This is a genomic window from Nocardioides sp. P5_E3 (assembly GCF_054049275.1).
Map to the genome: position 1 here is coordinate 57,287 of NZ_JBFUMR010000009.1, position 56,189 is coordinate 113,475.

Sequence of the window (56,189 nt, forward strand, 5' to 3'; positions counted from 1 at the left end):
CCGCCCGCTCGACGAGCGGGTCGTGGTGGAGACGGCGATGGCGATGGTCGACGTGATCCGCGCCGACGAGATGTCGCGCCTCGACACGTGCGCGGCCGACGACTGCGACGACGTCGTGCTCGACCTGTCGCGCAACCGCTCCCGGCGCTACTGCTCCACCACGTGCGGCAACCGGGAGGCCGTTGCGGCCTACCGGGCGCGCCAGCGGACCTGAGGACCGCCCCCCTCAGGGCAGGAAGCGCCTCAGCACCTCGAGGAACACGTCCGGCTGCTCGGAGTGGACCCAGTGGCCCGCCCCCTTCACGAGCACTCGCCGGTTGCGCGGGAACCGGCGGTCCATCTCACCGGCGTGGTCGTCGGAGATGTAGTCGGAGCGGGCACCTCCGACCCACAGCACCGGGCCGTCGTACGAGGCGTCACCGAGCCGCTCACCGGGCCAGCCGACCAGCTCAGCCATGTGCGCGCCGAGCAGGTCGAGGTTCATCTGCCAGTGCCAGCCGTCGTCGGTGCGCCTGAGGTTCTGCAGCAGGAAGCTGCGCACCACGCGGTTGGGCACCGCCTCCTCCAGGGCCGACTCCGCCTGGCCGCGGCTCTCCAGGGCCTCGAGGTCCAGGGCCCGCATCGTCTCGATGTAGCCCACGAACTCCCGCCCGCTGTCGTACGCCACGGGGGCGATGTCGACCACGGCCAGCCGCTCGACCAGCTCCGGGTGCCGCAGGGCGAGGCACATCGCGATCTTGCCGCCCATGGAGTGCCCGACGAGGGCGACCGGCTCGTCGCCGATCTCGGCGGCGACCAGGTCGGCCAGCTCAAGGAAGTCGAAGGTCTCGGTCCAGGGCGAGCGGCCGTGGTTGGGCATGTCGAGCAGCAGCACCCGGTGGTCCGTGCTGAGGGCCTTGGCGGCCTGCGTCCAGTTCTTGCCCTGGCCGAAGAGTCCGTGGCAGAAGACGACGCGGGGACCGGAGTCGCCGAGCTCGGTGCGGTGCAGGCTCACCCGGCCATCCTCCCGCAGCCGGGTCAGGTCGCGGCCACCGACCCGTCGTGGGCCGGCTGGTCCTCCGCGGTGAGCGGCTGGGCGATGTCCTCGAGCGACTGGCCCTCCGCCTTGACGCCCAGGAAGATCTCGATGACGCCGCCGGCGATCATCAGCGCCGCCCCGATGAAGTAGCCGAGGGCGATCCCGGTGATGTCGCCGTCCTTGCTGGCCGAGTCGATGAGGCGCCCGAACAGCAGCGGTCCTGTGATGCCGCCGGCCGCGGTCCCGATGGCGTAGAAGAACGCGATGCACAGCGCGCGCGTCTCCATCGGGAAGATCTCCGAGGCGGTGAGGTACGCCGCGCTGGCCCCGGCGGAGGCGAAGAAGAAGACGACGGCGCCGAAGATCGTCAGCGTGACGGCCGTCAGCCCGCCGAGCATGGTCCCCGCGACCGCGAGGAGGACGCCGGACACGATGTAGGTGCCGGCGATCATGCGGACCCGGCCGATGGAGTCGAAGAGCGGACTCAGCAGCAGGGCGCCCAGGAAGTTGCTGGCCGCGAAGATCGCGAGGTACCACCCGGTCTGCTTGACGCCGAGGAACGTGCTGAGGGTGTCGCCGTAGGTGAAGAAGAAGGCGTTGTAGAGGAACGCCTGGCCGACGAACAGCGAGAAGCACAGGACCGTGCGCCGCGGGTACATCGTGATGACCGTCTTGGCGATGAGCGCCAGGCTGATCGTCCTGCGCTGGCGGATCGTGATCGTCTGGTCGACGCCGTGGAGCTCCTTGCCCGACTCGCGCGAGACCTCCCGCTCGATGTCGTCCACGATGCGCTCGGCCTCCTCCTCACGCTCGTGGATGAACAGCCAGCGCGGGCTCTCCGGCACGTGGCGGCGCACGACCAGGATGCCGACGGCCAGGATCGCGCCGAGCGCGAACGCGGCACGCCACCCCCAGCTCGGGTCGACGACGTTGGGGTCGAGCAGCGGGATGGTCAGCAGCGACCCCAGTGCGGCGCCGACCCAGAACGAGCCGTTGATGGCCACGTCGACCCGGCCGCGGTACTTCGCCGGGATCAGCTCGTCGATCGCGGAGTTGATGGCGGCGTACTCCCCGCCGATGCCGGCGCCGGTGAGGAACCGGCAGGCGAAGTACCACGCCGGGTTCATCGAGAACGCGGTCAGCACGGTGGCGACGGTGTAGACGCCGAGCGTGATGAGGAACAGCTTCTTGCGGCCGAACCGGTCGGTGAGCTGGCCGAAGAACAGGGCGCCGATGCACGCGCCGGCGACGTACATCGCACCGGCCATGCCGATGTCGGCGCTCGACAGCCCGAGCCCGGTGTCCTCCGGCTTGAGGGCCTCCGACATCGAGCCGACGATGGTCACCTCGAGGCCGTCGAGGATCCAGACGGCGCCGAGGCCGATGACGACCATCCAGTGCCAGCGCGCCCACGGGAGGCGGTCCATGCGAGCGGGGATGTCCGTGGTGATGGTGCCTGTCTCGACTCCGGCCATGTCTCGGCACGCTAGGACCGAGGTGCTCGGCTCAGCACACCCCTGGGAAGGGCCTTTTCGCGCGGCCCTCCCTGCGGGTGGACGGCTCAGAAGTCGAAGCCGTCGAACCCGTCGAACATGCCGCCGATGCCGTCGCCGATACCGCCGAACATGTCGCCGATGCCCTCACCGATCGCCCCGATGCCCTCACCGAGGCCGTCGAAGCCGCCACCGAAGAGCATCCCCATGAACATCCAGTCCATCGGCGAGAAAGCGCCGAAGTAGCCCTGCGCGTAGGGCTGGTAGGCCCGGCCGCCCTGCCAGTAGGGCACGCGGCGCGAGCCGACCATGACCTTGCGGATGTCGGGCTCGGCGCCGGCACGCACGCGCTCGACGTCGAGCGCGCACGCCGGGACCTCGCGCTGCGCGCCGCCCGGCGGGGTCCACGGGACGTCGGCGACGGACATGCCGTGGCGCGGGTCGAAGAAGCACGGGGGGCGGCGCTGCGGCAGCGGCTCCCCCGCCACCCGGGCGCGCACGCACGCCATCGCGTAGCGGCCGTCCTCGAGGATCTCGGTGACGTGCTTGACCTCCTCGGGCTTGGTGAGCGCCGCAGCGGCCACCTTGGCCGACTCGTAGGAGTCGAGGGCGCGCTGGTAGTCGGCGTTAGCGCCTGCGTCGAGCGGGTGGCCGGCCAGCTCGATGTCGAGATCCTGCAGCTCCACACCGAGGGCGGTCACGTCCTCCTCGGCGAGCTTCTTGACCGGGGCGACCTCGGACTCGGCGCGCACCAGCTCACGCCTCTTGCCCGTCTTGCCGGCCGTGATGGCGACCGCCACGAGCCCGCCGATGACGACCAGCAGGAGCACGAGTTCCATGGGCCCAGAGTACGCATCGGCGGAAAGGTCCGGCCGGCTCGGGACCTGCAAGAGCAGGCCGCCCATCGACCCCCGACGATGTGCGACCTGCTCCGACAAGCGGCCGGTGGGCAGCGGGGCCATCCCCTCGCGCGGCCTCGATGCCCTCGGCGTACGAGAAGACTCCCGCGAACCCAGCTGTCCCGGCATCCGTAGTCCTACGTAACTCAGGTGCGTAGGAGCGATAGGTTCGTGTCGTGCTGTCCCCCTGTCTCGGTCGTGAGGACGTGCAGCGAGCGCTGCACGAGGCGCTGGAGGAGTCGAGGTGGGTCACCGTCGTGGGCCCGCCCGGCAGCGGCAAGACGCTGCTCGTGCGCCACGTCGCCGCCGCCGCGACCACGGCCGCCTCGTGGGTCGACGCCCGCAGCCTGCGCACGATCGACGACGTGCTCGTCGCGGCCCTGGAGAGCCTCGAGTCGGAGACGGCGCCGGGCGACTCGCTGACGGGTGCCCTCGGCCGCGCGGTCGACGGGCGTGAGTGCCTGCTCGTCCTCGACGGCCTCGACCTCGACACGACGGAGGCCGGTCCGGTCCTCCAGTCGGTGCTCGAGGCGACCACCGACGCCCGCGTGGTGGTGACGGCGCTGACGACCGCCGGCCAGCCGGCCGAGTCCGTCGTCCGCGTCGGACCGCTGCCGGTGCCGGCCCAGCGCGCCCCTCTGGAGGGTCCCGCCGTCGAGCTGTTCCTCCGCCGCATCCGCGCGGCCGGTGGACAGCAGGTCGACCTGGCCGAGCAGGCGCACGAGGTACGCCGCCTGCTGCGCGCCACCGGTGGTCTGCCGCTGCTGATCGAGCAGGTCGCCGTGCAGTCGGCGCTCGTCGGGCTCAGCAACGCGATGTCCGCGGTCAGCCTCGACCAGGCGGTGGACTCGGCCCACGACCTCCTCGACGAGGCCAGCGCCGCCGCCCTGCGCCGCATCGGGCTGCTCGACTTCCACGTCGGCCTCGGGGTGCTGGCGCACGTGCTGGACGCGTCCGTCCCGGAGACCGCCGAGCTCGCCGGCAACCTGGTGCGCCGCAGCCTGCTCGAGGTCGACGCCCAGGGCCACTTCGACATGCTGTCGCCGATCCGCGGCCGAGCGCGCGCCCTGGCCCGCCCCGACGACGTGGCCGCGGTCCGTGCCGGGCTGCTCGCCTGGGCCGAGACGCACGCGCCGGCCCACGACAACTACGGCGCGGCCGACGCCGAGTGGCTCGGCGACCTGCCCGCCATGCGCCACGCGGTCCTGACGGCCTGCGCGGAGCCCGAGACGCGCGCGGACGGCTACTCGGTGGCCAACCGCATCTTCTCCTCCCTCTACACCTCCATGCGCGCGCGCGAGGCCGTCGAGATCCTCGAGGGCGCCCTCGCCAGCGGGGACGGACCGCCCGCCATGGGCGCCCAGATCGCACGACGGGCCGGCATCGCTGCCTCCGAGATGCGCGGGACCTACGAGGGGCTCTGGCTCCTCGCGCGCTCCGACGAGCACGCCTCCTCCGCGCCCATCCCCGAGGAGCAGCTCTCCAAGACCGCGTCCATCCGGGCCGAGATGCACCTCGACGCCGGCGACCTGACCAGCGCCGAGTCCGAGGCCCGGCGTGCGATCGAGCTCGACCCGGACGGCTCGATCACCCGCCAGGCCACCCGCACGCTGGCCGACCTCTACGCCTCGCAGGGTCGTTTCGCCGAGGCCACGGAGGCCGCCGCCGCCGCGATGCCCGCGCGCATCACCGGGGACGAGCGTTGGATCGACCTGTCGCTGCGCACCGTGCTGGCGCGGATCGCCCTCGAGCAGGGCCGCATCGCCGAGGCCGTCGCCGGCACCCGGGCCGTCGTCGTCGAGGCCCGTGAGCTCGCGGAGGACCGGGTCGGGCTGCTCGCCGAGACGCTCCTGCGCAACCTCGACCCGACCTGGGTGCCCACCGACGTCGTACGGGAGACGCTGCCGTGGGCCGTCCGCCTCCCCGTGCTCGCGCAGGACGGGCGCGACCTGCTGGCCAGGGGCGACGCGAAGCGCGCAGCAGGACTGGCCGCCGACGTGGTGGCCCTGGCCGACTCCGCGCGCCTGGGCCGCGACGGGGTCGATGCCCGCCTGCTCCTCGGCCGCGCGCTGGTGGACCTCGGCGACCTCGACCAGGCCACGACGACCTACCTCACCGCACTCGACCACTGCCGCACCATGCGCCTGCCGCTGCGCGCCGCCGACGTGCTCGACGGGCTCGCCGGGGTCGCGCGCGTCCGCGACCTCTCCGAGGCGCGGTCGCTGGCCGCGGCTGCCTTCGCACTCCGCACGCCGCGCAAGGCGGCGCGCTGGGGCTACTCCGCCGACTACGACGTCGTGCCGGCCGCGCGGGCACCCGAGGAGTGGCTCGACGGTGACGACCTGTCCGCCGAGTCGGTCGCGCTCGTCACGGCCGTCTTCAACCGGACCGCATCCGCACGACCGTCGGTGCTCGACGCGCTCACGGCCGCCGAGCGCCAGGTCGCCGAGCGGGTGGCGCACGGGCTGACCAGCCGCCAGATCGCCGAGGAGCTCTACGTCTCCCCGCGCACCGTCGACGCGCACCTCACCCACATCTACCGCAAGCTCGACATCAACACGCGCGCCCGCCTCGCGGCGCTCGTCGTCGACAACCGCTGACCGCTCACCGTCCGGAGCCGCTGCCGGACGGGGCGTGTCCGGCTCGCAGCGATGGCCGATGTCGGTGGCGCGCGGCAGGATGGCCGGCATGAGCCGGACCATCCAGGTGACCTTCGACGCCCACGACCCCGAGTCGCTCTCCCGCTTCTGGGCCGACGCGATGGGCTACGTCAACCCGCCGCCACCGGGGCGTGAGCTCGCGCCGGGCCAGGACCCCTTCGACGCGTGGCACGACTTCCTCCGCGAGGTCGGCGTGCCGGAGTCGCAGTGGAACTCTGCGTCCGCGGCTCAGGACCCCGACGGCGACGGGCCCCGGCTGTTCTTCCAGCAGGTGCCCGAGGGCAAGACGGCGAAGAACCGCGTCCACCTCGACCTCAGGGCCGCGCCCGGGCTCGACGGCGACGAGCGGATGGCGGCGCTGGAGGCCGAGAGCGACCGCCTCGTCGCCCTCGGTGCGACCCGGGTCGAGCGGCACGAGCCCGCCCCGCCGATGACCGCGGGCCACATCGTCATGACCGACCCGGAGGGCAACGAGTTCTGCTTGGACTAGCGCGCGCTGTAGTCGCGGAAGCCGCGACCGGTCTTGCGGCCGAGGTAGCCGGCCGTGACGAGGTGCTCGAGCAGCGGGGCCGGCGCGAAGCCCGGCTCGCGGAACTCGAGGTAGAGCTCGCGCTGGATCGCCAGCGAGACGTCGTTGCCCACCACGTCGAGCAGCTCGAAGGGCCCCATCGGGAGCGCACAACCCTGCTTCATCGCCGTGTCGATGTCGTCGGCGGTCGCGTAGTGCGCCTCGAGCATCCTCACCGCGTCGTTGAGGTAGGGGAAGAGCAGCGCGTTGACGATGAAGCCCGAACGGTCGCCGCACCGCACCGCCACCTTGCCGACCTCCTCGCACAGCGCGAGGACGGTCTCGGTGACCGCCTCGTCGGTGGCGACGGTGGACACGACCTCGACGAGCTTCATGACCGCGGCGGGGTTGAAGAAGTGCATGCCGATGACGTCCTGCGGACGCTTGGTCACCCTCGCCATCGAGATGATCGGCAGCGAGGACGTGGTCGTCGCCAGGATGGCGCCGGGCTTGCAGATCTCGTCGAGGTTCTCGAAGAGCGTCGTCTTGACGGCGAGGTCCTCGGCGATCGCCTCGACGACGAGGTCGACGTCCTTGAGGTCGTCGAGCGACGTGGTGCCGCGCACCCGGCCGAGCACCTCGGTCTTCTGCTCCTCGGTGGCGCGGCCGCGCTGGATCTGCTTGTCGAAGTTCTTCGTGATGGCGGCGACGACGCCGGCGACCTTGTCCTGGCCGCGACCGGTGAAGAGCACGTCGTAACCGGCCTTGGCGAAGACCTCGACGATGCCGCAGGCCATCGTGCCGGTGCCGACGACGCCGACGAGCCGGACGTCGTGGCGCAGCTGCGGCTTGTCGTCGGCGCTCGGGGTGTGCGCGTCGTCGACCACCACCGGGCTGTCCGGCGCCTCGTAGGTGTAGAAGCCACGTCCCGACTTGCGGCCGAGCAGGCCCGCGGTGACGTACTGCTTGAGGATCGGCGCCGGCGCGTGCAGCCGGTCGCGGCCCTGCTTGTACATCGTGTCGAGGATCTCGTAGGCCGTGTCGAGGCCGATCAGGTCGAGCAGCGCCAGCGGTCCCATCGGGTAGCCGCAGCCGAAGCGCATGGCGGCGTCGATGTCCTCGCGCGAGGCGTACTTGCCCTCGTACATCGCGACCGCGTGGTTGAGGTAGCCGAAGAGGAGGGTGTTGGCGATGAAGCCGGCCTTGTCGCCGCAGACGACCGGGTTCTTGCCCAGGTCGCGCAGCAGCGTCACCACGTCGGTGAGGACGTCGGGCTCGGTGACGACCGTGCGGATGACCTCGACGAGGTTCTGCACGGGCGCCGGGTTGAAGAAGTGGACGCCCACCACCCGGCCGGGGCTCGAGTTGGCGGTGGAGATCTCGGTGACGCTGAGCGAGGACGTGTTGGTCGCCAGGACGGCGTCCGGGCGGACGATGCCGTCCAGCATCCGGAAGATCGACTTCTTGACCTCGAGCGACTCGACGACGGCCTCGACCACGAGGTCGGCGTCGGCGAGGTCCTGCATCTCGGTCGTCAGCGTGATGCGGCCGAGCAGCTCGTCGGCCGCCTCCTGCGTCATCTTCTCGCGCTTGACCGCCCGTCCCGTGGAGTGCTCGAGGTGCTCGCGCCCGCGCTGGACGGCCGCGTCGCTGACCTCGACCCCGATGACCGAGTAGCCGTTGCGCGCGAACACCTCGGCGATGCCGGCGCCCATGGTGCCGAGGCCGATGACGCCGACGGTGGTGAACGTAGCTGTAGCCGTGTCAGTCATGGACGCATGCTCCCACGCCGTTCAGCCGAGCCGAGTGTGGCAACCGTCACTCCTCCGGTCGGTCCGGGCGTACGACGCGCACCTCGTCGCCCGGTCGGACCGGGCCCGGACGCACCACCTTGGCGCACAGCCCGCGCAGCCGGCGCGGCTTGCCCTCGGGCCCGTTGACGAAGGCCAGCGCGTCCTTGCCGAAGCGGGCGATGAACTTGCCGCACCCGGTGTGCGGCTGGTCGGTGACCACGATGACCGCGCCGTCGGGCCCGCCGATGTGGAGCTCGCTCCAGGCGGGCAGGTTGTCGTGGGACAGGTCGAGGTCGACGAACATCTGGTCGCCGGCGAGCGGCTCGCGCTCGGGGTCCTGGGCGAGGAGCTCGACGAGGCGGTGGTTCATCAGGTTGAGCTGCATGTCGGGGTGGGGCGAGCCGTCCGGCATGCGACGACTCCCCCGCTCGATCCACGTGTCGCCGACGAGGCCCTCGGTGACGTCGAGGTGGCCGACGTCCAGCACCTCGCGCTGTCCTGGACCCGGCCGGCGTACGACGGAGCGGAGCGTCCCGACGTCGCGCGGGCTCGCGTCGATCATCGGCAGGAAGTCGGCGATCTCCTCGGTGGTCCGGTGGGCACGGAGGACCCGCCGCATCCAGATCCTCCGGCCATGGCGCTCCAGCCCGAGCCGCTCCTCGTTGCTCGAGATCGCGAGCTGGGTCGCCGTCCGCGGCTCGTCGTCGCCGACCTCGACGAAGCCGTGACGGGCGTAGAACGGTGCGTTCCACGCGATGTCGGCGTACGTCGTCAACGTCAGCGACCCGTGCCCCTTGACTGTCGCGCGCTCGGCCGCCGCCTCCAGCAGCGCGGCGCCCACCCCGCGGCGGGCGTGCTCGGGGTGCACCGAGATCTGGTCGAGGTGCGCGTGCGACTCCAGGTCGCGCACGTGGGTGAAGCCGATGGCCGGGTCCCCCGCCACCAGGATGAAGCCCGGCTCGGCCGCCCGGTCGTGCCCGCTGACGGCCGGAGAGGCCAGCGCGTCGCCGGTGAGGTCCCCGAGCACCTCCTCGAACATCGCGAGCCCGGAGTCCTCCAGAGCCGCGAGCTGCGCGAGGTCGCGTTGCCGCGCGGGGCGCACTGCGTGGTCGGTCACGGGGTCACTGTAGATTCGCCCGTCGTGAGGATCGTCGTCGCACGCTGCCAGGTGGACTACGCCGGACGTCTCTCGGCCCACCTCCCGCTCGCCACCCGCGTCCTGATGCTCAAGTCGGACGGGTCGGTGCTGATCCACTCCGACGGCGGCTCCTACAAGCCGCTCAACTGGATGTCGCCCCCGTGCACCGTCCGCGAGGGCGTCTCCGAGGACGGCCAGGCCGAGTGGCTGGTGACCGCGACCAAGTCCGACGACACCCTGCGGATCCTGATCGACGAGGTGCTGCACGACTCCTCGCACGAACTCGGCGTCGACCCGGGCCTGCAGAAGGACGGCGTCGAGAAGCACCTCCAGGAGCTGCTCGCCGAGCACCCCGCCACCCTCGCCGACGGCCTCACCCTGGTCCGCCGTGAGTTCATGACGGCCATCGGCCCGGTCGACCTCATGTGCCGCGACGCCGACGGCCTGTCCGTCGCGGTCGAGATCAAGCGGCGTGGCGAGATCGACGGCGTCGAGCAGCTCACCCGCTACCTCGAGCTCCTCAACCGCGACCCGATGCTCACCAGCAAGGGACCCGTGCGCGGCATCTACGCCGCCCAGGAGATCAAGCCCCAGGCCCGCGTGCTCGCCACCGACCGCGGCATCGCCTGCGCCCTCGTCGACTACGACGCGCTCCGCGGCATGGACGACGCCGAGCACCGGCTCTTCTAGCCCGCGCGCCGGGCCGGTCACGTCGCTACCCTCGCATGGTGACACCGAGTCCGCCTGAGCGCATCTTCCACATCGCCACCGCCGCGGACTGGCGGCGGACGCTGGAGAGCGGGACCTACACCACCTCGACCATCGGGCGCAGCCTCGAGGAGGAGGGGTTCATCCACGCCAGTCGGCGTGACCAGGTGCAGGGCGTGTTCGACCGCTACTACCGCGGCGCCGGCGAGCACCTCGTGCTGCTCACCATCGACCCGTCGCGGCTGACGCACGCGGAGGTGCGGGTGGAGCCCGTCGGCGACGACACCTATCCCCACGTGTACGGGCCGATCGACCGCGGAGCGGTCGTCGAGGTGACGCCGCTCGACCGTCGTGGCCGCAGCGAGACGCTCATGTCGCTGTGGACGAAGGGGATGGCCGTACGCATGGGGCTGGCGCTGGTGGCGATGGTCGCCCTGGCCGTCCTGCTGTGGGCCGTCGGCGTGACGCGCTGAGCGCCACCACGATCATCGCCTCAGTCGAGCGGCCGGCCAGCCCAGGAGCGGGCCACCCAGCCGTCGGCGTCGGCCTCGAGCGCGACCACGCCGCAGTTGGGCAGCGGGATGTCGCGCGTGTGGTCGGGCGCGAGGTTGCCGGCCAGCAGCGGAAGCACCATGGACATCACGCCGCCGTGGCTGACCACCAGCACCGACTCGCCCCGGTGCGCGTCGGCGACCTCCTCGAGGACGGCCTCGTAGCGGGCCACCACCTCGAGCCCGCTCTCGCCCCCGGGGATGCGGGCGGACAGGTCGCCGCCGAGCCAGGCGGCGAACGTCGATGCGAAGGGGTCGGGATCACCCGTCGTCCCGGCGGCGTCGCCGACGCCGAACTCGCGCAGGCCGGTGCGGACGGTGACGTCGACGCCGGTCCTGGCGGCGACGATCTCCCCGGTCTGCACGGCACGCGAGAGGTCGCTGGTCCACACCCGCGAGATCCGCTCACCCTCGACCTGGCCGGCCAGCTCGCGCGACTGCTGACGGCCGAGCGGGCTCAACCAGCCGCCCGCGTCGCTGAGGAGCTCGCTCTCGTAGTCGGCCGCACCGTGACGCGCCACGAAGATCCGCGCGGCGCACTGGAGGTCACCCATCGATCAGGCCCACCACGTCGTCGGCACAGCCCCAGCTCACGGTCACACCGCAGCCGCCGTGGCCGTAGCAGTGGACGACGTCGCCGACCCGCTCGAGGCGCACCGAGGGACGGCTGGGCCGCAGCCCGACCTTGTGACGCAGCACGCGGGCGCCGGCCAGGCGCGGCTCGATCCGCGCTGCCCGCTCGAGGATCGAGGCGGCCACCGCCGGCTCCGGGGTCCGACTCCACTCCCCCTCGATCGCCGTCCCGCCCAGCACGACGTCGTGGGCACGTGGCACCACGTACGACGGGGTCTCGGCGTCGATCCACCAGTGGTCGATCCCCACCTGCTCCACGAGCACGACCTGGCCACGCACGGGCGACACCGTGCGATCGCCGCCCAGCAGGCGCGCTCCGATGCCGCTGGCGTTGACGACCAGGGCGTCGCCGGTGGGCAGCGCGGACAGGTTCATCCGGGTGACGGTGCCGCCGAGCTCATCGACCCGGGCGGCGAGCCAGCGGAGGTAGACCGGCATCTCGACCACCGGTGTACGCATCGTCAAGCCGGACGCATACCCCTCGGGCAGGCTGGTCTCGCGGTCGGGCCCGGCGCCGGGCGGCAGGGCGTCGCGCCACCACACGTCGCCGGACGGCTCGCGGAAGAGCTCGGTGCCGGTGCGCATGACCACGCCGGCCGACTCGTCGTCGCACAGCTCCGCAAAGGCGTCGTACGCCGCCCGCGCCCACCTGGCGACGTGCTCCTGCGGTCTGGAGTAGGGCGACCAGACAGCCGCCGCGACCGACGACGTCGTCTCCAGCGGCAGGTCGCGCCCGACCACGTCGACGCGGTGTCCCGCCTCGAGCAGCCGCACGGCGCAGGACAGCCCGATCACGCCGGCCCCCACCACGATCACGCGTCGCATGGCGGCAGTCTGTCAGCCCCCGGCGCCGGCCTGGCGCGGCGCGGTCGGGTCCTCGCCCTCGCCGCCGTGCTCACGGGCGACGTACTCCTCGATGTCCTCGATGTCGTCGCGGTTGCGGGTCGCGACCGCCAGCAGGTCGCTCATGGTCGCGACCTCCTCGACCTGCTCCTTGATGAACCACTGCATGAACTGCTCGGAGGCGAAGTCACTCTCCTCGCGCGCGATGCGCAGCAGGCCGTTGACCTGGTCGGTAACCGCGCGCTCCTGGGCGAGGGCCAGCTCGACCGGGGCGACGAGGTCGGCGAAGGTCGAGGTCGGCGCGTCGACGGCCGGGATGACGACCTCGGAGTCGGTGTCGACGAGGTACTGGACCATCATCATGGCGTGCCCGCGCTCCTCGAGCGCCTGCTCGTAGAAGAACGCCGCCATGCGGGGCATGGTCAGCGCGTCGTAGTAGATGGCGCAGGCGAGGTACTGGTTGTGGGCGGCGAGCTCGTTGCCGATCTGGGCGTTGAGCTGCGCGACGAAGCGGGTGGCGGGCACAGGGGCTCCTCTGTCGGGGGGACGGGTCGGGCTCGGGTCAGGCTGCCTTGGCAAGCTTCTTCTTGGTGACCTTCTTGCCGTCGAGCCGCACCAGCTTGCGCTTGTGGACGGTGTAGCCGACGGGCAGGGTGCCCTCCTTGAGCATGCGCAGGGGGCACCGCTGGCAGCGCTTCTTCGACACGCAGCACTCGGTCTTGGGGAGCTTGCGCATCGTCAGCTGGACCGAGGTGTCGACCTTGGCCCGTGCCTTCTTGTCCTTCTTGTCCTGCTTGCCCACGCGGGGAGGGTAGCAGAGGGTAAGGGCAGCCTTACCTATCGTCGTCCAACCCGTGGGCCGCGCGGATCACGTCCACGAAGCCACCCATGATCCCGGTCAACCCGAAGTCCTTGGGGGTGTAGACCGCGGCCACCCCGCGCTCGATCAGTGCCCGGGCGTCGGAGGCCGGGATGATGCCGCCCACGATCACCGGGAGGTCGCCGAGCCCCGCGGCCGCGAGCCCGTCGAGCACGTCGGGCACCAGCTCCATGTGCGAGCCGGAGAGGATCGAGAGCCCGACGAGGTGCACGTCCTCGGCCACGGCCGCCGCGACGATCTGGTCGGGCGTGAGCCGGATGCCCTGGTAGATCACCTCGAAGCCCGCGTCGCGCGCACGTACGGCGACCTGCTCGGCGCCGTTGGAGTGACCGTCGAGCCCCGGCTTGCCGACCAGCACCCGCAGCCGGCCGCCCAGCTCCTCGGCGGTCGCCCGCACCCGGTCACGTACGGCGGTGAGGTCGGCCCCGGCCTCTGCGACACCCACGGCACCGCTGACGCCGGTGGGAGCCCGGAACTCGCCGAACACCTCGCGCAGCGTGCCGGCCCACTCCCCCGTCGTCGCGCCCGCCCGGGCCGCGACGAGGGTCGGCTTCATCAGGTTGGCGTCGGTCTTGGCGGCCTCGGCCAGCGCCGACAGCGCCGCGGCGACCTCGGCCTCGTCGCGCTGGGCCTTCCAGGCCGCGACGGAGTCGAGGGCTGCCTGCTCGGCGGCCGGATCGGAGGCCATGATGGCGCCGTCGAGGTCGGCGGTCAGCGGCGAGGGCTCGGTGGTCTCGAACCTGTTGACGCCGACGATGACCTCGTCGCCGGACTCGATGCGGGCCCGGCGGGCGGCGTGCGCGGACACGAGGTTCTGCTTCATGTAGCCCGACTCCACCGCGGCGATCGCCCCGCCCATCGCCTGCACGCGGTCGATCTCGGCCTTGGCGCCCTCGACCAGCTCGGCGACCTTGGCCTCGATCACGTGGCTGCCGGCGAAGATGTCGTCGTACTCGAGCAGGTCGGACTCGAAGGCGAGCACCTGCTGGAAGCGCAGCGACCACTGCTGGTCCCACGGCCTCGGCAGGCCGAGCGCCTCGTTCCAGGCGGGCAGCTGCACCGCCCGGGCGCGGGCGTCCTTGGACAGCGTCACGCCGAGCATCTCCAGCACGATCCGCTGGACGTTGTTCTCCGGCTGGGCCTCGGTCAGGCCGAGGGAGTTGACCTGCACGCCATAGCGGAAGCGGCGCATCTTGGGGTCGGTCACGCCGTAGCGCTCCCTGGTGATCTCGTCCCACAGCTGTACGAAGGCCCGCATCTTGCAGGTCTCCTCGACGAACCGGACGCCGGCGTTGACGAAGAACGAGATCCGGCCGACGACCTTCTCGAAGTCGTCGTCGGAGACCTGGCCGGCCCCCTTCACCTGGTCGAGCACGGCGATCGCGGTGCACATGGCGTACGCGAGCTCCTGCACGGGCGTCGCGCCGGCCTCCTGCAGGTGGTAGCTGCAGATGTTGATGGGGTTCCACGTCGGGATCTCGTGGACCGTGTAGGCGATCATGTCGCCGATCAGGCGCAGGGAGGCCTCGGGCCCGAAGACGTACGTCCCCCGGGAGAGGTACTCCTTGATGATGTCGTTCTGGGTCGTGCCGGCGAGCTGGTGGGCCACCTCGTCGGGCGAGAGGTCGGGGTTCTGCTCCTCCGCCACGACCTGGTACATCGCGAGCAGCCACATGGCCGTCGCGTTGATGGTCATCGAGGTGTTCATCCCGGTCAGCGGGATGTCGTGGAAGAGCTTGCGCATCTCACCGAGGTGCGGGACCGGTACGCCGACCTTGCCGACCTCGCCGCGGCTCAGCGGGCTGTCCGGGTCGTAGCCGGTCTGCGTCGGCAGGTCGAAGGCGACGCTGAGGCCGGTCTGGCCCTTGGCGAGGTTGGTGCGGTAGAGCGCGTTGGACGCCTCGGCCGTGGAGTGGCCGGCGTAGGTGCGCATCACCCAGGGCCGGTCCTTGACGGGGCGGTCCGGCTCACCAGTCTCGGTCATGCTCGACAGGGTAGGACGACGGTTACCCGCCAGTCACCGGGTCGGACGTGTGACGGATGCCTCAGCCCGTGGTGCCCCGCAGCGACGCTCAGGCGGTCGCGGCGACCCGCTCGACCTCGATGGCGTGGGCGAGCCGGGTCAGGTGCGCCATCCGGCGCACGGCCGGGCCGGGGTTGCGGACGGTCAGGTGGCGGCCGGCGAGCCAGGCGTGGCGGGTGGCGACCGCGAGCAGGCGCAGGGCGGTCGCGTCGATCGCGGAGACGTCGGTCATGTCGACGACGACGTCGTCGTCGTGGACGTCGATGCACTCGTAGATGGCGTTGCGGACCTCCCACGTGCTGCGCACGTCGAAGTCCCCGTGCAGCGCGATCACGTGCCCGGTCGCGACGATGTCCGAGACGATGTCCATCCGGTGTGCTCCTCACCGGCGTCCCCCGACGCCCGACTGTGACTGCTGTCACTGTTCCTGACGCAGTTGTACCCCGTTCGGTTGCTTCGATGCCTCACCTTTTCGGCGAGTCCACGCGACTAGGCTCGCTGCATGGTCAACCTGACGCGTATCTACACCCGCACCGGCGATGCCGGCCGCACCCGGCTCGGCGACATGAGCGAGACAACGAAGACCGACCTGCGTCTGGAGGCCTACGCCTGCGTCGACGAGGGCAACGCCCACATCGGTGTCGCCCTCGCCCAGGGCGGTCTCGAGGACGACGTCGTCGCGGTCCTCACCCGCGTGCAGAACGACCTCTTCGACGTCGGCGCCGACTTCTGCACCCCTGTCGTCGCGGACCCGGAGTACCCGCCGCTGCGGATCGAGCAGGACTACGTCGACCGGCTCGAGGCGTGGTGCGACCACTACAACGAGGCCCTGCCGGCCCTGCGGTCGTTCATCCTCAACGGCGGGACGACCGCGGCCGCCCACCTCCACGTCGCGCGCACCGTCGTACGCCGTGCCGAGCGGGCCGGGTGGGCTGCGTGGGCCGAGCACGAGGACACGATGAACGTCCTCGCGATCACCTACCTCAACCGCCTCTCGGACCTGCTCTTCATCCTCGCCCGCCACGCCAACCGCGAGAACGGCGACGTCCTGTGGGTGCCCGGCGGCGAACGCTGACCTTTCCGTCGCATCGCCTGCGCGGTCAGCCCGTTGCGGCGACAATGACTCCGGACCTTCCGCCGACACGTTCGAGGAGACGCGTGCCCACGCAGAGCCCTGTCCTTGCGCCACCGCCGGCGCTCGCCACGATGACCAGCTTCGAGGACGCCTCCCGGCTGGTCCTCGACTACCTGCAGGCCCAGGTGCCGATGGAGTTCTGGACCGTGTCGCGCGTGATCGACGGCCGGCAGGTCTACCTCGAGGTCACGCCCGACAACGACTTCGGGCTGGGCGTCGGTGACGGTCCCGCCTGGGAGGACTCCCTCTGCCACGAGATGTGGGTCAACGGGGCTCCTGGCGTCGCCCCGGACATCTCCCGGGTCCCGGCCTACGCCTCCAACCCCGCGGCGCGTGCCCTGGCGGTCACCAGCTACGTCGGCATCCCGGTCTACAACCAGGACGAGACGCTCTTCGGCACCATCTGCGGCATCGACCCCGAGGCCCGCCCCGACTCCTTCACCGAGCTCGGTCCGCAGCTGCAGCTGCTCGGCCACCTGCTCAGCGTGGTGCGCAACCTCGACGGCCGCGCCGTGTCCCTGGCCCGTCGCCTCGAGCTGACCCTCCTGGAGTCGGAGACCGACGCGCTCACCGGGCTGCGCAACCGGCGCTCGTGGCAGCGTGCCTGCGAGACCGAGCAGACGCGCCACCACCGCCTGGGCGACCACGCGAGCATCGTGATGATCGACCTCGACGGCCTCAAGCAGGTCAACGACCGGGACGGTCACGCCGCCGGTGACGCCATGCTCCGCCGGGCCGCCGGGATCGTGCGCGGGTCGTCCCGGCAGACCGACGTGGTGGCGAGGCTCGGCGGGGACGAGTTCGGGATCCTGTGTCCCCAGACCACGGCGTCGCAGGTCGCCGTCTACGCCGACCGGATCCGCACCGAGCTGGCCGGGGCCGGGCTGTCGGCCGGCATCGGCGCCGCCACGCTGGAGCGCGTGGGGACCATCGTCGAGACCGAGGCCGCCGCAGACGCCGCGATGTACGTCGACAAGCGTCGGCGAAAGGCCGGTCGGGTCTAGCCGACCGGCTGGCCGGACCGGACGCCGCGCTGCTCGCGGGCCGCCGGCACGACCAGCGCCGCGGGCATCAGGAGCACGGCGACGACCAGCAGCGCCTTCAGCGTCCCGACCTCGTCGCCGACGAAGCCGAGGAGTGGCGGGCCGGCGAGGAACGCCGCGTAGCCGATGGTCGACACCACGCTGACCCTCGACGCGGCCCGGACCGGGTCGTCGGCGGCGGCGCTCATGCCGACCGGGAAGCCGAGCGAGGCGCCCACTCCCCACAGCACGATGCCGACCACGACGAGAGCCGGCTGCTCGGTGAGCACGATCAGCAGGACGCCGGCGCCGGCGAGCGCCATCGTGCCCCACAGCACCGCCACGCGGCCGAACCGGTCGATGAGGCCGGTCCCGGCGAAGCGGCCCGCAGTCATCGCCAGCACGAAGACGGCGAACCCGGCCACGCCCACGGCGTGGGAGACGTCGTGACCGTCGACCAGCGCGACGGCCAGCCAGTCGTTGGCCGTGCCCTCGGTCATCGCCAGGGCCAGCACCATGACGCCGATCAGGAGCGTCCGCGGCTCGAGCCAGGCGCGCGCCGCCGAGGGGGCGCTCTCCTCGTGGCGCTCCACCACGGGCAGGAACGACGGGGACGTGCGCCACACCAGCACGATGGCCAGCAGGACGATCCCCACGAGGTGTACCAGGGCCGGCACCCCGAGCTCGATCAGCAGCACCCCGAGCAGGGCACCGACCACCGTGCCCCCGCTGAAGCCGGCGTGGAAGCGCGGCATGATCGTGCGCTGCAGGCCGCGCTCGACCTCGGCACCCTCGACGTTCATCGCCACGTCCCAGACGCCGATGCCGAGCCCGTAGACGAAGAGCCCGGCGACCGTCAGCGGCAGCAGGTCGCCCAGGCCGATCGCGGCGGCCACCATCCCGAGGGTTGCTGCGCCTGCACCGATGCGGACGATGCGCACGGTGCCCATGGCGTTGATGGCGGCGCCGGTCGTCGGCAGCGCCAGCACCGAGCCCAGCGCGATCGCGAGCAGCACGAGGCCGAGCTGCCCGTTGGTGAGGTCGAAGCTGGAGCGCACCTCGGGGATGCGGGAGACCCAGCTGGCGAAGACCAGCCCGTTGAGGAAGAACGTCAGCCCCACGGCATTGCGCGCGGCGGTCAGGGTGGGCACGGTGCTGCTCCTCGGGTACACGGGCGAAACGTTTCGATCGAATCGTTTCGATGCTATCGTCCGGAACGTGTCCGGTCCAACCCGAACCCCCACCATGGTCGACGTCGCGGCTGCCGCGGGCGTGTCGCTCTCCACCGCATCCCTGGCCTTCTCCGGCAACAAGCCGGTCTCCGCGGAGACGCGCGACCGGGTGCTGGCCGCTGCCGGAGCCCTGGGCTACGCCGGTCCCAATCCCCTGGCCCGCAACCTGCGCCGCGGTCGCAGCGGCGTCGTGGGCGTCGCCGTGGGTCGGCTCAGCACCGCCTTCCGCGACCCGGCCGCTCTGCCGATGCTCGACGCCGTCTCCGAGGTCCTCGACGCCGCGGGGCTCGGCCTGCTGCTGATGCCGGACGGCGACGAGCACGCCGGACTTCCCCTCGACGCGGTCATCTACGACATCTGCGGGTGCGAGACCTGGGGCCCGTACGACGACCTGGTGGCCCGCGGCGTGCCCCTGGTCGTCGTCGAGGGCCCGGCCTGGCCCGGAGCGACGTACGTCGACGTGGAGCACCGTCGCGGCGCCGCGGACGTCGCCCGGCACCTGCACGACCTGGGGCACCGCCGGGTCGCGACGCTCACCCTCGACCCGTCGCACCCCCAGCGCGAGCGCGAGGCCGGGCTGCGGGACGTCTACCCGGACGCGGAGGTGATCGGCCCGTGCGCCAGCGACCTCGATGCGGCGCAGCGCGCCGTCGGCGCTTGGTGGGACGGCGGCGGCGAGGCGACGGCCGTGGTCTGCCAGAGCGACGTCCAGGCCGCGGGGGTGGTGCTCGAGGCGCGACGACGCGGGATGGCGGTCCCCCGCGACGTCAGCGTCGCCGGCTTCGACGGGGTCGCGACGCCGTGGCTCGACCTCGAGCTGACGACCGTCGTGCAGCCGCTGGCCGAGAAGGGACGGGCGACCGCGCGCGCCGTGCTCTCGCGCATCGCCGGCGAGGTCGTCGACGACGTGCTGCTGCCGGTCCGGATGCGGGTGGGCGGCTCGACGGGGCCGGTGCCGCCGCCGGTGTGACTAGCGGCGGTTCCAGTCGGTGCCGGGCGGGCCGGCTTCGAGCCAGGACTGGAAGCCGGTGAGCGAGGCCTCGCTCATCGCGATCTCCAGGGGGTCGTCGTCGTAGCGGCAGGCCGCCACGACGTGGCCGTCGTAGAGCGACATCTCCTCCGCGCCCGCCGGCGAGCGGCGATTGACGTACTCGAGCAGGTCGCGGGCCCACACCCGCTTGGGACGCGGTGACAGCGAGAAGATCCGGAACCACTCCAGCGACTGGCCGGAGTAACGGCCGATGCCCAGCAGCCAGCCGCGGCCCGGGTGCTCGGATCGTGCGCGGTAGCTCAGCTCGAACGTGCCGCCGTGCCGCGCCAGGAGACGGCGCCGGACAATGAGGGCGATGCCGTAGAGCAGGGCGAGGAGAAGGCACAGCCCGACGATGTCGAGCGCCCATTCCCAGACCGGCATCCACACCCTCCGAACGCAGTGAGCGCACGAACCCAGCGGTTCGTGCGCTCACCCTAGCGGTCGGGTTTCGGGCCTCGTCAGGAGGCCCGCTCCACGGCGCGGATGCGTGCTTCGGCGCGACGCAGCTTCTCCTGCGCCTCGTCGTCGTTCTCACCGGCCGCCTTGCAGCGCTCGAGCTCCTCGCGCGCCTTCTCCAGGTCGATCTCGTGCGACATCTCGGCCCGCTCGGCCAGGATCGAGACGCGGTTGTCGGCCACCGACAGGAAGCCGGCGTCGACGGCCGCGATCCAGGTCTCGCCCTCGGCGGTCTGCACGTCCACGACGCCCTCGATGATCGACGACAGCAGCGGAGCGTGGTTGGGCAGGATGCCGACGTCGCCCTCGGTCGTGCGGGCGATGACCATGGTGGCCTGGCCCGACCAGACGAGCCGGTCGGCAGCGACCAGCTCGACCTGGAGGACCTTGTCGGACGACCCGGCCATCAGAGGCTCTTCTGGATCTCGGCCCACTTCTGCTCGACGTCGTCCAGACCGCCGCACATGAAGAAGGCCTGCTCGGCCACGTGGTCGTACTCGCCGTCAGCGATCTTGTTGAACGCCTCGATGGTGTCGGCCACCGGGACGGTCGAACCCTCGATGCCGGTGAACTGCTTGGCGACATAGGTGTTCTGCGACAGGAAGCGCTGGATGCGACGGGCGCGGGACACGATGATCTTGTCCTCCTCGGAGAGCTCGTCGACACCGAGGATCGCGATGATGTCCTGGAGCTCCTTGTTGCGCTGCAGGATCTGCTTGACCCGCACCGCGCAGCGGTAGTGGTCGTCGCCGATGTACTGCGGGTCGAGGATGCGCGACGTCGACGTCAGCGGGTCCACGGCCGGGTAGATGCCGAGCGAGGCGATCTCGCGCGACAGCTCGGTCGTGGCGTCCAGGTGGGCGAACGTCGTGGCAGGGGCCGGGTCGGTGTAGTCGTCGGCGGGGACGTAGATCGCCTGGAGCGACGTGATCGAGTGACCACGCGTCGAGGTGATGCGCTCCTGCAGCTGACCCATCTCGTCGGCCAGGTTGGGCTGGTAGCCCACGGCGGACGGCATGCGGCCGAGCAGCGTGGAGACCTCGGAACCGGCCTGGGTGAAGCGGAAGATGTTGTCGATGAAGAGCAGCACGTCCTGCTTCTGCACGTCGCGGAAGTACTCCGCCATCGTCAGGGCGGACAGGGCGACCCGCAGGCGCGTGCCCGGCGGCTCGTCCATCTGGCCGAAGACGAGGGCGGTCTGGCCGAGGACGCCGGCCTCCTCCATCTCGACGATGAGGTCGTTGCCCTCACGGGTGCGCTCGCCGACACCGGCGAACACCGACACACCACCGTGGTCCTTCGCGACGCGGGCGATCATCTCCTGGATGAGCACGGTCTTGCCGACACCGGCACCACCGAACAGGCCGATCTTGCCGCCCTGGACGTAGGGGGTGAGCAGGTCGATGACCTTGATGCCGGTCTCGAACATCTGGGTCTTCGACTCCAGCTGGTCGAACGCCGGCGCCTTGCGGTGGATGCCCCAGCGCTCGGCGGGCTCGAAGGTCTCGCCCTCCTCGAGGTTGAGCACGTCACCGGTGGTGTTGAACACCTTGCCGAGCGTCGCGTCGCCGACGGGGACCGTGATCGGGCCGCCCGTGTCGGTGATCTGACCGCCGCGGACCAGGCCGTCGGTCGGCTTCATCGAGATGGCGCGGACCATGCCGTCACCGATGTGCTGGGCGACCTCGAGGATGATCGACTTGGTCTCGCCGCTCAGCTCGAACTCGCAGGTCAGGGCGTTGTAGATGGCGGGCATCGAGTCGGTCGGGAACTCGATGTCCACGACGGGGCCGATGACCCGGGCAATGCGGCCGACGGCGCCGCCCTTGCTCTCGGTGGTCGTCTCTTCAACAGTGGCAGTCATGTTCACTCACTCCCGGCTTGTGCGTCGGCAAGGGCGTTGACGCCACCGACGATCTCGCTGATCTCTTGGGTAATGCCAGCCTGGCGGGCCTGGTTGGCGATGCGCTTGTACTTCTTGATGAGCTCGTCGGCGTTGTCCGTGGCGGACTTCATGGCCTTCTGGCGAGCGGCCAGCTCGGACGCGGCCGCCTGCAGCAGGGCGAAGAAGATCCGGCTCTGGACGTAGCGCGGCAGCAGTGAGTCGAGCACCTCCGAGGGAGACGGCTCGAACTCGTAGAGCGGCAGCAGGTCGGCCTTGTCGGGGGCCTCGGTGCCCTCGACGACCTCCAGCGGCAGCAGGCGTACGGCGGTCGGCTCCTGGCTGAGCATCGAGCGGAACCGCGTGTAGACCACGTGGACCTCGTCGACGGCCTCGACGCCGGACTCGCTGTCCTCCGCGTCGGCGAGGAAGGCCGCGATCAGCGCGGCGCCGATCTCGGCCGCGACGTCGTAGGTCGGCTGGTCGGAGAAGCCGGTCCATGCCTGCATGATCGAGCGCTGGCGGAACTTGAAGTAGGCCTCGCCCTTGCGTCCGGAGACGTAGAGGTCGACCTCCTTGCCCTCGCCCTTGAGCTTCTCGATGAGCCGCTCGGCCTCCTTGAGCACGCTCGAGGAGTAGGCACCGGCGAGACCACGGTCGGAGGTGACGATGAGGATCGCCGCCTTCTTCGGGTCCTCCGGCTCGAGGGTGAGGGCGTGGTCGACGTTGGAGTACGTCGCCACGGCCGACACCGCTCGGGTCAGCTCACGGGCGTAGGGAGCCGCGGCCTGGGCCCGCTGCTGCGCCTTGATGATCCGGGACGCGGCGATGAGCTCCATGGCACGCGTGATCTTCTTCATCGACTCCGTCGACTTGATCCGCGCGCGGTACTCGCGTACCGAGAGAGCCATTGCGTCAGCCCCGCTTCTGCTTGACGATCTGCTCCTGCTCGACGTCCTCGTCCTCGAGAGCGACGTGCTCTTCCTTGCCGGCCTTGATGCTCTGACCGTCGGAAGTCTCGAACTGGTCGAGGAAGGAGTCGTAGGCCGAAGCGAGCTGGTCCTCGGTGGAGTCCTCGAACTTCAGGCTCTCGCGGATGCCGGCGAGGATGCCCTCGTGGCTGCGACGCAGGTAGTCGAGGAACTCGTTCTCGAAGCGCAGCACGTCGTCGGTCGGCACGTTGTCGAGCCGACCCGAGGTGCCCGTCCACAGCGAGACCGTCATCTCCTCGACCGGGTACGGCGAGTACTGCGGCTGCTTGAGCAGCGCCATCAGGCGCTGGCCGCGGTCCAGCTGCTGGCGCGAGGCGGCGTCGAGGTCGGAGGCGAACATCGCGAAGGCCTCCATGGCGCGGAACTGCGCCAGGTCGACCTTGAGCGAGCCGGTGACGGACTTCATCGCCTTCGTCATCGCCGAGCCGCCCACTCGCGAGACCGAGACACCCACGTCGATGGCGGGGCGCTGGTTGGCCGCGAACAGGTCGGACTGCAGGAAGATCTGGCCGTCGGTGATCGAGATGACGTTGGTCGGGATGAACGCCGAGACGTCGTTGGCCTTGGTCTCGATGATCGGCAGACCCGTCATCGAGCCCTTGCCCATGTCGTCGGAGAGCTTCGCGCAGCGCTCGAGGAGCCGGCTGTGCAGGTAGAACACGTCGCCGGGGTAGGCCTCACGGCCCGGCGGACGACGCAGCAGCAGCGACACGGCGCGGTAGGCCTCGGCCTGCTTGGTCAGGTCGTCGAACACGATGAGGACGTGCTTGCCCTCGTACATCCAGTGCTGGCCGATGGCCGAGCCGGTGTAGGGGGCGAGGTACTTGAACCCGGCGGAGTCGGACGCGGGCGAGGCCACGATGGTGGTGTACTCGAGCGCGCCGGCCTCCTCGAGGGCGCCACGCACGGCGGCGATGGTCGAGCCCTTCTGACCGATCGCGACGTAGATGCAGCGCACCTGCTTGTCCGGGTCGCCGGACTCCCAGTTCTGCTTCTGGTTGATGATCGTGTCGATGGCGATCGTGGTCTTGCCGGTCGAGCGGTCACCGATGATCAGCTGGCGCTGGCCGCGGCCGATGGGCGTCAGAGCGTCGATCGCCTTGATGCCGGTGGCGAGGGGCTCGTGCACCGACTTGCGCACCATGACGCCGGGAGCCTGGAGCTCCAGCGCGCGGCGGCCCTCGAGCGGGGTGATCTCGCCCAGACCGTCGATCGCGGTGCCGAGCGGGTCGACCACGCGGCCGAGGTAGCCGTCACCGACGGGGACCGAGAGGATCTCGCCCGTGCGACGCACGACCTGGCCCTCCTCGATCTTGTCGAAGTCGCCCAGGACCACGACGCCGACCTCGCGGGTGTCGAGGTTCAGTGCGAGGCCGAGCGTGCCGTCCTCGAACTCGAGCAGCTCGTTGGCCATCACGGAGGGAAGGCCGCTGACACGGGCGATGCCGTCCGCGGCCTCGGCCACGGTCCCGACCTCTTCCTTGCTGGCCGACTCGGGCTTGTAGTCCGACACGAAGCGCTGAAGAGCGTCGCGGATCTCGTCCGGACGGATGGACAGCTCCGTCATTTCATCTCACCTGTTCTCTGGGTCTGCTCGAAAAGTTCTTGGATGTCGGTCACGGGTCAGCCGGCGAGCTTGCGCCCGGCCTCGTCGAGGCGGGTGGAGACGGTGCCGTCGATGACGTCGTCGCCGATCTCGACACGGATGCCGCCGATGACGTCGGGGTCCACGATGACGTTGAGGTGCACCTCGCGACCATAGGTGCGTGCGAGGGCCGCGGCCAGCCGGTCGCGCTCGTCCTGGGCGAGCGGCTGCGCGACGCGCACCGTCGCCACGCCCTGCCCACGGACCTCGGCGGCCACCTTCTGGTAGCTGGCGAGGGCCACCGTGACCGTGCGGTGGCTGCCCGAGAGCGACTGCTGCACGAGGGCGATGGTCGCGGGAAGGACCTTGTCGCCCAGCAGGCCGCTGATGAGGGCCGACTTGTCGTCGCGGCTGCGAGCAGGGTCGGCGAGCGCGTCGCGCAGCTCCGGGTTGGCCTGCACGAGCCGTCCCACCGCGAAGATCTCGTCCTCGAGGCGGGTGACGTCGCTGCCGGTCGAGCGGACCGCTGCCACGACGCCCAGCTCCTCCAGGGCGTCGGGCAGGTCGCGCCCGGCGCTCCAGCGCTGGGAGACCGCCGCGCTCACCACGTCGAGGGCCTCGGTCGAGACCTTCCCCGTGAGCACGCCGCGGAGCAGCTCCGCCTTGGCCTCACCGGGTACCGACGCGTCCGTGGCGACGCGCCGCAGGCCCGGCTCGGAGCGGACCAGGTCCGCGACTCCGAACAGGTCCTGAGCCACCTTGCCGAGGTCGCCGGAGCCCGGAAGGGCCTCGGCGGCTGCGGCGTAGGCGTCGGCAGACGCTCCTCGCATCATCAGTTGACACTCCCCGAGGTGGTGCCGTTCTGTGCCTCGAGCTCGGAGAGGAACCGGTCGACGACACGGCTCTGGCGAGCCTCGTCGTCGAGGCTCTCGCCCACGATGCGACCGGCCAGGCCGGTCGCGAGGGCGCCGACCTCGGCACGCAACGAGGTGACCGCCTGCTGGCGCTCCGCCTCGATCTGGGTCTTGCCGTGCTCGACGATGCGGGTGGACTCGGCCTGGGCCTGCTCCCGCATCTCGGCGATGATCGCGGCACCCTGCTCACGCGCCTCCTCACGGATGCGCGCGGCCTCGTGCCGGGCGTCGGCGAGCTGCTTCTCGAGCTCGGCGAGCTTGGCGTCGGCCTCGGCCTGCTTGGTCTCGGCCGCGCTGAGCCCACCCTCGATGGCCGCCGTGCGCTCGGCGAACGTCTTCTCGAACATCGGGACGACGAACTTCGTGACGAGCACATAGAGGATCGCGAAGACGATGAAGGCGAGGATGACCTCTGACCAGACCGGCATTACCGGGCTGTGGGTCTCTCCCTCCGCCGCCGCCAGGACGATGTGGTCCATGAGTCGAACTCCTACGGTCTAGAGCTGGGTGCGGCGGTCGTCAGAGAGGCAGGACGAACGCGAGCGCGACGGTGATGATGAAGAGCGCCTCGGCAAGAACGAAGCCAAGGATGGCGATCGACTGCAGACGGCTCTGGGCCTCGGGCTGGCGGGCGACACCGGAGATGAACGCGGCGAAGATCAGGCCGATGCCTACGCCGGGACCGATGGCGGACAGGCCGAGACCGACCAGGTTGATGGAGCCTTCCACGGCTTTTCCTTTCGTCGGCGACGCGTCTCTCGCGCCGCTGTTTGGCGAAACTTGTGGGGTGGTGCGGAGCGGATCAGTGCTCGTCGGCGAGCGCTTCACCGATGTACATGGAGGTCAGGAGGGTGAAGACGTAGGCCTGCAGGAACATGACCAGCATCTCGAGGAAGCTGACGCCGATGCCGAGGCCGAAGGAGAGGATGCCGACCGCGCCGTAGAGGAGGTTGCCGCTGGACAGCAGCGCCCATCCACCCGTGGCGAACAGGATCAGCAGCAGGTGGCCGGCGAACATGTTGCCGAAGAGTCGCAGGGTCAGCGTGACGGGCCGGATGATGATGTTGGAGAAGAACTCGAGCGGCACCAGCAGCAGCAGGATCGGGCCCTTGACGCCGGACGGCATCGTGGCGTGCTTGAGGTAGCCGAGCGGGCCGTGCTTCCAGACCCCGGCGCCGACGTAGACGAGCCACGTGAGCAGGGCCATCGGGACGATGAAGCCGATGCGCGAGAAGCTCGGGAACTGCAGGAACGGGACCAGGCCGTAGTAGTTGTTCACCAGGATGAAGGAGAACAAGGTGAAGAGGTAGGGCACGAACTTCATGTAGTGCTCGGACCCGATGTTGTCGCGGGCCACGTTGTTGCGCACGAAGCCGTAGACCATCTCGCCTGCGAACTGGAGCCGACCCGGCACCAGCGAGGCGTTGCGCGCGGCGAGGTAGAAGAAGCCGAAGATCAGCACGGCCGACAGGGTGAGCAGCACCATCGGCTTGGTGACGTCACCGAAGATCGGAGGCAGCTCGAAGCTCCCGGGGCCCGGGGGGTGGAAGCCCGAACCGCCCTCTGCCGCCACAGGCTGGGTGATGCTCACTCCGACTCCTCGCTGCTCGTCTTGTCGCTCGTCGTGGTGCTGGCGTGCGTCTCCTGCGCGGCGGTCTGCCGCTTGAGCTGCACGATCATCATGTACGTGCCAAGTGCTCCGCCGAGCAGGACCCCCGCCGCCACCAGGAAGCGGGTGCCCAGCCACTGGTCCAGGAGCCAACCGACCGCTCCGTAGAACAGCACCCCGGCCACCAGGTAGCTGGGAGCACTGCTGCGTGACGGTTGGGAGGAAGTGGCACCGGACTCGGCCATTGCGCTGCGGACATTATCAGTCGCGGTGCTCATGACTCACCCCCGGGCGGGAGGTCGAAGTAGGGCGCCCGCTCGCGTGCGGTGAGCACGAGGTGCGCAGCCGTCCACACAAGGGTGGCGAGCACCATCGCTGCGGCCAGCCAGCCGCGCGCCTGGTCGCTCGAGAACGCGTCGCCACGGGTGATGGCGAGGAAGACCAGCAGCACGATCGCCAGCTGGGTCACGTAGGTGACCAGCGCGACGAGGAGGGACGCCGTCGGCATCGCGCTCGCGACGACGTGCAGCGACAGCGTGCCGAAGGAGACCACGAGGATCACCAGGCCGGCGCCGACGGCGGCGGCAGCGGCCGCCTCTCCCCCGTGCACCACGGCGGCGACGACCACCAGGACGACCCCAGCGAGCGCCGTCAGGGCGGCCGCTCGAGCGACGACCCGGACGCCCGGCACGAGGCTGCTGCGGCGGGTGCTCGCGCTGCTCTCGGTCGTCATGTCGGCGGCCTGTCTGGTCTCTACGGTCGGTGCTTCCCTGCTCGTGAAAACTATCACAAAGTCTCTGGGGCTCTGAAATCAGGGCCCGGGGACGGGCTCGTCCGCGTGCCCCTCGACCCGTCCTTCCACGGAGGCGTTCTCGGGCAGCCCGGTGTCGCCGAGGCCGGTCTTGCGGGGGCGGTGCAGCTTCGGCAGGACGAAGGTGAGGGCCACCGTCAGGACGATCATCGTGCCGAGGCTCCACCAGACCAGCGGGTCGTCGAACAGGCTCACCAGCACCGCGCCGGTGGCGATCGTGAAGGCCCACATCCACATGATCAGCACCGCGCGCCGCTGCGAGTGGCCGATCTCGAGGAGGCGGTGGTGCAGGTGCTGCTTGTCGGCACTCATCGGCGAGCGACCCGCACGCGTGCGTCGTACGACGGCCAGGACCAGGTCGACGATCGGCACCATCAGCAGCGAGATCGGCAGCAGCACCGGCAGCACGGTCACGAACAGGCTGTTGCCGGTCGTCTCCGGCATGCCGACGAACTGCCCGGTCAGGGTCAGCGCGCTCGCCGACAGCACGAGCCCGATCAGCATCGAGCCCGAGTCGCCCATGAAGAGTCGGGCCGGATGGAAGTTGTGGGGCAGGAAGCCCGCGCACGCCCCCGCGAGGGCGGCGCTCAGCAGGGCGCCGGTCGTGGCCAGGGTGAGGTTGGCCTGCGCGGAGGCGAAGTAGCAGTAGAGGAAGAACGCCGCAGCACCGATGCCCACCACGCCCGCCGCCAGCCCGTCGAGACCGTCGACGAAGTTGACCGCGTTCATCGTGCCGATGACCACGAGGAGGGTGAGCACGGCGCCCTGCACGTCGTCGAGGGAGAACTGCGTGCCGTCGGCGCCCGGGAAGTAGTAGAACCGCACGCCCTGCGTGACCAGCAGGCCGGCGGCGAGCACCTGCCCGCCGAGCTTGGTGAGCGCGTCGAGCTCGAAGATGTCGTCGATCACCCCGACGGCGCAGACGAGCGCACCTGCGAGGAGCACCGCCCCGGCGTCGGGGAAGACGAACTCCTCGCTCGTGGACAGGAACGGCAGGTGTCGGGCGACGAGGTAGGCCGCGTAGAGCCCCCCGAGCATGGCCAGCCCGCCCAGGTAGGGGATCGGCTCGGCGTGGACGTCGCGGTCGCGGACCGCCGCGACGGCTCCCGTGCGCAGCGCGATCTCCCGCGCGACGACCGTGAGCAGGTAGGTCACCGACAGGGCGACCAGGAAGACGAGGAGGTACTCCCGCATCCGGCCTAGCCCTGGTCTTCGAGCACGACCCCGTGCTCCTCGATCGCCGCGTTGAGCTGCTCCAGCGACAGCGCGCCGAGGCGCAGCACCCGGCCCTCGGGCACGGTGACGTCGATGATCGTGGAGGCCTCGCCGCCCGGGGACGCGCCGGCGTCGACGATCACCGACACGACGTCGCCGAGCATCTCCTCGGCCTGGTCGGCGTCGGTGGCGGCGGGGCGGCCGGTGAGGTTGGCCGAGCTGACCGCCAGCGGACCGGTGCGCTCGAGGACGGCGAGGGCCACCTCGTCGTCGGGCATCCGCACCGCGACCGTGCCGCGGGTCTCCCCGAGGTCCCACATGAGCGAGCCCTGCTGGCGGCAGACGAGGGTGAGCGGGCCCGGCCAGAACTCCTCGACCAGCGTGCGCGCCCACGGCGGCACGGTCTCGGCGAGCGCGTCGAGGGTGGTCGCGGCGGACACGAGCACCGGCGGCGGCATCTCGCGGCCGCGGCCCTTGGCCTGCAGGAGGCGTCGTACGGCCTCGTGGGAGAACGCGTCGGCGGCGATGCCGTAGACGGTGTCGGTGGGGATGACCACCAGGTCTCCACGTCGTACGGCGCCGGCGGCGGCGGTCACCGCCGCCTCCCGCTCCTCCTCGGTCGAGGTCGCAAGCCTGTCCACGCCGCTCATCGTGCCAGTCGCGCGGTCGTGTAGCGCGGTCGACCCGCGAGGTCGAGGTGGTCGCGCACGTCGAGCCACCGCCCGGTCGCGGTGAAGACGGCCGGCGCCGAGGCGCCCTGGACGTCGGCGTGCTCGGCCCCCACCACTCCCCCTGGCCGGAGGAGGGCGGCCGCCCGGCGCTCGAGGAGCCGCATCGCGTCGAGCCCGTCCTGCCCCGAGAAGAGCGCGAGGTGGGGGTCGTGGTCGCGTGCCTCGACGGCGACGGACTCCCAGGCCTCCAGCGGGATGTAGGGCGGGTTGCACACGACGACGTCGACGGTGCCGGCGAGGTCGTCGAAGGCCTCGAAGGCGTCGCCGAGCCGGAGGTCGACCCCGGCGAAGGGGGCGAGGTTGGTCTCGGCGTAGCGGAACGCGTCGGGGCTCATCTCGACCGCGTGCACGTCGGCGTGCGGCACCTCGTCCTTGACGGCCGCGGCGATCGCGCCCGACCCGGTGCACAGGTCGACCACCACCGGCGCCCCGGCGAGAGACTGCGCCTGCTCGATCGCCCACCCGGCCAGCAGCTCGGTCTCGGGGCGCGGCACGAAGACCCCGGGCCCGACGGCCAGCTCGACGTGGCGGAACGCCGCGGTGCCGGTGAGGTGCTGCAGCGGCTCGCGGGCCGCGCGGCGCGTCAGCAGGGCGTCGTACTGCTCCTGCTCCCCCACCCCGAGGTCGTCGAGCAGCGGCAGCCTGCCGAGCGGCACGTCGAGCACGTGGGCGAGGAGGAGGTCGGCGTCACGCTCGGGCGAGGCGACGCCGGCGTCCCGGAGCCGGGCGGCCGCCTCGCGACGCGCCTGGCTGGGCCGCACCTCAGCTCTCCAGCGCCGCGAGACGCGCAGCCATGTCGGTCTCCACGCAGGAGTCGAGGACCGGCTGGAGGTCGCCGTCGAGCACCTGGTCGAGGTTGTAGGACTTGTAGCCGGTGCGGTGGTCGGAGATCCGGTTCTCCGGGTAGTTGTAGGTGCGGATCCGCTCGGAGCGGTCGACCGTGCGCACCTGCGAGCGGCGTGCGTCGCTGGCCTCGGCGTCGGCGGCGTCCTGGGCGGCCTGCAGCAGGCGACCCCGGAGGATGCGCATGGCCGACTCCTTGTTCTGGAGCTGGCTCTTCTCGTTCTGGCAGCTCGCCACGATGCCGGTGGGCAGGTGGGTGATCCGGACGGCGGAGTCGGTGGTGTTCACGCTCTGCCCACCGGGGCCGCTGGAGCGGTAGACGTCGATGCGCAGGTCGTTGTCGTTGATCTCGACGTCGACCTGCTCGGCCTCGGGCATCACCAGCACGCCCGCGGCGGAGGTGTGCACCCGACCTTGCGACTCCGTGACCGGCACGCGCTGGACGCGGTGCACGCCGCCCTCGAACTTCAGCAGGGCGTACGGCGCCTGGCCGGGCTCGACGGTGCCCCGGGCCTTGACGGCCGCGGTGACGGACTTGTAGCCGCCCAGGTCGGACTCGGTGGCGTCGAGCACCTCGACGCTCCAGCCGCGGGTCTCGGCGTAGCGGGAGTACATCCGCAGGAGGTCGCCGGCGAAGAGCGCGGACTCCTCACCGCCCTCCCCCGACTTGATCTCGAGCAGCGCGTCCTTGCCGTCGGTGGGGTCGCGGGGCACCAGCAGCCGGCGCAACCGCTCACCCGCGGCGTCGCGCCGCTTGGTGAGGTCGTCGGCCTCCTGGGCGAAGGCGGGGTCGTCGGAGGCCAGCTCACGTGCCGCCTCGATGTCGTCGCCGAGGCGGAGCCACTCCTGCCAGGTCGTCACGACGGCCGTCAGCTCGGCGTAGCGCTGGTTGAGCTGCTTGGCGAGGCGCTGGTCGGCGTGGGTCTCGGGGAGCGAGAGGCGTCGCTCGAGGTCCTCGTGCTCCTCGCGCATGCCCTCGACGGCTTCGAACAACGCTGCTCCTCGAGTCGATGGGAGATGGGGGTACGTGCAGACGGCCTGCAGACGACCTGCAGACGACAAGGCGCCGGCCACCCGCGGTGAGCGGGAGACCGGCGCCTGACGTGGACTACTTCGTCTCGGCCGGAGCCTTCTTGGCGTAGCGGGCCTCGAAGCGGGCGACGCGGCCGCCGGTGTCGAGGATCTTCTGCTTGCCGGTGTAGAACGGGTGGCACTGCGAGCAGACGTCGGCGTGGATCGAGCCGGAGGTCGCGGTGCTGCGGGTCGTGAACGACGCGCCGCAGGTGCAGGTCACCTGGGTCTCGACGTACTCGGGGTGGGTGTCCTTCTTCATGGTGTTCCTCTCGATTGCTCCGGGTCGCCCGCGTGGATGCGTAGTGACGTGAACCGGAGCCGGCGCACAAGTGTGCCACCGGTATGAACAACGGCGCCAATCCGGGGATTCCCGCTCGGGAACCCGCGGATCAGCGGGCGCCGACGACCTTGGTGACGGCCTGCGGGGAGTCGGCGGCGGCGAGCTGCTTGCGCAGGTCGCCGACGACGGCGCCCTCGGCCGGGGCGAGCAGCCTCTCCTCGTGCCGGGTGCCCGAGGCCGCGACGTCGACCGCGGGGACGATGCCCTTCGCGGCGCGCTCGGCGCTGAGCACCAGCTCGAGGTTGGCGGCGCCTGCGAGCTCCTCCAGGAAGAACTCGTCGGTGGCCGAGCCGGTCCCGACGGCCACGGTCGCCAGGATGGTCAGCGAGCCGCCGTCCTCGATCGCGCGGGCGGCGCCGAAGAACTCCTTCGTCGGGTGGACGGCGGACGCGTCGACGAGGCCGGCCAGGACGCGGCCGTTGGCCGGCGCGGCGAGGTTGTAGGCCCGCCCGAGGCGCGTGAGCGAGTCCAGCAGGACGACGACGTCGTGCCCGAGCTCGACGAGGCGCTTGGCGCGCTCGATGGCCAGCTCGGCGACCAGGGTGTGGTCGGCCGGCTGCCGGTCGAAGGTCGAGGCGACGACCTCGCCCTTGACGGCGCGCTGGTAGTCGGTGACCTCCTCCGGGCGGGTGTCGACCAGCACCACCATCACGTGGCACTCGGGGTTGTTGGCCGTCACCGACTGGGCGATCGACTGGAAGAGCGTGGTGGCGCCGGTGCGCGGCGGGGCGAGGACCAGTCCCCGCTGGCCCTTGCCGACCGGGGCGGCGACGTCGACGACGCGACCGATCAGGTCGGCGTCCGAGGCCAGGCGCAGCCGCTGGTGCGGGTGGACCGGGACCGCGTCGGCGAACTCCGGGCGCTCCTTGGCGCCCTCGGCCTCGGTGCCGTTGACGCTGTCGATGCGGACCATCGGGTTGAACTTCTCCCGACGCTCGCCCTCGCGCGGCTGGCGCACCTGACCGACCACGGCGTCACCGCGGCGGAGGTGGTACTTGCGGACCATCGACAGCGACAGGTAGACGTCCTCCGGGCCGGGCAGGTAGCCCGAGGTGCGCACGAACGCGCAGTTGTCGAGCACGTCGAGGATGCCGGCGGCCGGCACCAGGACGTCGTCCTCGAGGATCGTGGTGTCGGGCTCGTTGCGGCTGCCGGCCTGGCGGGGCAGCGTCCGGTCGCGTCCGCGGCGGCGGCGGTTGCGACGGCTGCCGCCCTCGCCGTCCTCGTCGTCGTCGGACTGGTGCTGGGCCTGCTGGTCCTGCCGGTTCTGGTCCTGGCGGGCCTGCTGGTCCTGGCGGCTCTGCTCCTGGCGGTTCTGGTCGCGGTCCTGCTTGCCCTGCTGGTTCTGCTGGTTCTGCTTGCCCTGCTTCTGGCCCTGGTCCTGCTTCTGGCCCTGCTGCCGGTCCGACTTCCTCTGGTCCTGCTTCTCGGACCGGTCGGGCTTCTGCTCGGACTTCTGCTCGGAGTCCTGGTCGGCGCCCTGGTCGGCGCGTTGGTCGGCGCGCTGCTCGGACTTCTGCTCGGACTTCTGCTCGGACCGGTCCTCGGGCTGCTGCTCCGACCGCTCGGCCTGCTGCTCGGCCTGGCGCTGCTTGCGGGTGCGGGTGCGCACCGTCGTCTGCGGCGCCGGCTCGGCGGCCGCGGCGGGCTCCGCGGACTTCTGCTGCGGCTGCTCCTGCTGCTGGGCCGGCTGCTCGGGCTGGGTCTGCTTCGCCGGCTGGGCGGGAGCGCCACCGGACTGGTTCGCCCGGATGGCGTCGACGAGCTGCGCCTTCTTCATCGAGCCCGCTCCGGCGATGCCGAGGCCCGCGGCCATCGACTTCAGGTCGGCCAGGAGCATGGAGCTGAGCCCGCCCGACTTCTTGGCGGGCTTGGTGGCGGCGTTCTCCGCAGGAGCAGAGGGGGTCTCGGTCACGTGGATCCTTCGCACGTTGCGTCGCCTCCCGGACCGGTCGAACGGCCGGCGAGGCGGATGGTGGGTCCCGTCCACGCGGACCTCGAGACATCGCGAGGACGGGGACGGGCAGGTACGCCGATCGGCGCGCGGTCAGGTTAGCAGGCGCCCCGCGCGCCGGGAGCCGGTCGGTGCGGAAGAGCGGCACCAGCCCGCTCCGGCCGCCAGGGTGGCGGCACCTCGCAGCCATCCGACTACCGCACACGCAATCTGCCGCCACCCCCGACGGGCTCCCCGCAAAGGTGGCAGCACATCGCAGGTGTCCGGCCACCGCAGACGCAATCCGCCGCCACCGATGCCGCCACCGATGCCGCGAGCGGTCAGGTGAGGCGCGCGCCGTCGACGTCGATCGAGAGCTGGTGCGGGGTCCACCCGCTCGGGCACCGCGACAGCAGGTCGGAGGTGTCGGAGGAGCCGAAGGCCAGCACCGTCGGGCCGGCTCCGGAGACGACGGCGGGCACGCCCTCGGTGCGCAGGCGTCGTACGAGCGCCAGCGTCTCGGGCATCGCGGGCTCGCGCTGGTCCTGGTGGAGCCAGTCGCGGGTGGCGGCGAGCAGGTGCTCGGGCTGCCCGTTGAGCGCGGCGACCAGCAGGGCGGCGCGACCGGAGTTGGCGGCGGCGTCGGCGTGGGGCACGACGTCGGGCAGCAGCCCGCGCGCGACCTTCGTCTCGACCCCCGTGGGCGGGACGAACACCACGGCGGTGACCCGGGGGTCGACCCCGGCGCGGACGGCGTACCAGTGCCCGTCCTCGCGGCCGGAGATCACGAACCCGCCGTAGAACGCCGGGGCGACGTTGTCGGGATGGCCCTCGAGGTCGGCGGCGAGGTCGAAGAGCGCCTCGTCGGAGGCGAGCAGCTGGCCGCCCGCGACGAGCGCACGCGCCAGGACGACGCCCGCGACGATCGCGGCGGACGACGACCCGAGGCCGCGGGCGTGCGGGACGACGTTGCGGCAGGTCAGGCGCAGGCCGGGCGGCTGCTCCCCCATCAGCTCGAAGGCCGCGCGCATGGAGCGGACCACCAGGTGCGACTCGTCGCGCGGCACGCCCTCGGCACCCGCACCCTCGACCTCGACCACCAGGCCCTCGGTCAGCACCTCCGCCTCGAGCTCGTCGCGCAGCGACAGCGCGAGGCCGAGGCTGTCGAAGCCCGGGCCGAGGTTGGCCGAGGTCGCCGGGACGGAGACCCGCACGGGCCCGTCGACGAACTGGGTCATCAGGAGAGGCCGGCTGCGGCGGCCGCCGCGTCCACGTCGGCGTCGACGACCGTGTCGACCAGGTCGCCACACGACTCCAGCGCGGTGGCGGTGTCCTTGAGCCCGTGGCCGGTGACGGTGATCGCCACCGTGGCGCCGGTGAACACCTGGCCGGACTCCAGCGCGGCGAGCAGACCGGCGACGCCCGCGGCCGAGGCCGGCTCGACGAAGACGCCGTCGTTGCGGGCGAGCTCGATCTGCGCAGCGAGGATCTGGGCGTCGGAGAGGGCCGCGAAGCCGCCCTCGGACTCCTTGGCCGCCTGCTCGGCGAGGTGCCACGACGCCGGGTTGCCCACCCGGATCGCGGTCGCCTTGGTCTCCGGGTCGGGGAACGGCTCACCGGTCACCAGCGGCGCCGCACCCTCGGCCTGGAAGCCGAGCATCCTCGGGCGCTTGGTGGCCCGGCCGAGGTCGGCGTACTGCTGGTAGCCGAGCCAGTAGGCGGAGATGTTGCCCGCGTTGCCGACCGGCAGCAGGTGGACGTCGGGGGCGTCGCCGAGGAAGTCGACGATCTCGAACGACGCGGTCTTCTGCCCCTGCAGGCGGACCGGGTTGACCGAGTTGACGAGCTCGACCGAGTAGCTCTTCGAGAGGCCGATGGCCATCGACAGGCAGTCGTCGAAGTTGCCCCGGACCATGATGACCTGGGCGCCGTGCACGACCGCCTGGGCGAGCTTGCCGGCAGCGATCTTGCCCTCGGGGATGAGCACCAGCGGCTTGAGACGTGCCTTCGCGGCGTACGCCGCCATGGACGCCGACGTGTTGCCCGTCGAGGCGCACACGACCGCCTCGGCGCCGAGGTGCCGGGCGTGGGAGATCGCGGCCGTCATGCCGCGGTCCTTGAACGAGCCGGTCGGGTTGTCGCCCTCGACCTTGAGCCACACCTCTCCCCCGGTGAGCCCGGAGAGCCACTCGGAGTGGACGAGGGGCGTCCCGCCCTCGCGGAGCGTCACGGCGGGCATCCCCTCGGGGAGGTCGAGGAGGTCGCGGTACTCCTCGATCACGCCGCGCCACTGGTGGGTGCCGGTGGCGCTGGCCATGCCGCCGCCGTTCACTCCTCGCCTCCCTCGACGCGCATCACCGAGGTGACCTCGCGGACGATGTCCATGCTGCGGAGCTGGTCGACCGTCGCGCTGAGCGCCGCGTCAGGGGCGGCGTGCGAGACGACCACGAGCTGGGCGTCGGCGCCGCGACCCTCCTGGCGCACGGTCTGGATCGACACGTCGTGGTCGGCGAAGGCGTTGGCCACCGCCGCGAGCACACCGGCGCGGTCGTCGACGTCGATCGCCACGTGGTAGCGGGTCCGGGTCTCCCCCATCGGCAGGACCGCGCGGTCGGCGTAGGCCGACTCACCGGCACCCCGCGTCTCGGCGAGGCGGTTGCGGGCGACGGTGACGAGGTCGCCCAGCACGGCGCTCGCCGTGGGCGCGCCGCCGGCACCGGGTCCGTAGAACATGAGCTGCCCGGCGGCCTCCGACTCGACGAAGACCGCGTTGTAGGCCTCGCGGACGCTCGCCAGCGGGTGCGAGCGCGGGATCATCGCCGGGTGGACCCGCGCCGCGACCTGCTCCTGGCCGTCGGGGCCCGGGCGGAGCTCGCAGATGGCGAGCAGCTTGACCACCGAGTCCATGTCGCGGGCGCTGGCGACGTCGGCGGCGGTGACCTCGGAGATCCCCTCGCGATAGACGTCGGCGGCGGTCACGCGGGAGTGGAAGGCGAGGCTGGCGAGGATGGCCGCCTTGGCCGCGGCGTCGAAGCCCTCGACGTCGGCCGTCGGGTCGGCCTCGGCGTAGCCGAGCTCCTGGGCCTCCTCGAGCGCCTCGGAGAAGCCGGCGCCGGAGGTGTCCATCTTGTCGAGGATGAAGTTGGTGGTGCCGTTGACGATGCCGAGCACCCGGGTGACGCGGTCGCCGGCGAGCGACTCGCGCAGCGGCCGCAGAATCGGGATCGCACCGGCGACGGCCGCCTCGTAGTAGAGGTCGCGCTCGGCCTTGGCGGCCGCCTCGAAGAGGGTCGGGCCGTCCTCGGCGAGCAGCGCCTTGTTGGCCGTGACCACGCTCGCGCCGTTGTCGAGCGCGGAGAGGATGAGCGACCGCGCGGGCTCGATGCCGCCGATCACCTCGACGACGAGGTCGACGTCGTCGCGGGCGACCAGGCCCTGGGCGTCGGTCGTCAGCAGGCCGTCGGGCACCTCGACGTCGCGAGCGGCGTCGAGGCGTCGTACGGCGACTCCCACCAGCTCGACGGGCGCGCCGACCCGCGCGGCCAGGTCGTCGTGCTGCTCGCTGAGCAGCCGCACCACCTGCGACCCGACCGCTCCGCAGCCGAGCACCGCCACCTTCAAGGTGCGCTTGTCACCGATACTCATGCACGTACTCGCTTCGCTCCGTGCGCACACGAGGCACGAATCACTCTGCGCTTGATGATTCGCTCGCTTCGCTCACTCATGAGAGAACACCCACATCGGTCGCCAACAGGTCCGCCACAGTCTCTCGTCGCAGCACGGTGAAAGTCTTCCCGTCCCGAACTCCGATCACCGGAGGACGCAGCGCGTGGTTGTAGTTGGACGCCATGGATCTGCAGTAGGCGCCCGTCCCGGGAACGGCGACGAGGTCGCCGGGGCGCACGTCGGCGGGCAGGAACTCGTCCTTGACCACGATGTCGCCGGCCTCGCAGTGCTTGCCCACGACGCGCGACAGCGTGGGCGGGCCGCCGGAGGGGCGGGAGGCGATCGTGGCGGAGTAGTCGGCGTCGTAGAGGGCGGTGCGGATGTTGTCGCTCATCCCGCCGTCGACGGAGACGTAGGTGCGCACAAGCCCGCCGTCGAGGGCGACCATTTTGACCGTGCCGACCTCGTAGACCGTGCACATCGACGGGCCGACGATCGCGCGCCCGGGCTCGATCGACAGGCGCGGGAGCGCGATGTCGAGGGCACGGCACTCGTGCTCGACGATCTTCGCGATCTCGGTGGCCAGCTGTGCGGGGTCGGCCGGGTCGTCCTGGGTCGTGTAGGCGATGCCGAAGCCGCCACCGAGGTCCATCTCGGGCATCTCGACGCCCACCTCCTCGATCACCCGGGCGTGCAGCGCGAGCACGCGACGGGCGGCCACCTCGAAGCCCGAGGTGTCGAAGATCTGGCTGCCGATGTGGGAGTGGAGGCCGAGGAGCCGCAGGCTCGGGGCGTCGTGCACGCGTCGTACGGCCTCGAGCGCGTCGCCGCTGGCGATCGAGAAGCCGAACTTCTGGTCCTCGTGGGCGGTCGCGATGTACTCGTGCGTGTGGGCCTCGACGCCGGCGGTGACCCGCACCATCACGCCCACCGTCCGGCCGAGCTCGGTCGCGACGTCGGCGAGCCGCCCGATCTCGTGGAAGGAGTCCACGATGACCCGACCCACGCCGAGCTCGACGGCGCGCTCGAGCTCGCCGAGGGTCTTGTTGTTGCCGTGGAAGCCCACGCGCGCCATCGGGAACCCGGCCCGCTCCGCGACGGCCAGCTCGCCGCCCGAGCAGACGTCGAGCGACAGCCCCTCCTCCGCGAGCCACCGGGCGACGGTGGTGCAGAGGAACGCCTTGCCCGCGTAGTAGACGTCGAACTGCACCGATCCCTGGCGAGCGAAGGCGTCACGGAAGGCGCCGGCGCGGCTGCGGAAGTCGGCCTCGTCGAGGACGTACGCCGGTGAGCCGTGCTCGCGCACCAGCTCGGGCAGCGGCACGCCGCCGACGCTCAGGACGCCGTCGGACTTCGTCGCCGTCCGCGACCAGAGGAGCGGGACAAGCGCGTCGGGGTCGCTCGGCTCACGCAGCCAGTGCGGGCCGCGCAGCGCGCCGTCCGCGTGGGCCCAACCGGACGGGTGTGCGGTGGGCACGCCCGATCACATCCTCTCGGGGGCCGAGACGCCGAGCAGGTCGAGGCCGTTGGCGAGCACGGTGCGGACGGACTGCACGAGCACGAGGCGCGCCTCGTTGGTCGGCGTGACGGGCTCGTCGCCCATCGGCAGCATCCGGCACTCCTTGGTGTCGTACCACCGGTTGAACACCGCAGCGGTGTCCTCGAGGTAGCGAGCGACACGGTGCGGCTCGCGGAGCTCGGCAGCGCTGGCGACGACCCGCGGGAACTCGGCCAACGCGCGCAGCAGGCGGCCGTCGAGCTCGTGGGTGAGGAGCGAGGGGTCGAAGTCGGCGCCCGGCGACACCATGCCGATGGCGGCGGCGTTCTCCATCATCCGGCAGGAGCGCGCGTGCGCGTACTGGACGTAGTAGACGGGGTTCTCGCTCGAGGCCTTGGTGATCTCGGCGACGTCCAGCGTCAGCGGGCTGTCGGCGGGATAGCGGGCCAAGGAGTAGCGAAGCGCGTCGACGCCGATCTCGTCCACCAGCTCGTTGAGCGTCACGATCGTCCCGGCGCGCTTCGACAGGCGCATCTCCTGGCCGTCGCGCATGATCTTGACCATCTGGCCGATCAGCACGTCCAGCGTCTGCGCCGGGTCGTCACCGACGCACGCGGCCATCGCCCGGAGCCGACCGACGTAGCCGTGGTGGTCGGCGCCGAGCAGGTAGATGCAGTGGTCGAAGCCGCGAGCGCGCTTGTTGAGGTAGTAGGCGGTGTCCGAGGCGAAGTACGTGAGCTCGCCGTTGGTCCGGATGAGCACCCGGTCCTTGTCGTCGCCGAAGTCCGTGGTGCGCATCCACAGGGCGCCGTCGGCCTCGAAGAGGTGACCGTTGTCCTTGAGGCTGCGCAGGGTGTCGGCCACCGATCCGTGCGACTCGTCGGCGTGGAGGTCGCGCTCGGAGAACCACACGTCGAAATGGGTGTTGAAGCCGTCGAGCTGGTCCTGCTGCTCCTGCAGCTGCAACGCGTAGCCCGCCTCGCGGAAGGCGGCGAGCCGCTCGCCCTCGGGCAGGTCGACGATGTCCGGCTGCCGGCGGACGATCTCCGCCGCCAGGTCGGCGATGTAGGCCCCCTGGTAGCCGTCCTCCGGGATCGGGTTGCCGAGCGCGGAGGCCTCGAGGGAGGCGCCGAAGAGGTTCATCTGGTTGCCGCGGTCGTTGATGTAGAACTCGCGCGCCACCGACGCGCCCGCCGCCTCGAGCACGCGCCCGATGGCGTCGCCGAGCACGGCCCACCGGGTGTGACCGAGGTGCAGCGGGCCGGTCGGGTTGGCCGAGATGAACTCGATGTTGATCGACTGGCCGGCCAGGGTCTCCGAGGAGCCGTACGCCGATCCTGCCGCGACGATGTCGGCGGCGACCTGGCCCTGCGCCCCGGCCTCGACCGTCACGTTGAGGAAGCCCGGACCGGCGACCTCGACCTCCGCGACGCCGTCGGCAGCGCGGAGCCGCTCGGCGACGAGGTCAGCGAAGGCGCGGGGGTTGGTCCCGGCCTTCTTGGCGAGCTGGAGCGCCACGTTGGTGGCGTAGTCGCCGTGCCCCTGCTGCCGGGGTCGCTCCACCGTGACCTGGGTCGGTACGCCGTCGGGCAGCGTGATCGCGCCGTCGGCCACGAGGGCCTCCAGCGCGTCGACGATGGTCTCGGAGAGCTGATCGGGATTCACCGGGCAAGCCTATCGGCGGGTCCCGCTGCGGGCCGAACCGGTTTCACGCCGTGGCCCAACGACACCCCGAGGGTCCTGCCCTAGGGTTCGGGGCGTGACGACCCACCCCACCTACGACCAGCTGATCGACCTCCCGGCCTACGTCGAGCAACCCGTGCCGATGCCGTTCGAGGACATCAACGGCCACCTCAACGTCCGCCACTACATCGGCATCGCCAGCGAGGGGCTCGACGAGTCGCTCGTCGAGGTGGGCATCCCGCAGATGTGGCCACTCAGCCACGGACACGCGTGCTTCACCGCCGAGCACCACGTCACCTACCTCAACGAGCTGCGCACCGGCGACACGATGTCGGCGCGGGTGCGCCTGCTCGGGCGGTCCGAGCGGGCCGCCCACGTGCTCGTCTACGTGCTCGACGAGACGCACCAGCAGGTGGCGTGCGTGGTCGAGGAGATCTTCCTGCACATCGACCTCGAGACCCGCCGCACCGCGCCCTGGCCCGACGACGTCGCCGCCAAGCTGGACGCCCGCGTCGCCGAGCACGACAGCCTGCCCTTCCCGGCCGACACGTCCGGGTCGCTCGCCCTGCGCTGAGGCGGTTTCACCACGACGCCGGGCGACCGGTAGTCTTCAGCGCGCACCAGCCCCGGAGCGATCCGGGCGGTGCGGGCCTCCGTAGCTCAGGGGATAGAGCACTGGTTTCCGGTACCAGGTGCCGCAGGTTCGAATCCTGCCGGAGGCGCCCACTGCAAGGCCCGGACCMTCGAGGGTCCGGGCCTTCGTCGTCCCCCACCCGGGCACACCGTCCCCCCGCTCCTGGTGACGGGCGTCACCAATCGGGCTCCGCGTCGTTGAGCGGACGAGGGAGCTACTGGCCGGTCACAAGGGACGTGCCACGTGTCGCTCCCGCGGACCCTGGGAGGGGACATGAAGACAACCCAGCGACGGCTCGCGGCCGCCGTCAGCCTCGGCCTGAGTGCGGCGCTCGCGCTGTCGACCGGTGCCGCGCCGGCGCAGGCCGGCGGCTCGGTCGACGCCCGTGCCGCGGCGTCAGACCAGCTCACCGCCTTCGGCTACCGCGGCGACGTGTACGGCGTGAAGCTGGTGACCGACAGCGTCGAGGCGCTCAACCTCAAGGACGCACACGCGCAGCAGCTGTGCACCCGCTCGGCCGGGAAGGTCGTCGAGCAGCAGAGCGTCGTGTCGGTCCCGGACAACCCGCTCATCCGTGTCTCGGCCAGCACGAGCCGCACCGAGACGTACGCCGACGGCGAGACGCACGGCGTCCGCGGCACCAACACCATCGGCGACATCAGCGTCGGCGGCACGGTCGGTCCGCTGACCACGCCCCGCCTGGTCATCAAGGGACTGCAGACGACCGCGCACGCCTTCCACACCCCTCGGGGCTACGGCCACGACGAGGGCTTCACCTTCGCCAGCATCACCCTCGACCTGCTCGACGACACCGTGGTGCAGCAGCTGCCGCCGGAGCTCCAGCAGCTGCTGGCCCCGCTCGACCAGGTCAGCGACACCGTCTTCACCGGGACCCAGCAGGTCGCCCAGCAGGTCTTCCAGGTGCTGAGCGACGTCACCAAGCCGATCGTCATCCCCGGTCTCGGCACGATCGCGCTCGGCTACGAGAACGGCCGCGCCAACAGCCACAACGCCCAGTCGCAGGCCTCGGCCCTGCGGATCGAGGTCACCGCCGGCGACCGCCGCCAGCTCGTCGAGCTCGGCACCGCCCGCGTCCGGATGGGCGGCCCGGCGCCCGTCGGCGTCTTCCGCTCCGGCGGCACGGCGATGGACTACCAGGCGCTCCAGGGCGCGCTGAAGTTCGGCAACGTCGAGCACAAGGCGCTCCCCTGCCAGGGCACCCGCGGCCGGACGCAGACCTACCAGGTCCCCCACGCCACCCAGCTCGTCCCGGTGCCGGTGCTGCTCGAGGGCGTCACCTACCAGGTCAACGGCGACCAGTTCCGCGCCAAGGCCGGCACGAAGCGCGGCAAGGTCGCCAAGGGCTGGTCGCGCACCGCGATCGGGTCGGTCTCCATCCCCACCGCCCAGCTCGTCATCACCGACGTCAGCTCGCGCGCGGCGATGCGCCAGAAGGCAGGCAAGCGGGTGGGTTCGAAGGTCTCGACCGGCGTCGGGTCCATCACCGTCGCCGGACAGCAGGTGCCGGTCCCCGCGCCCGGGGAGGTCGTCGAGCTGCCGGGCGGCGCCGGTGAGATCCAGCGCCAGCTCGTCGACACCGGCTACCGCGGGTCGCAGGTGATCGGCCTGCGGATCAAGCTCTACTCCGAGGCCGTCGTCATTGACCTGGCCCGCACCGCGGGACGGATCTACGGCTCCTGACCCTCAGCAGCCGCGCAGGGCGGCGTCCTGCCGGGCCTCGCGCCCCAGGCGCCGCGCCTGCGCGACGTCGGGGAAGACCACGCTGGCGGCACCGACGAAGCCGACCCGGCCACGTACCACGCACGTCGAGATCCTGCGCGGGTCCACCTGGGCGACGGCCTGGGCGATCTCGAAGAGCTCCGCGGGCGAGGCGTTGGTGTCGGTGTGGGCCATCACCGTCATCACGCCGCGCTCGATGAAACCGGGCCGGGCGGCCTGCGAGCGGATCCGGGCGTGGATGCCGCGCAGCGTGCGCTGCTGGTTGGCCGAGCGGTCGAAGTCCCCTCCGACCAGGCCCTTGCGGATCCGGGAGAAGGCCATCGCGTTGTAGCCGTCGAGGTGGATGCGGCCCTGCTTGAACCCCTCCTTCTTCAGGTAGGGGTCCTGGAAGCGGCGTGGGTTGGTGACGGTGATGCCGCCGATGTCGTCGACCATGTCCTCGAAGAACGGGAACCGAGTGACCATGACGTAGTCGGGCTCGATGCCGATCAGGTTGCGCATCGCGCCGGCCATCCCCCGCGGACCGGCGAAGTAGAGCGCGGAGTTGATCTTCTCCCGGCCGTGACCGGGGATCGCGACCCACGAGTCGCGCGGAACGCCGATGGCGGTGGCCGACCCCGTGCGGGTGTTGATGCCGACCATCTGCAAGGCGTCGCCCCGAGACCGCGTCATCGCCTCACCCGGCCGGGCGTCCGACCCGACCGCCAGGATCCAGATGACGTCCTGGCCGCCCACGGCGACGCCCTCGGCGTGGCGGATCTTCACCAGGCTGACGTCGGTCGGCTGCACCGCCGACGTGGGTACGACGAACGCGGTGACGGCCAGCACCGCCACGAGGGCGACCGTGCGCAGGAGCTTCATGGTCCGCCCCATCACCGGGCTCCCTTCGCGACGTCGTACCCGAAGACGCGCCAGGCGCCCCGCTTGCGGGTGAGGAAGAGCCGCCCCCGCACGGTGGTGGTGCCGGTCTTCTGACCGGTGGTGTCGAACTTCAGGACGAACTGCGCGGTCACGGCCCTCGCCTGCCGGTCGGTGGCGAGGATGTCGAGGGTGACCTTGCGCTGCCGCGCGGTCACCGAGTCGATGCGCGGGCCGGCGGTCTGGTTGGTCAGCAGCGCCTTGTCGGCCCGGGCGCGCTGCTCGGCGGCCGCGGTGAAGCCGGGGAACGCCGCGGGGAAGCTGCTGCGGGGGTAGGTGCCGCCCAGGTAGGCCGCCTCCCACCACCGGTCGACGACGTCGCCGACCTGCCGGCGCACGACCTTGCGCCGGGCGACCGGGAGCCGGCCGTGGACCCGGTGGATCCCGACCTTCGTGGGCGCCGGGTTCGAGGCCAGTGTCGCCTGCGCGTCGGACCGGCTGAGCCGCTCCGGAGCGGCAGACGGCTCGGCGGACGACTGGCAGGCGGAGGTGAGCGGGACGAGCAGCACGAGCGCGAGTCCCACGAGGCGGCGGGCCCGGTGGGCGTGGCCTGGTGAGGGGCGGGGCATGGGAGCTCCAGGCAGGTTTCGAGCGGACGACGGGGGTGAAACCCGAGAATGGCTACTGGGTGACTACGGGTGTGGTCGACACCATGCCTCACCAGGCGAACCCGGCCCTGCATTTGCGTGCGTGTGCGACTAGCCTTGTCGACGACTTGGTCCATACCTCGCGCGATCACATCTGGAAGAGGCGAAACAAGCGTGGCGCAGTCCCCGAACGGGCAGTCCGGCAACCAGTCCTCGGTTGCACCGTCATCTGACCTGGGAGCCAACGAGTGGCTCGTGGAGGAGATGAAGGAGCAGTACGACAAGGATCCCGGGAGCGTGGGTCCGGAGTGGGCGTCCTACTTCGGCAACGGCAGCGCCGCCCCGGTCCAGGCGGCCCCGTCCGCACCCTCCACGCCCTCCGCGCAGAGCAGCCAGACGCAGACCCGGACCACCACCCAGGCCAGCACCCAGGCGAAGGCGCCGGCGACGTCCCAGGCACCTGCCAAGGCACCCGCGAAGGCCCCCGCCCAGGCCCAGAAGGCTCCTGAGAAGGCCCCTGAGAAGGCCCCGGCCAAGGCCGCCACGTCGACGCCGCGCCCGAAGGCCGCGGCCGACGAGCCGGCAAAGGGCTCCAGCACCCCGGTCGCCAAGGACCCCAAGCCCGCCGCGCCCTCCCCCGCCGACGACGAGCCGACCTACACCGTGCTCCGTGGCGCCCCGGCCCGCACCGCCGCCAACATGGACGCGTCGCTGTCGGTCCCGACCGCCACCTCTGTGCGCTCGGTCCCAGTGAAGCTCCTGTGGGACAACCGCACGGTCATCAACAACCACCTCGCCCGCGCTCGCGGCGGCAAGGTGTCGTTCACCCACATCATCGGCTACGCCCTCGTGAAGGCGCTGCGCTCGATGCCCGAGATGAACGTCGGCTTCGAGGTCCGTGACGGCAAGCCCAACCTGATCACGCCGGCCCACATCAACCTCGGCCTCGCGATCGACATGCAGAAGCCCGACGGCACCCGCCAGCTCCTCGTGCCCAACATCAAGGGCGCCGAGGCGATGGACTTCGCGGCCTTCTGGACGGCCTACGAGGAGATGGTGCGCAAGGCCCGCGACGGCAAGCTGACCGTCGCCGACTTCCAGGGCACCACCATGTCCCTGACCAACCCCGGCGGCATCGGCACCGTCCACTCGGTGCCGCGGCTGATGGCCGGGCAGGGCGCGATCATCGGCGTCGGCGCGATGGAGTACCCGCCGGAGTGGCAGGGCGCCTCCGAGGAGGCGATCAACCGCAACGCCATCAGCAAGGCGATGACGTTGACCTCGACCTACGACCACCGCGTCATCCAGGGCGCGCAGTCGGGTGAGTTCCTCAAGCGCGTGCACGGCCTGCTGCTCGGCGAGAACGACTTCTTCGACGAGATCTTCCGCTCGCTGCGGATCCCCTACGAGCCGATCCGCTGGGCCCGCGACGTGGTCGCCAGCCACGACGACGACATCGTCAAGCAGGCGCGGATCCTCGAGCTGATCCACGCCTACCGGGTCCGCGGCCACCTCATGGCCGACACCGACCCGCTGGAGTACCGCCAGCGCAGCCACCCCGACCTCGAGGTGGAGTCGCACGGCCTCACCCTGTGGGACCTCGACCGCGAGTTCGCGACCGGGTCCTTCGGCGGCGAGGGCCGGCGGTTCATGAAGCTGCGCAACATCCTCGGGATCCTGCGCGACTCCTACTGCCGCACCACCGGCATCGAGTACATGCACATCATGGATCCCGACCAGCGCAAGTGGATCCAGGAGCGCGTCGAGCAGCCGCACGTGAAGCCGCCCCGCGAGGAGCAGCTGCGCATCCTGCTCAAGCTCAACCAGGCCGAGGCCTTCGAGACCTTCCTGCAGACCAAGTTCGTCGGGCAGAAGCGCTTCAGCCTCGAGGGCGGCGAGACCACCATCCCGCTGGTCGACGAGATCTGCGAGGCGGCCGCCGAGACCGGGCTCGACGAGGTCTGCATCGGCATGGCCCACCGCGGCCGGCTCAACATGCTCGCCAACATCGTGGGCAAGAAGTACAGCCAGATCTTCCGCGAGTTCGAGGGCAACATCGACCCCCGCACGGTCCAGGGCTCCGGTGACGTGAAGTACCACCTCGGCGCCGAGGGCGAGTTCGTCGCCGGCTCCGGCGACAAGATCAAGGTGTCCGTCGCGGCGAACCCCTCGCACCTCGAGGCGGTCAACCCGGTCCTCGAGGGCATCGCCCGCGCCAAGCAGGACCTCCTCGACCAGGGCGAGAAGTTCCCGGTCCTCCCCCTGCTGGTCCACGGCGACGCCGCGTTCGCCGGCCAGGGCGTCGTGGCCGAGACGCTCAACCTGTCGCAGCTGCGCGGCTACCGCACCGGCGGCACCGTGCACGTGGTGATCAACAACCAGGTCGGGTTCACCACCGCGCCCGGCTCCTCTCGCTCCTCCCTCTACGCCACCGACGTGGCGCGGATGGTGCAGGCGCCGATCTTCCACGTCAACGGCGACGACCCGGAGGCGTGCATCCGCGTCGCCCGGCTCGCCTTCGACTACCGCCAGGCGTTCAACAAGGACGTCGTCATCGACCTCGTCTGCTACCGCCGTCGCGGCCACAACGAGGGCGACGACCCGTCCTACACGCAGCCGCTGATGTACGACCTCATCGAGCAGAAGCGGTCGGTGCGCAAGCTCTACACCGAGTCGCTCATCGGTCGTGGCGACATCACGATCGAGGAGGCCGAGCAGGTCCTCAAGGACTACCAGCAGCAGCTGGAGCGGGTCTTCACCGAGGTGCGCGAGGCGAGCTCCGAGGCGCCCACCGAGTGGACGACCGTCCCGGACTACCCGGACAAGCCGGCCGGCGACTTCTCCACGGCCGTCACGCCCGAGGTGCTCAAGCGGATCGCCGACAGCTACGTCACCCCGCCGGAGAACTTCACCGTGCACCCCAAGGTGATGCCGCAGCTGCAGCGCCGCTCGGCAGCGATCACCGACGGACCGATCGACTGGGGCACCGGCGAGATCCTCGCCTTCGGCTCCCTGCTGATGGACGGTCGCCCGGTGCGGCTTGCCGGCCAGGACTCGCGCCGCGGCACGTTCGTCTCGCGGTTCGCCACGATCATCGACCGGGTCAACGCCGACGAGTGGACGCCGCTGACCAACCTCACCGAGGACCAGGCGAAGTTCCACGTCTACGACTCGCTGCTGTCGGAGTACGCCGCCCTCGGCTTCGAGTACGGCTACTCCGTGGCGCGGCCCGAGGCGCTGGTCCTGTGGGAGGCGCAGTTCGGCGACTTCGTCAACGGCGCGCAGACCGTCATCGACGAGTTCATCTCCGCCGGTGAGACCAAGTGGCGCCAGCAGTCGGGCGTGGTCCTGCTGCTCCCCCACGGCTACGAGGGACAGGGTCCCGACCACTCGTCGGCGCGCATCGAGCGCTTCCTGACGATGTCGGCCGAGGACGCGATGGTCGTCGCCCAGCCCTCGACGCCCGCGTCGTACTTCCACCTCCTCCGCCGGCACTCGCTCGGCGAGGAGCACCGCCCCCTGATCGTCTTCACCCCGAAGTCGATGCTCAAGCGCAAGGAGGCGGCGTCGCAGCCCGCCGACTTCACCGGGGACACCACCTTCCGCGCGTTCATCGGCGACGACAACGCCGACCGCGACAAGGTCGAGACGCTCATCCTGTGCTCGGGCCGGGTGACGTGGGACCTCATGGTCGACCGCGGCAAGCGCGACAACGGCGACGCGTTCGCCATCGCTCGCGTGGAGCGGCTCTACCCGAACCCCGTCGAGGAGATCAAGGCCGAGGTGGCGAAGTACCCCAACCTCAAGGCGATCCGGTGGGTGCAGGACGAGCCGCGCAACATGGGCCCGTGGCCGCACTACCAGCTCAACGTGTGGCCCCAGCTCGACATGACCGTCGAGCCCGTCACCCGCCCGTCGTCCGCGTCGCCGTCGGTCGGCACGGTCAAGCGCCACGTCGAGGAGCAGAAGGCGCTGCTCGACGTGGCCTTCGAGTCGCCGCGCGCGGCCGGCCACGACTACTGAGCCGGCTGGGGAGCAGCGGTGTACTTCACCGATCGCGGGATCGAGGAGCTCGAGAGGCGCCGGGGTGACGAGGAGGTCACCCTGGCGTGGCTCGCCGAGCAGTTGCAGGCGTTCGTCGACGCGCACCCCGACTTCGAGGTGCCGATCGAGCGGCTGGCCACCTGGCTGGCCCGGCTCGACGACCCCGAGGACTAGGCCCCGCGTGTCCTAGGCTCGCGTCATGACGTCCGAGCCCGAGCTCCTGACCGGCGAGCAGCCGTCCAGGGGCGCGGGCGAGACCCGGGCCGAGCGCAAGGAACGCACCCGGCGGGCCATCCTCGACGCGGGACTCACCCTCTCGGCCGACTCCAACCTGTCGGCCATCTCGCTCCGGCAGGTGGCCAAGCAGGTCGGGGTGGTCCCCACGGCGTTCTACCGTCACTTCGACTCGCTGGAGCTGCTCGGGCTCGCGCTGGTCGACGAGAGCTTCCGCTCCCTCCGGTCGATGCTGACGGACGTGTGGCGCCACGCCCCGGAGTTCCGCGACTTCATCGACGGGTCACTGCCGATCGTCGCCGAGCACGTCCGGGAGAACCGGGCGCACTACGCCTTCATCGCCCGGGAGCGGGTCGCCGGTCCGCCGCGGGTGCGGGAGGCGATCGGCCGCGAGATCGAGCTGATCACCCGCGAGCTCGCCTCCGACATCGCCCGCAGCGGCGCCGCCGAGCACTACTCCAGCGCCGACATCGGGCTGCTGGCCGACCTGATCGTGTCCTTCGTGGTCACGATGGCCGAGCGGCTGGTCGACGACCCCGACTCCGAGGAGCGCACCCTCGCCCAGGCCCGCACCCAGCTGCGGATGCTGCTCGTGGGCGCGCTCGGCTGGCGCTCGCGAGAGGGCACCTGAGGTGGGCCGCGACCTGGCCGCCGACCTCGGCTACTCGCACGCCACGGGCAACCCGCTGCACCGGGCGGTGCGCTGGGGCGCCGGCACCCGTGCCGGCGGCTGGGTGTTCTCCCACGTCCTGCGCCACCTCGACGATGCCGTCGGTCGGCTCACCAGGGGACGACGCAGCGCGCCGGGCCTGCTGGCCGGCCTGGAGGTCCTCGACGTGACGACGACCGGGCGCAGGTCGGGACAGCGCCGCACCAGCCACCTCATCGCGGCGCCGTACGACGGCACTCTGGCGCTCCTCGGCACCAACTTCGGCCAGGCCGCGACGCCTGCGTGGGCGCTCAACCTCGAGGCCGATCCGCGAGCGACGCTCACCTACCGCGGCGTCACGCGCGAGGTGGTCGCCCGGGCCGCGACGCCCGCCGAGGCCGAGGAGGTCTTCGCGCTGGCGGCACGCTTCTACCCGGGCTACGCCCGTTATCGACAGCGCGTCGGTGAGCGCCGGCGGATCCGGGTCTTCGTCCTGCAGCCGGCCTGACCCCGATCGGACCAGGCGCGGACCAGGCGCGGACCGGGCGCGTCAGGTGCCGGAGCGCGGCACCACCGGGCGGACCGTCACGTCGGGGATCGTGGCGTCGGCCGGCAGGTCGACGACGTGGAGGATCGTGTCGACGACCGTCTCGGGGCTGATCCATCGCGCGGCGTCGTAGGTGCGCCCCTCCTGCTCGTGGACCTTCTCCTGCATCGGCGTGGCGGTGCGGCTCGGGTAGACGGTGCTGACGCGCACCCCGTGCTCGACCTCCTCGGCCCGCAGCGCGTCGGCGAACGCGCGCAGGCCGAACTTCGAGGCGGCGTACGCCGACCACTCGGCGCCGGCCGCCAGCCCTGCGGAGGAGTTGACGAAGACGAACGTGCCGCGGGCGGCGCGCACGTGCGGCAGCAGCTCACGGGTCAGGACCGCCGGCGCCGTGAGGTTCACCGTCACCTGCTCCTCCCACTCGGCGAGCCGCAGCCGCTCCACCGGCGCCAGGTCGACCACGCCGGCGACGTGCAGGACGGAGTCGACGGGCCCGTCGACCTGCCGCCCCACGCCGTTGAGGGTGCCCGGGTCGGCCAGGTCGGCGACCAGGAGCTGGGCGTGCGGGAACGTCCGGGCGAGCTCCGCTGCGCGGGCGTCGCTGCGGGCGAGCAGGACGAGGCGGTCACCCCGGTCGGCCAGGCGGCGGGCCAGCGCGAGCCCGATGCCCGACCCGGCCCCGGTGAGGACGTGCGTGCGGGTCATCGGGTGAAGACGATCTTGCCGAAGACGTCGCCCTCCGCCATCGCGGCGAAGCCGTCGCGGGCCTCCTCCATCGGGATGGCCCGGTCGACGACGGGGCGGGCGCCCGTGGCGTCGAGGAACTTCACCAGCAGGTCGAGCTCGCCGCGGGTGCCCATGGTGGAGCCGATGATCGAGAGCTGCTTGAAGAACACGTGCGTGAGGCCGGGGTCGCCGACGTCGGGGCCAGAGGTGGTGCCGCTGATGACGATCCGGCCGCCCGGGCGCAGCGAGCGGACGGAGTGGGTCCAGGTGGCCTTGCCGACCGTCTCCATGACCGCGTCGACCTTCACGGGGAGCCGCTCGCCGGACTCGAACACCTCGTGGGCGCCGAGCTGACGGGCCCGCGCACGCTTGGCCTCGTCGCGGCTGGTGGCGAGGATCGTGAGGCCCGCCGCGCGCCCCAGGGTGATGAGCGCGGTGGCGACGCCACCGCCGGCGCCCTGGACGAGCACCGTCTCGCCGGGCTTGCAGCCGCCCTGCACGAAGAGCATCCGGTAGGCCGTCAGCCACGCGGTGGGCAGGCAGGCCGCCTCCTCGAAGGAGAGCGAGCCGGGCTTGGGGACGAGGTTGCGCCGCGGCACGACGACCTGGTCGGCGAAGGTGCCCTGGTGGCGCTCGGAGAGCAGCGACCGGCCCGGGTCGTCGGCCTCGTCACCCGTCCACCGGGGGTCACCGATGACGCCGTGGACGACGACCTCGTTGCCGTCCTCGTCGACGCCCGCGGCGTCGCAGCCGAGGATCATCGGCAGCGACTCCTCGCGCAGGCCCACCCCGCGCAGCGACCACAGGTCGTGGTGGTTGAGGCTGGCGGCCTTCACCGTCACCGTCGCCCACCCGTCGGGGGCCTCGGGAGCCGGTCGCTCCCCCACCACCAGGCCGCTCAGCGGGTCGTCGGGAGAGAAGGACTCGGCGTAGACGGCGAACATTCCTCGACCCTAGCGAGTGGCTCGCCTTATCCGGTTGCGGGTCCTCGCGCCGACAGGTTGGGTTGAGACGGTGAGCATCGACGTACGTCCCTCGGAGGACCCTGCGAAGTACCTGGCCACCGACCAGCTCGTCTGGTTCGGCGAGGTCACCGACGACGACGCCGACCACCTGCGGCTCGGACTCCCGGAGGACCAGCGGTTCGTCGTGGACCTGCCCGACGGTCCCGGCGACCTGCACAGCGGCATCTACGGCGTGCGCCCGATGGAGATGTCGCTGCCCGGCGGCGACGTCGTACCGATCGCGGGCCTGACCTGGGTCGGCGTCCACCCCGACGCCCGCCGCCGCGGCGTGCTGGCGGCGATGATGACCGACCACCTCGCCCGCACCCGCGACGCCGGCACCGCCATCTCCGCGCTCCATGCGAGCGAGGCCGCGATCTACGGCCGCTTCGGCTACGGCAACGCGGTGCTCACGCACCAGGTCTCGCTCGGGCGCGGGACGACGTTCACCGCCCCGCACCTCGAGGACGAGGTCGCCGGGATCACCACCCACCTGCTCGACATGGCGGCACCGGGCGTGACCGAGCGGATGCGCGCCTGCCAGCTCGCCGCAGCGCCCGACTTCCCCGGCACGATCATCGGCCTGCCCGACTTCTTCACGCTCATGGCCCACGAGACGCCCGACCAGCTGCGCGACAAGGAGCGCCGCCGCATCATCTTCGCCCGTCGCGACGGCCAGGACATCGGCTTCACCAGCCTGCGGCGCGAGCACAAGTGGAGCGACGCCCGCCCGTCCGGCACCGTCGTGGTCGGCACCTTCTGCGGTGGCCCCGCCGCCCGGCTCGCGCTCGCGCGCCGCGTCGTGGACCTCGACCTGATGGGCACGACCAAGCTGGAGAACGTCGGCGTCGACGACCCGGTCCTCGGCTGGGTCGGCGGACCCCGCGGCACCGGCGACCTCAAGACCTGGGACAGCACCTGGGTCCGCCTCGTCGACGTCGAGGCGGCCTGGCCGATGCGGTCCTACGAGTCCGACTGCGACGTGGTCGTCGAGGTGCAGGACCGCCACGCACCCTGGAACGCCGGGCGCTGGCGCCTCACCGCCTCCTCGGGCTCGGGTGCGGCCTCGCGCACCGACTCCCCCGCCGACGTCGCCCTCGACGTGGCCGCCCTCGGTGCCGGCTTCCTCGGCCACGGCATCGGCGGGCTGCTCCGTGCGGGTCTCGTGCAGGAGCACCGCCTCGACGCGTACGCCGAGCTGGCGCGCGCGATGCGCACTGCCGTCGCGCCGGAGCCGTCGATCGGTTTCTGACCTCCGCCGGTCCAGCGCTGGCGGCCAGTGGTCCACCGTTGACGGCAGGTCCGCCGCTGGTCAGGCTGACCCGCATGACCTGGACCAACTGGGTGGGCAACCAGTCCTTCGCACCCGCGTCGACCGCCGCTCCCCGCGACGAGGACGAGGTCGCAGCCCTCGTGCGGCAGGCCGCCGGGCGCGGCCAGCGCGTCCGCGTCTCGGGCGCCGGGCACTCCTTCACGCCGGTGGTCCAGACCGACGGCCTGCTGCTCGACCTCTCGGCACTGCGCGGCGTCGTGGGCACCGACGTCGCGGCGAAGCGCGCGACAGCGCTCCCCGGCACGTTGATCCGCGACTTCTACGAACCGCTGTGGGACGTCGGGCTGGCGCTGCGCAACCAGGGCGACATCGACACCCAGCAGATCGCCGGCGCGGTGGCGACCGGGACGCACGGCTCCGGCACGCGCTACACGAGCCTGTCCGGCGTCGTGCGCGGCGTACGCCTCGTGACGGCGACCGGTGACGTGCGCGAGATCGGCGAGGCGGACCTCGACCTGCTGCACGCGGCCCAGGTCTCCGTCGGCATGCTCGGGGTCGTGACCCAGCTCGAGCTCGCGGTCACCGACGCCTACCGGTTGCGTGAGCACGTCAGCCTCCGGACCTGGGACGACGTGATGGAGCACTGGGGCCAGCTGGTCGACGAGCACCGCCACTTCGGGATGTTCTGGCTGCCGACCGAGGAGTCGGGTGCGCTCTACAACCTCGACGGCCACGGCGAGCCCCTGGCCGACCAGTGCTACGTCAAGGTCTACGACGAGGTCGGCCACGACGTGCCGGACGACGACACCGTGGGCCGCCGCGTCGACCGGTGCTACCGGATCTTCCCGATGGTCTACGACCCCAACTTCCACGAGCTGGAGTACTTCGTCGCCCTCGACCGCGCTCCCGAGGCGCTCCACGCGATGCGCGAGCTGATGCAGCGCAGCCTCCCCGACTCCGTCTACCCGCTCGAGGTGCGCACGGTCGGGGCGGACGAGGCCTTCCTGTCCCCGCAGTTCCGGACGCCCACGGTCGTCATCTCCGTCTCCGGCACGCCGGGCACCGACTACTGGGCCTACCTGCGCTCGGTCGACGCGCTCCTCGCCGGGTTCGACGCCCGCGTCCACTGGGGCAAGCTGCACTTCATGACGCCCGAGCGGCTCCGCGAGCTCTACCCGCGGGCCGACGACTTCGTCGCGCTCCGACGCGAGCTCGACCCGCAGGGCATGTTCCTCAACGACCACCTGCGGCCGTTGTTCGAGTAGGCCGCAGCCGTCAGAGTCGTACGTGGAGGGTGGCCGCCCAGGACGCCGCGTCGGGGTCGTCGACGTCGGTGACGGCGTACAACGTCGCCGCTGTCTCGTCGGCGTCCAGCACCATGAGTCCCTCGACCTTGAGCACCTGGCCCGCGTGGTCAGGCAGGGGCACGACCTCGACGACTTCGTTGCCGCGGATCCGCACGAGAGCCGTCGCCGTCACCGGCCCGTCGTCGCGGGGGTTGGGGCTGTCCTCGGCCGCCGCGCACGCGAGCAGGTCACCGCCCGGAAGCGCGACGACGTCGGTGATCGCCAGGCCCACCCCGCCCACGGACCCGAGGTCGTAGTGGCGGGGACGGGTGACCCGCAGATCTGCTGCGTCCACGTCGCCGAGTGCGGCGGACCACACCGCGTCGAGGTCGAGGTCGACGCTCCCGGACGGAAGTCCCGCCGAGGGCAGCCCGCGATGGAACCATCGCAGGCTGCGCCCGACGACGCAGGCGCCCTCGAGGTTCAGCGCGTCGAGATCGATGTCCAGCGCGGCCGCAGCTGCGGCGTACACCTGGGCCATCTCGCTGACGACGACGTGCGGCGTGCCGTCCTCGAGCCGAACCAGGCACCACGTCATCCGCCTCGGCGACGAGCCCGAGCCCATCACCAGCACGGCCTCCTCGCCGTCGACCTCGACGCGGCAGGCCGTCTCGAGGTCGGGCTTGAGGACCTTGGTGCCCGACCCCTCGTCGAACACCTCGTGCCCCTCGACGGGCGGGAGGAGTCGCACGCGGATGGGCTCCACGCCCGGTCGGAACCACGCCGCGTGCGTCGCGTCGTCCGACACCACGAGGCGACCGTCGCCGAGGCGGACGACCGCGGACGCTGCCCGCACGGGACTCCCGTCACCGAATCGGAGCAGCTCCGCCCCGGACACCTCGACGTGCATGACGCGATGCTGCCAGACCCGGCGCGCCGTTGGCGATCAGCGGCGGGCGACCCCGTCGCGCCGGGCAGCGTCGGCGACGGCCGCCCGCACCGCACCCGGGACCCGAGGGTCGAAGGGCGAGGGGATGACCAGGTCCTCGCGCAGGTCGTCACCGACGAGCTCGGCGAGGGCGGTGGCCGCAGCGACCTTCATCCCCTCCGTGATCGCGGTGGCGTGCACGTCGAAGGCCCCGCGGAAGATGCCGGGGAAGGCGAGGACGTTGTTGATCTGGTTGGGGAAGTCCGAGCGGCCGGTGGCCACGACCCGGGCGTACTTGTGCGCCAGGTCCGGGTGCACCTCGGGCGTCGGGTTGGCCAGGCCGAAGATGATCGCGTCGTCGGCCATCGAGGCCACGGTCTCCTCGGGCACCTGGCCGCCGGAGACGCCGATGTAGACGTCGGCGCCGGCCATCACGTCGGCCAGCGTGCCGCGGCGCCCGAAGTGGTCGGCGGTGTCACGGGCCAGCGCGGCCTTGACCTCGGTCAGGTCCGACCGCGACGAGCTGAGCACGCCCTGCCGGTCGAGGACCGCGATGTCCTTGATGCCCGCCTCGAGCAGGATGCGCGCCACGGCGACGCCGGCAGCACCGGCGCCCTGCACCACCACGCGGACCGTCGCGGCGTCACGGCCGGTGAGCCGGAGCGCGTTGGTCAGTGCGGCGAGGGCGACGACGGCGGTGCCGTGCTGGTCGTCGTGGAAGACCGGGATGTCGAGCCGCTCCTTGAGCCGCGCCTCGATCTCGAAGCAGCGCGGCGCGGAGATGTCCTCGAGGTTGATCCCGCCGAAGCTCGGCGCCA

At 71.5% G+C, this 56,189-nt stretch carries 56 protein-coding genes and 1 tRNA gene (2 of these 57 running past the window's edge); 17 read left to right on the forward strand and 40 right to left on the reverse strand.

Translation table 11 applies throughout. The annotated features are described in order from the left end of the window. Positions 1-214, forward strand: the 3' portion of a protein-coding gene (locus ACXJKB_RS07475; RefSeq protein WP_457186933.1) for a CGNR zinc finger domain-containing protein. 323 nt of this gene lie to the left of the window's left edge; only the last 214 of its 537 coding nucleotides appear in the window; its start codon lies off the left edge, out of view; the stop codon is at positions 212-214. 12 nt (positions 215-226) lie between these two features. On the opposite strand, the gene ACXJKB_RS07480 is transcribed toward ACXJKB_RS07475, so the two are convergent. From ACXJKB_RS07480 to ACXJKB_RS07490, 3 genes are all read right to left on the reverse strand, one after another. Then, positions 227-994, reverse strand: a complete 768-nt coding sequence (locus tag ACXJKB_RS07480) for an alpha/beta fold hydrolase (protein WP_457186935.1) — start codon at positions 992-994, stop codon at positions 227-229. Between the two features lie 23 nt (positions 995-1,017). After that, a complete protein-coding gene (locus ACXJKB_RS07485) occupies positions 1,018-2,493 on the reverse strand; it encodes an MFS transporter (protein WP_457186937.1) in 1,476 nt (491 codons plus the stop codon). Between the two features lie 86 nt (positions 2,494-2,579). Next, positions 2,580-3,350 carry a hypothetical protein gene (locus ACXJKB_RS07490; protein WP_457186939.1) on the reverse strand — a complete coding sequence of 257 codons (771 nt, stop codon included), beginning with the start codon at positions 3,348-3,350 and terminating at the stop codon, positions 2,580-2,582. 236 nt (positions 3,351-3,586) lie between these two features. Between ACXJKB_RS07490 and ACXJKB_RS07495 the strand changes: the two genes are divergently transcribed. Next, positions 3,587-6,010: a LuxR C-terminal-related transcriptional regulator gene (locus ACXJKB_RS07495; RefSeq protein WP_457186941.1), complete on the forward strand. Its 2,424-nt coding sequence runs from the start codon at positions 3,587-3,589 to the stop codon at positions 6,008-6,010. 88 nt (positions 6,011-6,098) lie between these two features. Then, positions 6,099-6,560: a VOC family protein gene (locus ACXJKB_RS07500; protein ID WP_457186943.1), complete on the forward strand. Its 462-nt coding sequence runs from the start codon at positions 6,099-6,101 to the stop codon at positions 6,558-6,560. On the opposite strand, the gene ACXJKB_RS07505 is transcribed toward ACXJKB_RS07500, so the two are convergent. Next, a complete protein-coding gene (locus ACXJKB_RS07505; protein ID WP_457186945.1) occupies positions 6,557-8,350 on the reverse strand; it encodes a 3-hydroxyacyl-CoA dehydrogenase family protein in 1,794 nt (597 codons plus the stop codon). The genes ACXJKB_RS07500 and ACXJKB_RS07505 overlap by 4 nt on opposite strands. Positions 8,351-8,396: 46 nt before the next feature. Beyond that, on the reverse strand, positions 8,397-9,488 hold the full coding sequence (locus ACXJKB_RS07510; RefSeq protein ID WP_457186947.1) for a GNAT family N-acetyltransferase: 1,092 nt from the start codon (positions 9,486-9,488) through the stop codon (positions 8,397-8,399). On the opposite strand from ACXJKB_RS07510, the gene nucS reads away from it, so the two are divergent. Further along, positions 9,477-10,199, forward strand: coding sequence for an endonuclease NucS (nucS, locus tag ACXJKB_RS07515; protein ID WP_457186949.1), 723 nt, complete (start codon positions 9,477-9,479; stop codon positions 10,197-10,199). The two genes, ACXJKB_RS07510 and nucS, sit on opposite strands and share 12 nt — an antisense overlap. 38 nt (positions 10,200-10,237) lie before the next feature. Next, the gene (locus ACXJKB_RS07520; RefSeq protein ID WP_457186951.1) at positions 10,238-10,690 is read left to right on the forward strand and encodes a DUF952 domain-containing protein; all 453 of its coding nucleotides are present in this window, start codon (positions 10,238-10,240) and stop codon (positions 10,688-10,690) included. A 20-nt stretch (positions 10,691-10,710) separates the two neighbouring features. On the opposite strand, the gene ACXJKB_RS07525 is transcribed toward ACXJKB_RS07520, so the two are convergent. From ACXJKB_RS07525 to ACXJKB_RS07550, 6 genes are all read right to left on the reverse strand, one after another. Then, the gene (locus ACXJKB_RS07525; protein ID WP_457186953.1) at positions 10,711-11,322 is read right to left on the reverse strand and encodes a histidine phosphatase family protein; all 612 of its coding nucleotides are present in this window, start codon (positions 11,320-11,322) and stop codon (positions 10,711-10,713) included. Further along, a complete protein-coding gene (locus tag ACXJKB_RS07530) occupies positions 11,315-12,226 on the reverse strand; it encodes an FAD-dependent oxidoreductase (RefSeq protein WP_457186955.1) in 912 nt (303 codons plus the stop codon). Before ACXJKB_RS07530 ends, ACXJKB_RS07525 begins: the two co-directional genes overlap by 8 nt. Positions 12,227-12,238: 12 nt before the next feature. Continuing rightward, positions 12,239-12,769, reverse strand: coding sequence for a ferritin (locus ACXJKB_RS07535; RefSeq protein WP_457186957.1), 531 nt, complete (start codon positions 12,767-12,769; stop codon positions 12,239-12,241). A gap of 37 nt (positions 12,770-12,806) precedes the next feature. Further along, positions 12,807-13,046 carry a hypothetical protein gene (locus ACXJKB_RS07540; protein ID WP_300051436.1) on the reverse strand — a complete coding sequence of 80 codons (240 nt, stop codon included), beginning with the start codon at positions 13,044-13,046 and terminating at the stop codon, positions 12,807-12,809. A gap of 31 nt (positions 13,047-13,077) precedes the next feature. Continuing rightward, positions 13,078-15,108: a protein meaA gene (locus ACXJKB_RS07545; RefSeq protein ID WP_457186959.1), complete on the reverse strand. Its 2,031-nt coding sequence runs from the start codon at positions 15,106-15,108 to the stop codon at positions 13,078-13,080. Between the two features lie 88 nt (positions 15,109-15,196). Beyond that, positions 15,197-15,517: an STAS domain-containing protein gene (locus ACXJKB_RS07550; protein ID WP_457186960.1), complete on the reverse strand. Its 321-nt coding sequence runs from the start codon at positions 15,515-15,517 to the stop codon at positions 15,197-15,199. A gap of 132 nt (positions 15,518-15,649) precedes the next feature. On the opposite strand from ACXJKB_RS07550, the gene ACXJKB_RS07555 reads away from it, so the two are divergent. Together ACXJKB_RS07555 and ACXJKB_RS07560 are read left to right on the forward strand one after the other, a co-directional pair. After that, positions 15,650-16,222, forward strand: a complete 573-nt coding sequence (locus tag ACXJKB_RS07555) for a cob(I)yrinic acid a,c-diamide adenosyltransferase (protein WP_457186962.1) — start codon at positions 15,650-15,652, stop codon at positions 16,220-16,222. An 83-nt stretch (positions 16,223-16,305) separates the two neighbouring features. After that, entirely contained in the window at positions 16,306-17,286 is a 981-nt protein-coding gene (locus tag ACXJKB_RS07560; RefSeq protein ID WP_457186964.1) for a sensor domain-containing diguanylate cyclase, read from the forward strand. On the opposite strand, the gene ACXJKB_RS07565 is transcribed toward ACXJKB_RS07560, so the two are convergent. Further along, positions 17,283-18,455, reverse strand: a complete 1,173-nt coding sequence (locus tag ACXJKB_RS07565; RefSeq protein WP_457186966.1) for an MFS transporter — start codon at positions 18,453-18,455, stop codon at positions 17,283-17,285. The two genes, ACXJKB_RS07560 and ACXJKB_RS07565, sit on opposite strands and share 4 nt — an antisense overlap. 67 nt (positions 18,456-18,522) lie before the next feature. Here ACXJKB_RS07565 and ACXJKB_RS07570 point away from each other — a divergent pair, with 67 nt between their 5' ends. After that, a complete protein-coding gene (locus tag ACXJKB_RS07570; protein ID WP_457186968.1) occupies positions 18,523-19,506 on the forward strand; it encodes a LacI family DNA-binding transcriptional regulator in 984 nt (327 codons plus the stop codon). Here ACXJKB_RS07570 and ACXJKB_RS07575 read toward each other — a convergent pair whose 3' ends face one another. The 22 genes from ACXJKB_RS07575 to argS all read right to left on the reverse strand — a co-directional run bounded on the left by ACXJKB_RS07575 (position 19,507) and on the right by argS (position 40,783). After that, positions 19,507-19,950: a DUF2550 domain-containing protein gene (locus tag ACXJKB_RS07575; protein WP_457186970.1), complete on the reverse strand. Its 444-nt coding sequence runs from the start codon at positions 19,948-19,950 to the stop codon at positions 19,507-19,509. It abuts the gene before it with no gap. Between the two features lie 77 nt (positions 19,951-20,027). After that, positions 20,028-20,432, reverse strand: a complete 405-nt coding sequence (locus ACXJKB_RS07580; protein WP_300051412.1) for a F0F1 ATP synthase subunit epsilon — start codon at positions 20,430-20,432, stop codon at positions 20,028-20,030. Continuing rightward, positions 20,432-21,889, reverse strand: coding sequence for a F0F1 ATP synthase subunit beta (atpD, locus tag ACXJKB_RS07585; RefSeq protein WP_457186973.1), 1,458 nt, complete (start codon positions 21,887-21,889; stop codon positions 20,432-20,434). The genes ACXJKB_RS07580 and atpD overlap by 1 nt, the downstream gene beginning before the upstream one ends. Positions 21,890-21,891: 2 nt before the next feature. Then, positions 21,892-22,818, reverse strand: a complete 927-nt coding sequence (locus tag ACXJKB_RS07590; protein WP_457186975.1) for a F0F1 ATP synthase subunit gamma — start codon at positions 22,816-22,818, stop codon at positions 21,892-21,894. Between the two features lie 4 nt (positions 22,819-22,822). After that, the gene (gene atpA, locus ACXJKB_RS07595) at positions 22,823-24,466 is read right to left on the reverse strand and encodes a F0F1 ATP synthase subunit alpha (RefSeq protein WP_457186977.1); all 1,644 of its coding nucleotides are present in this window, start codon (positions 24,464-24,466) and stop codon (positions 22,823-22,825) included. Between the two features lie 56 nt (positions 24,467-24,522). Then, a complete protein-coding gene (locus ACXJKB_RS07600; protein WP_457186979.1) occupies positions 24,523-25,317 on the reverse strand; it encodes a F0F1 ATP synthase subunit delta in 795 nt (264 codons plus the stop codon). After that, the gene (locus tag ACXJKB_RS07605; protein ID WP_457186981.1) at positions 25,317-25,877 is read right to left on the reverse strand and encodes a F0F1 ATP synthase subunit B; all 561 of its coding nucleotides are present in this window, start codon (positions 25,875-25,877) and stop codon (positions 25,317-25,319) included. The genes ACXJKB_RS07600 and ACXJKB_RS07605 overlap by 1 nt, the downstream gene beginning before the upstream one ends. A 40-nt stretch (positions 25,878-25,917) precedes the next feature. Then, positions 25,918-26,127, reverse strand: coding sequence for an ATP synthase F0 subunit C (gene atpE / locus ACXJKB_RS07610; RefSeq protein WP_030482691.1), 210 nt, complete (start codon positions 26,125-26,127; stop codon positions 25,918-25,920). A gap of 73 nt (positions 26,128-26,200) precedes the next feature. Next, positions 26,201-26,989 carry a F0F1 ATP synthase subunit A gene (gene atpB / locus ACXJKB_RS07615; protein ID WP_457186983.1) on the reverse strand — a complete coding sequence of 263 codons (789 nt, stop codon included), beginning with the start codon at positions 26,987-26,989 and terminating at the stop codon, positions 26,201-26,203. Continuing rightward, positions 26,986-27,285, reverse strand: coding sequence for an AtpZ/AtpI family protein (locus tag ACXJKB_RS07620; RefSeq protein WP_457186985.1), 300 nt, complete (start codon positions 27,283-27,285; stop codon positions 26,986-26,988). Before ACXJKB_RS07620 ends, atpB begins: the two co-directional genes overlap by 4 nt. After that, positions 27,282-27,740, reverse strand: coding sequence for a hypothetical protein (locus ACXJKB_RS07625; protein WP_457186987.1), 459 nt, complete (start codon positions 27,738-27,740; stop codon positions 27,282-27,284). Before ACXJKB_RS07625 ends, ACXJKB_RS07620 begins: the two co-directional genes overlap by 4 nt. 78 nt (positions 27,741-27,818) lie before the next feature. Next, a complete protein-coding gene (locus ACXJKB_RS07630; protein ID WP_300051392.1) occupies positions 27,819-29,012 on the reverse strand; it encodes an MraY family glycosyltransferase in 1,194 nt (397 codons plus the stop codon). Between the two features lie 5 nt (positions 29,013-29,017). After that, a complete protein-coding gene (locus ACXJKB_RS07635; RefSeq protein WP_457186989.1) occupies positions 29,018-29,674 on the reverse strand; it encodes an L-threonylcarbamoyladenylate synthase in 657 nt (218 codons plus the stop codon). A gap of 5 nt (positions 29,675-29,679) precedes the next feature. Next, positions 29,680-30,525, reverse strand: a complete 846-nt coding sequence (gene prmC / locus ACXJKB_RS07640; protein ID WP_457186991.1) for a peptide chain release factor N(5)-glutamine methyltransferase — start codon at positions 30,523-30,525, stop codon at positions 29,680-29,682. 1 nt (position 30,526) lies between these two features. Then, entirely contained in the window at positions 30,527-31,600 is a 1,074-nt protein-coding gene (gene prfA, locus ACXJKB_RS07645; RefSeq protein WP_457186993.1) for a peptide chain release factor 1, read from the reverse strand. A 115-nt stretch (positions 31,601-31,715) separates the two neighbouring features. Next, entirely contained in the window at positions 31,716-31,940 is a 225-nt protein-coding gene (gene rpmE, locus ACXJKB_RS07650) for a 50S ribosomal protein L31 (protein WP_191195131.1), read from the reverse strand. 130 nt (positions 31,941-32,070) lie between these two features. Beyond that, on the reverse strand, positions 32,071-33,936 hold the full coding sequence (gene rho, locus ACXJKB_RS07655; protein ID WP_457186996.1) for a transcription termination factor Rho: 1,866 nt from the start codon (positions 33,934-33,936) through the stop codon (positions 32,071-32,073). Positions 33,937-34,295: 359 nt separating this feature from the next. After that, complete coding sequence (gene thrB / locus ACXJKB_RS07660; RefSeq protein WP_457186998.1) at positions 34,296-35,192, reverse strand: homoserine kinase; 897 nt, start codon at positions 35,190-35,192, stop codon at positions 34,296-34,298. Continuing rightward, entirely contained in the window at positions 35,192-36,271 is a 1,080-nt protein-coding gene (gene thrC, locus ACXJKB_RS07665; RefSeq protein WP_457187000.1) for a threonine synthase, read from the reverse strand. The genes thrB and thrC overlap by 1 nt, the downstream gene beginning before the upstream one ends. A gap of 11 nt (positions 36,272-36,282) precedes the next feature. Beyond that, positions 36,283-37,599, reverse strand: coding sequence for a homoserine dehydrogenase (locus ACXJKB_RS07670; RefSeq protein WP_457187002.1), 1,317 nt, complete (start codon positions 37,597-37,599; stop codon positions 36,283-36,285). Positions 37,600-37,675: 76 nt separating this feature from the next. Next, positions 37,676-39,097 (reverse strand): diaminopimelate decarboxylase, encoded by a 1,422-nt coding sequence (gene lysA, locus ACXJKB_RS07675; RefSeq protein WP_457187004.1) that lies wholly within the window; start codon positions 39,095-39,097, stop codon positions 37,676-37,678. Positions 39,098-39,103: 6 nt separating this feature from the next. Beyond that, entirely contained in the window at positions 39,104-40,783 is a 1,680-nt protein-coding gene (argS, locus tag ACXJKB_RS07680; protein WP_457187007.1) for an arginine--tRNA ligase, read from the reverse strand. Positions 40,784-40,877: 94 nt separating this feature from the next. Between argS and ACXJKB_RS07685 the strand changes: the two genes are divergently transcribed. The 3 genes from ACXJKB_RS07685 (at position 40,878) to ACXJKB_RS07695 (ending at position 43,136) form a co-directional block, all read left to right on the forward strand. Next, on the forward strand, positions 40,878-41,375 hold the full coding sequence (locus tag ACXJKB_RS07685) for a thioesterase family protein (RefSeq protein ID WP_457187009.1): 498 nt from the start codon (positions 40,878-40,880) through the stop codon (positions 41,373-41,375). Between the two features lie 75 nt (positions 41,376-41,450). Beyond that, a tRNA-Arg gene (locus ACXJKB_RS07690) sits at positions 41,451-41,523 on the forward strand. A 185-nt stretch (positions 41,524-41,708) separates the two neighbouring features. After that, on the forward strand, positions 41,709-43,136 hold the full coding sequence (locus ACXJKB_RS07695) for a choice-of-anchor P family protein (RefSeq protein ID WP_457187011.1): 1,428 nt from the start codon (positions 41,709-41,711) through the stop codon (positions 43,134-43,136). A 3-nt stretch (positions 43,137-43,139) separates the two neighbouring features. Here the strand turns inward: ACXJKB_RS07695 and ACXJKB_RS07700 are convergent, their stop codons facing one another. Together ACXJKB_RS07700 and ACXJKB_RS07705 are read right to left on the reverse strand one after the other, a co-directional pair. Further along, complete coding sequence (locus ACXJKB_RS07700; RefSeq protein ID WP_457187013.1) at positions 43,140-44,036, reverse strand: LCP family protein; 897 nt, start codon at positions 44,034-44,036, stop codon at positions 43,140-43,142. Between the two features lie 11 nt (positions 44,037-44,047). Next, positions 44,048-44,662 carry a hypothetical protein gene (locus tag ACXJKB_RS07705; RefSeq protein ID WP_457187015.1) on the reverse strand — a complete coding sequence of 205 codons (615 nt, stop codon included), beginning with the start codon at positions 44,660-44,662 and terminating at the stop codon, positions 44,048-44,050. 192 nt (positions 44,663-44,854) lie between these two features. On the opposite strand from ACXJKB_RS07705, the gene ACXJKB_RS07710 reads away from it, so the two are divergent. The 4 genes from ACXJKB_RS07710 to ACXJKB_RS07725 are packed head-to-tail and all read left to right on the forward strand — an operon-like array spanning position 44,855 to position 50,115. Continuing rightward, entirely contained in the window at positions 44,855-48,703 is a 3,849-nt protein-coding gene (locus ACXJKB_RS07710; protein ID WP_457187017.1) for a multifunctional oxoglutarate decarboxylase/oxoglutarate dehydrogenase thiamine pyrophosphate-binding subunit/dihydrolipoyllysine-residue succinyltransferase subunit, read from the forward strand. Between the two features lie 18 nt (positions 48,704-48,721). Continuing rightward, the gene (locus tag ACXJKB_RS07715) at positions 48,722-48,898 is read left to right on the forward strand and encodes a DUF6104 family protein (RefSeq protein ID WP_168218509.1); all 177 of its coding nucleotides are present in this window, start codon (positions 48,722-48,724) and stop codon (positions 48,896-48,898) included. Between the two features lie 25 nt (positions 48,899-48,923). Beyond that, positions 48,924-49,589 (forward strand): TetR family transcriptional regulator, encoded by a 666-nt coding sequence (locus ACXJKB_RS07720; protein WP_457187019.1) that lies wholly within the window; start codon positions 48,924-48,926, stop codon positions 49,587-49,589. A 1-nt stretch (position 49,590) separates the two neighbouring features. After that, positions 49,591-50,115: a nitroreductase family deazaflavin-dependent oxidoreductase gene (locus tag ACXJKB_RS07725; protein WP_457187021.1), complete on the forward strand. Its 525-nt coding sequence runs from the start codon at positions 49,591-49,593 to the stop codon at positions 50,113-50,115. A gap of 42 nt (positions 50,116-50,157) precedes the next feature. Here the strand turns inward: ACXJKB_RS07725 and ACXJKB_RS07730 are convergent, their stop codons facing one another. After that, a complete protein-coding gene (locus ACXJKB_RS07730) occupies positions 50,158-50,859 on the reverse strand; it encodes an SDR family oxidoreductase (protein ID WP_457187023.1) in 702 nt (233 codons plus the stop codon). Further along, positions 50,856-51,824: a zinc-binding dehydrogenase gene (locus tag ACXJKB_RS07735; RefSeq protein WP_457187025.1), complete on the reverse strand. Its 969-nt coding sequence runs from the start codon at positions 51,822-51,824 to the stop codon at positions 50,856-50,858. The genes ACXJKB_RS07730 and ACXJKB_RS07735 overlap by 4 nt, the downstream gene beginning before the upstream one ends. Before the next feature lie 70 nt (positions 51,825-51,894). Between ACXJKB_RS07735 and ACXJKB_RS07740 the strand changes: the two genes are divergently transcribed. After that, on the forward strand, positions 51,895-53,136 hold the full coding sequence (locus ACXJKB_RS07740; RefSeq protein ID WP_457187027.1) for a GNAT family N-acetyltransferase: 1,242 nt from the start codon (positions 51,895-51,897) through the stop codon (positions 53,134-53,136). Positions 53,137-53,210: 74 nt separating this feature from the next. Next, entirely contained in the window at positions 53,211-54,422 is a 1,212-nt protein-coding gene (locus ACXJKB_RS07745) for a D-arabinono-1,4-lactone oxidase (RefSeq protein WP_457187029.1), read from the forward strand. Positions 54,423-54,432: 10 nt separating this feature from the next. Here ACXJKB_RS07745 and ACXJKB_RS07750 read toward each other — a convergent pair whose 3' ends face one another. Together ACXJKB_RS07750 and ACXJKB_RS07755 are read right to left on the reverse strand one after the other, a co-directional pair. Beyond that, positions 54,433-55,353 carry a DUF6910 family protein gene (locus ACXJKB_RS07750; RefSeq protein WP_457187031.1) on the reverse strand — a complete coding sequence of 307 codons (921 nt, stop codon included), beginning with the start codon at positions 55,351-55,353 and terminating at the stop codon, positions 54,433-54,435. Positions 55,354-55,389: 36 nt separating this feature from the next. Further along, positions 55,390-56,189, reverse strand: the 3' portion of a protein-coding gene (locus ACXJKB_RS07755) for an NAD(P)-dependent malic enzyme (RefSeq protein ID WP_457187033.1). The gene runs 373 nt beyond the window's last position; 800 of the gene's 1,173 nt are visible here — the last part of the coding sequence; its start codon lies beyond the right edge, outside the window; it ends in the stop codon at positions 55,390-55,392.

Coding starts and splice junctions, on each gene's coding strand:
- ACXJKB_RS07695 (WP_457187011.1), top strand. CDS start 41,709: ATGAAGACAACCCAGCGACGGCTCGCGGCCGCCGTCAGCCTCGGCCTG.
- ACXJKB_RS07605 (WP_457186981.1), bottom strand. CDS start 25,877: ATGGACCACATCGTCCTGGCGGCGGCGGAGGGAGAGACCCACAGCCCG.
- ACXJKB_RS07580 (WP_300051412.1), bottom strand. CDS start 20,432: ATGGCCGGGTCGTCCGACAAGGTCCTCCAGGTCGAGCTGGTCGCTGCC.
- ACXJKB_RS07550 (WP_457186960.1), bottom strand. CDS start 15,517: ATGGACATCGTCTCGGACATCGTCGCGACCGGGCACGTGATCGCGCTG.
- ACXJKB_RS07750 (WP_457187031.1), bottom strand. CDS start 55,353: ATGCACGTCGAGGTGTCCGGGGCGGAGCTGCTCCGATTCGGTGACGGG.
- ACXJKB_RS07525 (WP_457186953.1), bottom strand. CDS start 11,322: ATGGGTGACCTCCAGTGCGCCGCGCGGATCTTCGTGGCGCGTCACGGT.
- ACXJKB_RS07720 (WP_457187019.1), top strand. CDS start 48,924: ATGACGTCCGAGCCCGAGCTCCTGACCGGCGAGCAGCCGTCCAGGGGC.
- atpA (WP_457186977.1), bottom strand. CDS start 24,466: ATGACGGAGCTGTCCATCCGTCCGGACGAGATCCGCGACGCTCTTCAG.
- ACXJKB_RS07590 (WP_457186975.1), bottom strand. CDS start 22,818: ATGGCTCTCTCGGTACGCGAGTACCGCGCGCGGATCAAGTCGACGGAG.
- ACXJKB_RS07705 (WP_457187015.1), bottom strand. CDS start 44,662: ATGCCCCGCCCCTCACCAGGCCACGCCCACCGGGCCCGCCGCCTCGTG.
- atpD (WP_457186973.1), bottom strand. CDS start 21,889: ATGACTGCCACTGTTGAAGAGACGACCACCGAGAGCAAGGGCGGCGCC.
- ACXJKB_RS07530 (WP_457186955.1), bottom strand. CDS start 12,226: ATGCGACGCGTGATCGTGGTGGGGGCCGGCGTGATCGGGCTGTCCTGC.
- ACXJKB_RS07735 (WP_457187025.1), bottom strand. CDS start 51,824: ATGTTCGCCGTCTACGCCGAGTCCTTCTCTCCCGACGACCCGCTGAGC.
- ACXJKB_RS07700 (WP_457187013.1), bottom strand. CDS start 44,036: ATGAAGCTCCTGCGCACGGTCGCCCTCGTGGCGGTGCTGGCCGTCACC.
- ACXJKB_RS07745 (WP_457187029.1), top strand. CDS start 53,211: ATGACCTGGACCAACTGGGTGGGCAACCAGTCCTTCGCACCCGCGTCG.
- ACXJKB_RS07630 (WP_300051392.1), bottom strand. CDS start 29,012: ATGCGGGAGTACCTCCTCGTCTTCCTGGTCGCCCTGTCGGTGACCTAC.
- ACXJKB_RS07545 (WP_457186959.1), bottom strand. CDS start 15,108: ATGACCGAGACTGGTGAGCCGGACCGCCCCGTCAAGGACCGGCCCTGG.
- ACXJKB_RS07730 (WP_457187023.1), bottom strand. CDS start 50,859: ATGACCCGCACGCACGTCCTCACCGGGGCCGGGTCGGGCATCGGGCTC.
- thrC (WP_457187000.1), bottom strand. CDS start 36,271: ATGGCCAGCGCCACCGGCACCCACCAGTGGCGCGGCGTGATCGAGGAG.
- ACXJKB_RS07490 (WP_457186939.1), bottom strand. CDS start 3,350: ATGGAACTCGTGCTCCTGCTGGTCGTCATCGGCGGGCTCGTGGCGGTC.
- ACXJKB_RS07600 (WP_457186979.1), bottom strand. CDS start 25,317: ATGATGCGAGGAGCGTCTGCCGACGCCTACGCCGCAGCCGCCGAGGCC.
- ACXJKB_RS07620 (WP_457186985.1), bottom strand. CDS start 27,285: ATGAGCACCGCGACTGATAATGTCCGCAGCGCAATGGCCGAGTCCGGT.
- rpmE (WP_191195131.1), bottom strand. CDS start 31,940: ATGAAGAAGGACACCCACCCCGAGTACGTCGAGACCCAGGTGACCTGC.
- ACXJKB_RS07670 (WP_457187002.1), bottom strand. CDS start 37,599: ATGAGTATCGGTGACAAGCGCACCTTGAAGGTGGCGGTGCTCGGCTGC.
- ACXJKB_RS07575 (WP_457186970.1), bottom strand. CDS start 19,950: ATGCCGGTCTGGGAATGGGCGCTCGACATCGTCGGGCTGTGCCTTCTC.
- ACXJKB_RS07500 (WP_457186943.1), top strand. CDS start 6,099: ATGAGCCGGACCATCCAGGTGACCTTCGACGCCCACGACCCCGAGTCG.
- ACXJKB_RS07555 (WP_457186962.1), top strand. CDS start 15,650: ATGGTCAACCTGACGCGTATCTACACCCGCACCGGCGATGCCGGCCGC.
- ACXJKB_RS07625 (WP_457186987.1), bottom strand. CDS start 27,740: ATGACGACCGAGAGCAGCGCGAGCACCCGCCGCAGCAGCCTCGTGCCG.
- ACXJKB_RS07485 (WP_457186937.1), bottom strand. CDS start 2,493: ATGGCCGGAGTCGAGACAGGCACCATCACCACGGACATCCCCGCTCGC.
- thrB (WP_457186998.1), bottom strand. CDS start 35,192: ATGACCCAGTTCGTCGACGGGCCCGTGCGGGTCTCCGTCCCGGCGACC.
- ACXJKB_RS07505 (WP_457186945.1), bottom strand. CDS start 8,350: ATGACTGACACGGCTACAGCTACGTTCACCACCGTCGGCGTCATCGGC.